42 protein-coding genes and 3 pseudogenes (2 of these 45 only partly in view) are annotated in these 57,671 nt (G+C 71.4%); 25 read left to right on the top strand and 20 right to left on the bottom strand.

Features of this window, described 5'->3' with window-relative positions; all coding sequences use genetic code 11:
- The 4 genes from BKK81_RS19405 to BKK81_RS19390 all read right to left on the bottom strand — a co-directional run.
- A protein-coding gene (locus tag BKK81_RS19405) for a family 2A encapsulin nanocompartment shell protein (protein ID WP_071016896.1) crosses the window boundary here: on the bottom strand, positions 1 to 807 show its 5' portion. It extends 126 nt beyond the left edge of the window; 807 of the gene's 933 nt are visible here — the first part of the coding sequence; it begins with the start codon at positions 805 to 807; its stop codon lies off the left edge, out of view.
- 129 nt (positions 808 to 936) lie between these two features.
- Complete coding sequence (locus BKK81_RS19400) at positions 937 to 1,161, bottom strand: helix-turn-helix domain-containing protein (RefSeq protein WP_071016894.1); 225 nt, start codon at positions 1,159 to 1,161, stop codon at positions 937 to 939.
- Complete coding sequence (gene epsC, locus BKK81_RS19395; protein ID WP_083384270.1) at positions 1,158 to 2,168, bottom strand: serine O-acetyltransferase EpsC; 1,011 nt, start codon at positions 2,166 to 2,168, stop codon at positions 1,158 to 1,160. Before epsC ends, BKK81_RS19400 begins: the two co-directional genes overlap by 4 nt.
- Positions 2,169 to 2,295: 127 nt before the next feature.
- On the bottom strand, positions 2,296 to 2,763 hold the full coding sequence (locus tag BKK81_RS19390; protein ID WP_071016892.1) for a rhodanese-like domain-containing protein: 468 nt from the start codon (positions 2,761 to 2,763) through the stop codon (positions 2,296 to 2,298).
- 578 nt (positions 2,764 to 3,341) lie between these two features.
- On the opposite strand from BKK81_RS19390, the gene BKK81_RS19385 reads away from it, so the two are divergent.
- The 12 genes and pseudogenes from BKK81_RS19385 (at position 3,342) to BKK81_RS19330 (ending at position 19,104) form a co-directional block, all read left to right on the top strand.
- Complete coding sequence (locus BKK81_RS19385) at positions 3,342 to 5,510, top strand: hydantoinase/oxoprolinase family protein (protein ID WP_071016890.1); 2,169 nt, start codon at positions 3,342 to 3,344, stop codon at positions 5,508 to 5,510.
- Positions 5,507 to 7,261 (top strand): hydantoinase B/oxoprolinase family protein, encoded by a 1,755-nt coding sequence (locus BKK81_RS19380; RefSeq protein WP_083384269.1) that lies wholly within the window; start codon positions 5,507 to 5,509, stop codon positions 7,259 to 7,261. The genes BKK81_RS19385 and BKK81_RS19380 overlap by 4 nt, the downstream gene beginning before the upstream one ends.
- A gap of 126 nt (positions 7,262 to 7,387) precedes the next feature.
- Positions 7,388 to 9,028 carry an ABC transporter substrate-binding protein gene (locus BKK81_RS19375; RefSeq protein WP_083384268.1) on the top strand — a complete coding sequence of 547 codons (1,641 nt, stop codon included), beginning with the start codon at positions 7,388 to 7,390 and terminating at the stop codon, positions 9,026 to 9,028.
- 7 nt (positions 9,029 to 9,035) lie between these two features.
- Positions 9,036 to 10,088, top strand: a complete 1,053-nt coding sequence (locus tag BKK81_RS19370) for an ABC transporter permease (RefSeq protein WP_083384267.1) — start codon at positions 9,036 to 9,038, stop codon at positions 10,086 to 10,088.
- Positions 10,089 to 10,159: 71 nt separating this feature from the next.
- Positions 10,160 to 11,080: an ABC transporter permease gene (locus BKK81_RS19365; protein ID WP_083384266.1), complete on the top strand. Its 921-nt coding sequence runs from the start codon at positions 10,160 to 10,162 to the stop codon at positions 11,078 to 11,080.
- A 55-nt stretch (positions 11,081 to 11,135) separates the two neighbouring features.
- Positions 11,136 to 12,980, top strand: a pseudogene (locus BKK81_RS37090) (ABC transporter ATP-binding protein).
- A gap of 142 nt (positions 12,981 to 13,122) precedes the next feature.
- A complete protein-coding gene (locus BKK81_RS19350; protein WP_071016885.1) occupies positions 13,123 to 14,760 on the top strand; it encodes an ABC transporter substrate-binding protein in 1,638 nt (545 codons plus the stop codon).
- Complete coding sequence (locus BKK81_RS19345) at positions 14,757 to 15,725, top strand: ABC transporter permease (RefSeq protein ID WP_071016883.1); 969 nt, start codon at positions 14,757 to 14,759, stop codon at positions 15,723 to 15,725. The genes BKK81_RS19350 and BKK81_RS19345 overlap by 4 nt, the downstream gene beginning before the upstream one ends.
- A gap of 2 nt (positions 15,726 to 15,727) precedes the next feature.
- A complete protein-coding gene (locus BKK81_RS19340) occupies positions 15,728 to 16,648 on the top strand; it encodes an ABC transporter permease (protein ID WP_083384265.1) in 921 nt (306 codons plus the stop codon).
- A gap of 60 nt (positions 16,649 to 16,708) precedes the next feature.
- Positions 16,709 to 18,439, top strand: coding sequence for a dipeptide ABC transporter ATP-binding protein (locus BKK81_RS19335; RefSeq protein WP_071016881.1), 1,731 nt, complete (start codon positions 16,709 to 16,711; stop codon positions 18,437 to 18,439).
- 90 nt (positions 18,440 to 18,529) lie between these two features.
- A complete protein-coding gene (locus BKK81_RS35495; protein ID WP_156811393.1) occupies positions 18,530 to 18,673 on the top strand; it encodes a hypothetical protein in 144 nt (47 codons plus the stop codon).
- An 86-nt stretch (positions 18,674 to 18,759) separates the two neighbouring features.
- A complete protein-coding gene (locus BKK81_RS19330) occupies positions 18,760 to 19,104 on the top strand; it encodes a DUF3088 domain-containing protein (protein WP_071016879.1) in 345 nt (114 codons plus the stop codon).
- Between the two features lie 45 nt (positions 19,105 to 19,149).
- Here BKK81_RS19330 and BKK81_RS19325 read toward each other — a convergent pair whose 3' ends face one another.
- From BKK81_RS19325 to BKK81_RS19285, 9 genes are all read right to left on the bottom strand, one after another.
- Positions 19,150 to 20,970: a dipeptide ABC transporter ATP-binding protein gene (locus BKK81_RS19325; protein WP_083384264.1), complete on the bottom strand. Its 1,821-nt coding sequence runs from the start codon at positions 20,968 to 20,970 to the stop codon at positions 19,150 to 19,152.
- A complete protein-coding gene (locus BKK81_RS19320; protein ID WP_071016877.1) occupies positions 20,967 to 21,908 on the bottom strand; it encodes an ABC transporter permease in 942 nt (313 codons plus the stop codon). Before BKK81_RS19320 ends, BKK81_RS19325 begins: the two co-directional genes overlap by 4 nt.
- An 86-nt stretch (positions 21,909 to 21,994) precedes the next feature.
- Complete coding sequence (locus tag BKK81_RS19315) at positions 21,995 to 22,960, bottom strand: ABC transporter permease (RefSeq protein ID WP_071016875.1); 966 nt, start codon at positions 22,958 to 22,960, stop codon at positions 21,995 to 21,997.
- Between the two features lie 46 nt (positions 22,961 to 23,006).
- Positions 23,007 to 24,617, bottom strand: a complete 1,611-nt coding sequence (locus BKK81_RS19310; RefSeq protein WP_071016874.1) for an ABC transporter substrate-binding protein — start codon at positions 24,615 to 24,617, stop codon at positions 23,007 to 23,009.
- A gap of 98 nt (positions 24,618 to 24,715) precedes the next feature.
- Positions 24,716 to 26,173, bottom strand: a complete 1,458-nt coding sequence (locus BKK81_RS19305) for a leucyl aminopeptidase family protein (protein ID WP_071016872.1) — start codon at positions 26,171 to 26,173, stop codon at positions 24,716 to 24,718.
- A 54-nt stretch (positions 26,174 to 26,227) separates the two neighbouring features.
- Positions 26,228 to 27,208 (bottom strand): tripartite tricarboxylate transporter substrate binding protein, encoded by a 981-nt coding sequence (locus BKK81_RS19300; protein ID WP_071016870.1) that lies wholly within the window; start codon positions 27,206 to 27,208, stop codon positions 26,228 to 26,230.
- 172 nt (positions 27,209 to 27,380) lie between these two features.
- A complete protein-coding gene (locus BKK81_RS19295) occupies positions 27,381 to 28,346 on the bottom strand; it encodes a bifunctional helix-turn-helix transcriptional regulator/GNAT family N-acetyltransferase (RefSeq protein ID WP_071016868.1) in 966 nt (321 codons plus the stop codon).
- 162 nt (positions 28,347 to 28,508) lie between these two features.
- Positions 28,509 to 29,555 carry a tripartite tricarboxylate transporter substrate binding protein gene (locus BKK81_RS19290; RefSeq protein ID WP_083384263.1) on the bottom strand — a complete coding sequence of 349 codons (1,047 nt, stop codon included), beginning with the start codon at positions 29,553 to 29,555 and terminating at the stop codon, positions 28,509 to 28,511.
- A 68-nt stretch (positions 29,556 to 29,623) separates the two neighbouring features.
- Positions 29,624 to 30,607 carry a Bug family tripartite tricarboxylate transporter substrate binding protein gene (locus BKK81_RS19285; protein ID WP_157903317.1) on the bottom strand — a complete coding sequence of 328 codons (984 nt, stop codon included), beginning with the start codon at positions 30,605 to 30,607 and terminating at the stop codon, positions 29,624 to 29,626.
- A gap of 446 nt (positions 30,608 to 31,053) precedes the next feature.
- On the opposite strand from BKK81_RS19285, the gene BKK81_RS19280 reads away from it, so the two are divergent.
- The 5 genes from BKK81_RS19280 to BKK81_RS19260 all read left to right on the top strand — a co-directional run bounded on the left by BKK81_RS19280 (position 31,054) and on the right by BKK81_RS19260 (position 36,915).
- Entirely contained in the window at positions 31,054 to 32,064 is a 1,011-nt protein-coding gene (locus tag BKK81_RS19280; RefSeq protein WP_071016867.1) for a tripartite tricarboxylate transporter substrate binding protein, read from the top strand.
- Positions 32,065 to 32,173: 109 nt separating this feature from the next.
- Complete coding sequence (locus BKK81_RS19275; RefSeq protein ID WP_071016865.1) at positions 32,174 to 33,004, top strand: enoyl-CoA hydratase/isomerase family protein; 831 nt, start codon at positions 32,174 to 32,176, stop codon at positions 33,002 to 33,004.
- A gap of 4 nt (positions 33,005 to 33,008) precedes the next feature.
- Positions 33,009 to 35,159, top strand: a complete 2,151-nt coding sequence (locus BKK81_RS19270; RefSeq protein ID WP_071016864.1) for an acetate--CoA ligase family protein — start codon at positions 33,009 to 33,011, stop codon at positions 35,157 to 35,159.
- Positions 35,160 to 35,188: 29 nt separating this feature from the next.
- Positions 35,189 to 36,037, top strand: a complete 849-nt coding sequence (locus BKK81_RS19265; RefSeq protein ID WP_071016862.1) for an alpha/beta fold hydrolase — start codon at positions 35,189 to 35,191, stop codon at positions 36,035 to 36,037.
- A gap of 74 nt (positions 36,038 to 36,111) precedes the next feature.
- On the top strand, positions 36,112 to 36,915 hold the full coding sequence (locus BKK81_RS19260) for an IclR family transcriptional regulator (protein ID WP_071016860.1): 804 nt from the start codon (positions 36,112 to 36,114) through the stop codon (positions 36,913 to 36,915).
- A gap of 148 nt (positions 36,916 to 37,063) precedes the next feature.
- Here the strand turns inward: BKK81_RS19260 and BKK81_RS19255 are convergent, their stop codons facing one another.
- A complete protein-coding gene (locus BKK81_RS19255; protein WP_071016859.1) occupies positions 37,064 to 39,628 on the bottom strand; it encodes a flavin-containing monooxygenase in 2,565 nt (854 codons plus the stop codon).
- A 124-nt stretch (positions 39,629 to 39,752) separates the two neighbouring features.
- Here BKK81_RS19255 and BKK81_RS19250 point away from each other — a divergent pair, with 124 nt between their 5' ends.
- The 5 genes and pseudogenes from BKK81_RS19250 to BKK81_RS37085 form a co-directional block, all read left to right on the top strand.
- Positions 39,753 to 40,784, top strand: a complete 1,032-nt coding sequence (locus tag BKK81_RS19250; protein ID WP_071016857.1) for an AraC family transcriptional regulator — start codon at positions 39,753 to 39,755, stop codon at positions 40,782 to 40,784.
- A 145-nt stretch (positions 40,785 to 40,929) separates the two neighbouring features.
- Positions 40,930 to 41,571: a DsbA family oxidoreductase gene (locus BKK81_RS19245; protein ID WP_071016855.1), complete on the top strand. Its 642-nt coding sequence runs from the start codon at positions 40,930 to 40,932 to the stop codon at positions 41,569 to 41,571.
- Between the two features lie 300 nt (positions 41,572 to 41,871).
- On the top strand, positions 41,872 to 42,111 hold the full coding sequence (locus BKK81_RS19240; protein ID WP_071016853.1) for an RHS repeat domain-containing protein: 240 nt from the start codon (positions 41,872 to 41,874) through the stop codon (positions 42,109 to 42,111).
- A gap of 165 nt (positions 42,112 to 42,276) precedes the next feature.
- On the top strand, positions 42,277 to 45,945 hold the full coding sequence (locus BKK81_RS19235; RefSeq protein ID WP_071016851.1) for an RHS repeat-associated core domain-containing protein: 3,669 nt from the start codon (positions 42,277 to 42,279) through the stop codon (positions 45,943 to 45,945).
- A 284-nt stretch (positions 45,946 to 46,229) separates the two neighbouring features.
- Positions 46,230 to 46,391 (top strand): annotated as a pseudogene (locus BKK81_RS37085) (hypothetical protein); the annotation flags it as partial.
- 107 nt (positions 46,392 to 46,498) lie between these two features.
- On the opposite strand, the pseudogene BKK81_RS37080 reads toward BKK81_RS37085, so the two are convergent.
- Positions 46,499 to 46,632, bottom strand: a pseudogene (locus tag BKK81_RS37080) (IS30 family transposase); the annotation flags it as partial.
- Between the two features lie 479 nt (positions 46,633 to 47,111).
- Between BKK81_RS37080 and BKK81_RS19230 the strand changes: the two are divergent.
- Positions 47,112 to 47,942: a fused MFS/spermidine synthase gene (locus BKK81_RS19230; protein WP_071016849.1), complete on the top strand. Its 831-nt coding sequence runs from the start codon at positions 47,112 to 47,114 to the stop codon at positions 47,940 to 47,942.
- A gap of 60 nt (positions 47,943 to 48,002) precedes the next feature.
- Positions 48,003 to 49,157, top strand: coding sequence for a DUF1275 family protein (locus BKK81_RS19225; RefSeq protein WP_071016847.1), 1,155 nt, complete (start codon positions 48,003 to 48,005; stop codon positions 49,155 to 49,157).
- Between the two features lie 62 nt (positions 49,158 to 49,219).
- On the opposite strand, the gene BKK81_RS19220 is transcribed toward BKK81_RS19225, so the two are convergent.
- On the bottom strand, positions 49,220 to 49,663 hold the full coding sequence (locus tag BKK81_RS19220; protein WP_231908172.1) for a hypothetical protein: 444 nt from the start codon (positions 49,661 to 49,663) through the stop codon (positions 49,220 to 49,222).
- A 235-nt stretch (positions 49,664 to 49,898) separates the two neighbouring features.
- On the bottom strand, positions 49,899 to 51,683 hold the full coding sequence (locus BKK81_RS19215) for an acyl-CoA dehydrogenase (protein WP_071016846.1): 1,785 nt from the start codon (positions 51,681 to 51,683) through the stop codon (positions 49,899 to 49,901).
- A gap of 341 nt (positions 51,684 to 52,024) precedes the next feature.
- On the opposite strand from BKK81_RS19215, the gene BKK81_RS19210 reads away from it, so the two are divergent.
- Positions 52,025 to 53,644, top strand: coding sequence for a 3-(methylthio)propionyl-CoA ligase (locus BKK81_RS19210; RefSeq protein ID WP_071016844.1), 1,620 nt, complete (start codon positions 52,025 to 52,027; stop codon positions 53,642 to 53,644).
- Positions 53,645 to 53,737: 93 nt separating this feature from the next.
- Here BKK81_RS19210 and BKK81_RS19205 read toward each other — a convergent pair whose 3' ends face one another.
- From BKK81_RS19205 to BKK81_RS19195, 3 genes are all read right to left on the bottom strand, one after another.
- Positions 53,738 to 54,676, bottom strand: a complete 939-nt coding sequence (locus BKK81_RS19205) for an AraC family transcriptional regulator (RefSeq protein ID WP_083384709.1) — start codon at positions 54,674 to 54,676, stop codon at positions 53,738 to 53,740.
- A gap of 550 nt (positions 54,677 to 55,226) precedes the next feature.
- Positions 55,227 to 56,348, bottom strand: coding sequence for a porin (locus BKK81_RS19200; RefSeq protein ID WP_071016842.1), 1,122 nt, complete (start codon positions 56,346 to 56,348; stop codon positions 55,227 to 55,229).
- A gap of 611 nt (positions 56,349 to 56,959) precedes the next feature.
- A protein-coding gene (locus BKK81_RS19195; RefSeq protein ID WP_071016840.1) for an acyl-CoA synthetase crosses the window boundary here: on the bottom strand, positions 56,960 to 57,671 show its final stretch. It continues 938 nt past the right edge of the window; only the last 712 of its 1,650 coding nucleotides appear in the window; the start codon falls outside the window, past its right edge — the gene reads right to left on this strand; its stop codon occupies positions 56,960 to 56,962.

Raw genomic sequence — 57,671 nt, 5'->3', positions numbered from 1 at the left:
GTTGTTGATGCCCATGAAGCGCACCGACAGGCCCGGGCCCTGCTCGCCGGCCACGCCGGGCTGGTACAGGCCGACCACGCCCTGGCGCTTGTCGCCCACGCGCAGCAGCAGGATCTTGGTCTTGCCGTCGGCCACCGGCACCTTGTCGGACGGGATCAGCGGGATGCCGCGCCAGGTGATGAACTGCGAGCCGAACAGGCTGACCGTGGGCGGCGGCACGCCGCGCCGCGTGCATTCGCGGCCGAAGGCGGCGATCGCCAGCGGGTGGGTGAGGAAGAAGGCGGGCTCCTTCCACACCTTGCTCAGCAGTTCGTCCATGTCGTCGGGCGTGGGCGCGCCGGTGAGCGGGAAGATGCGCTGGCTGTCGTCGACGTTGGCCAGCAGGCCGTAGTCGGCATTGTTGATGAGCTGGCTTTCCTGCAGCTCCTTGATGGTCTCGATGGTGAGCCGCAGCTGCTCCTTGATCTGGTCGTGCGGGCTGCTGTAGAGGTCGGAGATGCGGGTGTGCACGTCCAGCACGGTGCTGACCGCGTTGAGGAAGTACTCGCGCGGCTGCTCTTCGTAGGGCACGAAGGTGGTCGGCAGCACGCCCTCGTCCTCGCGCGCGGTGCAGGTGGCCTGCACGGCTTCCGGATCCTTGACGCGGTTCAGGCGGTAGATGCCGGCTTCCACCGGGACCCACTGCAGCAGGTGCGTGAGCCAGCGCGGCGTGATGGTGGAAAGCTGCGGGACGGTCTTGGTGGCATTGGCAAGTTGCCTTGCGGCGTTGTCGCCGAGCGCCGTCTGGCCGCTCACTTGTGTCGACATGGGAGACTCCGGTGGCTTAGAAGAAGAACACAGATGCTTATGACGAAACGGATTATCGGGAGCGCGCCGCGGCGGCTCAACATGCTATAGCCATCAAGCGGGCGCTCGCGGAGGGGGGCGCCGCCGCGCTCAGGACAGCAGCGCGGCGCCGGGCAGCAGTGTCGCGATGGGCACGTGCAGGGCGCGCGCCAGCTTCTCCGCGGTGACGATGGATGCGATCACGGTGCCGCGCTCGATCTCGCCCACGTAGGAGCGGTTGAGCCCGGCGCGCTCGGCCAGCTGTTCCTGCGACCACGCGTGGGTCTCGCGCAGGCGGCGCACCCGGGCGCCGAAGTCGCGGATCAGCGCACTCATGGCGAGGGCCCCGCCAGTGCTCCGGCCGCGTTGCCGAGGGTATGCGCGGCCGCGCCATCGCCGCTGCCGTGCCGCGCTTCATGGCGCGTTTCGTGGCGAGTTTCGTGGCGAGTTTCGTGGCGCGACACCGCCTGCGTCACGTGCGCGCCGGCCGGCACGTTCTCGGTCAGCCACACATTGCCGCCGATCACCGCGCCGCGGCCGAGCGTGACGCGTCCGAGGATGGTGGCGCCGGCATAGATGACCACATCGTCCTCGACGATGGGATGGCGCGGGTAGCCCTTCTCCAGGTGCCCGGCGGCGTCGCGCGGGAAGCGCTTGGCACCCAGCGTCACCGCCTGGTAGACCCGCACGCGGTCGCCGATCACGGCGGTCTCGCCGATCACCACGCCGGTGCCATGGTCGATGAAGAAGCCCGCGCCGATGCGGGCGCCGGGATGGATGTCGATGCCGGTGGCCGCATGCGCCAGCTCCGACAGGATGCGTGCCAGCAGCGGCAGCCCGAGCCCGTACAGTTCGTGCGCGATGCGGTGGTGGATCATGGCGAGGATGCCCGGGTAGCACAGCAGTACCTCGTCCACGCTGCCCGCGGCGGGGTCGCCGTGGTAGGCGGCCAGCACATCGCTGTCGAGCAGCACGCGGATGGCCGGCAGCCGGCCGGCGAACGCGTGCACCGCCGCGACCGCGCGCGCTTCGATGCCGGCCGGGTCGGCGTTGTCGTGGCGCGCCTTGTGGTGCAGCTCCAGGCGGGCCTGCGCCAGCAGGCCGTGCAGCGCGGCGTCGAGCGCATGGCCGACGTAGAAGTTCTCGGTCTGCTGGCGCAGGTCGGGCGGGCCCAGCCGCATCGGGAACAGCACCCCCTTCAGGGTGTCGATGACCTGGGACAGCGTCTCGCGCGCCGGCAGCTCACGCCCGCCGGGTTCCAGCGAGCGCCGCTGCGCCTCGCGCCAGCGCTGGCGCAGATCCTGCAGGTCGTCGACCACCTTGGCCACATCGAACACCGTCACAGCACTTCCTCCGTCTGGTTGGTCCTTGCGTCGATTCCTGCGATGCCTGCTGCGGTGCTTACTGCAGTGTTTACTGCGGTGCCGCCACCGCTGCGGCCGCCGCGCCAGCCGGCGCCGCCGGGCAGGCTCAGTCCTGCAGCCAGGGCAGGCGGTGGAAGCGCCAGCCGTTGCGGGTGCCGCGCTGGCCGGCCTCGTCGAGGTCGCCCTCGAAGCCTTCCAGCACGTTGAAGACCTGTGTGAAGCCGGCCTTGGCCGCGGCCTCGGCGGCCAGCGCGGAGCGCTTGCCGCTGCGGCACAGCAGCACGATCGCGGCCTCCTTGCCGGTCTTGGCTTCCAGTTCGCGCACGAAGCGCGGGTTGCGCGTCAGGCTGGTGCCGCTGGCCCAGGCCACGTGCAGGGTGCCGGGCACCTGCCCGACGAATTTGCGTTCCTCCGCCGAGCGGACGTCCACCAGCACCGCCTCGCCGGCGCTGTGCAGCGCCCACGCCTGTTGCGGCGTGACGCTGCCGGCATAGGGCAGGCCGGCGGCCGCGCCGGCGCGGCGTGCCGCTTCGAGGTCGGCGTGCAAGGGCTTGTCGAGAAGTTCGGCCGTCATGGGGGTCTCCTTGGTTGGCGGCGGCGCCGGGGGGCATTGCCGTCTATAGCCATCAGGAGCCCACTATGCGGGGGCGGCCGGCAAAAGCGAACCAATAAAAACGGCTATCGACATGCGCCGCCGGACGCCGGCGTCACATGCGCAGGGACACCGTGGCGCCGCAGCGCGCCAGCGGCCGGGCCGCCGGATCGCCGGGGAAGGCGCAGGCGATCCGCAGGCGTGCCCGTGCGGTGCGCCGGCATCCCCGTGCGCCTCGGCTGTGCCGCCGGGCGGCATCCCGAACGAAGCAATACGCATATCCATCACCTGTGGCGGCGCATAAGCAAGCACGGAATGCTTCGTTCCGCCGAGGCCGGCCGCGCGTCTAAGCTGGCCCGGCTTCCTGCGCGGCGCGGCGGCTCGCCACCGTGTCCGCCGGCAGGGCGCCGCCGTCTCGTCGTTCCCCTCTGCAAGGCGCGTCGCGTGCCTCCGTGCGGTCTCGCCGGGGCGCCGGCGCTTTCCGCTGTCGCGGTCCCGGTCGAGTGCGCGGCCCCGCCGTGCCCGCGCGCAGGCCCATCCTTCCCATCACACTCTGCGACATGCACGCACAAGATTCCCTGCCGGACGGCGCCGGCATCCGGCTGGCCGTCGACGTCGGCGGCACTTTCACCGATACCGTGCTGCTGGCCGGCGCGCGCCGCTACACCAGCAAGGTGCTGACCACGCCCGAGGCGCCCGAGAACGGCGTCATCCAGGGGGTGCAGGAGCTGCTCGCCAGCGCCGGCCTGACGCTGGCCCAGGTCGATCTGTTCATCCTCGGCACCACCCTTGCCACCAATGCGCTGATCGAGCGCAAGGGCGCCCGCACCGCGCTGATCACCACCGAGGGCTTCCGCGACCTGGTCGAGATCGGATGGGAGGACCGTTTCGCCCAGTACGACATCTTTCTCGACAAGCCCGCGCCGCTGGTGCCGCGCTACCTGCGCTTCGGCGTGCCCGAGCGCATCGACGGCAAGGGGCGCACCCTGCTGCCGCTGGACGAGGCGGCGGTGGCGGCGCTGGTGCCGCAGCTGCTCGAGGCGCAGGTCGAGAGCGTGGCGGTGACGCTGCTGCACGGCTACGCCAATCCCATCCACGAGCAGCGCATCCGCGCCATCCTGGGCGAGCTGGCGCCGCGGCTGTGGGTGTCGCTGTCTTCCGAGGTGTGCCCGGAGATCCGCGAGTACGAGCGTCTTTCCACCACCTGCGCCAACGCCTATGTGCAGCCGCAGGTGGCCGGCTACCTGGAGCGGCTGCGCGCGCGCGTGGCCGCGCTGGGCCTGCGCAGTCCGCTGTTCCTGATGACCTCGGGCGGCGCCATCACCAATATCGAGGCGGGCATCGCCCAGCCGGTGCGCCTGGTCGAGTCCGGCCCCGCCGGCGGCGCGGTGCTGTCGCGCCGCGTGGCCGAGCAGTCCGGTATCGCGCGCGCGCTGTCCTTCGACATGGGCGGCACCACCGCCAAGATCTGCTTCATCGACGACTACCAGCCGCAGATCACGCGCAGCTTCGAATTCGGCCGCGTGCACCGGCACCTGAAAGGCTCCGGCCTGCCGATCCGCATCCCCGTCATCGAGATGGTGGAGATCGGCGCGGGGGGCGGTTCGGTGGCGCGCATCGATGCGCTCGGCCGGGTGCAGGTGGGCCCGGACAGCGCCGGCTCGGATCCCGGCCCGGCCAGCTATGGCCTGGGCGGCGCCGAGCCGACCGTGACCGACGCCAACGCCGTGCTCGGCGTGCTCGATCCGGCCCGCTTCGCCGCCGGCAAGGTGGCCCTGCAGCCGGAGCTGGCGCGCCGCGCGCTGCAGGCGCGCATCGCGCCGGCGCTGGAGGCGGCGCCGGAGTATGCGGCGCTGGCGGTGGCCGAGATCGTCACCGAGAACATGGCCAATGCCGCGCGCGTGCATGCCAGCGAGCTGGGCAAGACGGTGGAGGACTATACGCTGGTCGCCTTCGGCGGCGCCGCCCCGCTGCACGCGGCGGCGCTGGCGCGGCGCCTCGGCATCCGCCGCGTGGTGGTGCCGCAGTCGGCCGGGGTCGGTTCGGCGCTGGGCTTCCTGTGGGCGCCGATCGCCTACCAGGCGGTGCGCAGCTTCTACCAGCGCCTCGATGCCTTCGACGCGGACGCCGCCAATGCGGTGCTCGAACAGCTCGCCGGCAGCGCGCGCGCCATCGTGGCGCAGGCGGCGCCCGGCCACGCGCTGGCAGTGCAACGCCTGGCTTATATGCGCTATGCGGGGCAGGGCCACGAGATTCCGGTGGAGGTGCCGGCCGGCGCGCTCGGCAGCGCCGATGCCCAGGTGCTGGCCGCCGCCTTCGAGGCGGCCTACGCCGCGCTGTATGCGCGCACGCTGCCCGGCAATCCGGTCGAGGTGATCAGCTGGTCGGTCAACGTCAGCACGGCGGCGCCGCGGCTGGATGCCGCGGGGACTGCTGCCGCGGCCGGCACGCCGGCGCGCCGTGCCGTCGCCCAGGGCGTGCGCGTGGTGGTCGAGGCCGGCAGCGGCGCGGCGCGCGGGATACCGGTGTACGAGCGTACCGTGCTGCCCCCGGGGGTGGCAGTGGACGGCCCGGCCCTGGTGGTCGAGGACGAGACCACCACGGTGGTGCCGGCGGGCTTCCGCTTCGTGCTGGACGGCGATGGCCACCTCGTGCTGGACGCCGTGGAAGCGGCGCAGGCGGCGGCCGCCGTGGCCGAGGCAACGGCTGGCGCGGAGGTGCTGCAATGAACGCCCCCCTGCCCGCATTCGCCTCCCGGCCCGGTCCCGGCGAGGGCGGCGCGCGCGACACGCTGCGCCACCAGCTGGTGTGGAACCGGCTGCTGTCGGTGGTCGAGGAACAGGCGCAGACCCTGATCCGCACCGCCTTCGGCACCTCCACGCGCGAAGCCGGCGACCTTTCGGCCGGCGTGTTCCTGCCCGACGGGCGCATGGTCGCCCAGGCCGTCACCGGCACGCCCGGCCACGTCAACTCCATGGCCGAGTCGGTCAGGCATTTCCTGCTGGCTTTTCCCACCGCGCAGATGCGCGCCGGCGACGTCTACCTGACCAACGACCCGTGGAAGGGCACCGGGCACCTGTTCGACATGACCATGGTGACGCCGGTGCTGCGCCAGGGCGAGGTGGTCGCGCTGTTCGCCTCGACGCTGCACGTGGTGGACATCGGCGGCATCGGCGCGGGCCCGGACGGCACGCAGGTGTACCACGAGGGCCTGTTCCTGCCGATCCTGAAGCTGTTCGAGGCGGGCGAGCCGAACCGGGCGGTGTTCGATATCGTGCGCGCCAATGTGCGCGAGCCGGTGCAGGTGGTGGGCGACCTGCACGCGCTGGTGGCCTGCAACGAGATCGGCGCGCGGCGCCTGCTGGCCTTGTTCGACGAGTTCGGCCTGGCCTCGCTGCAGCCGGCCGGCGAGTACATCATCGCGCGCTCGGCCCAGGCCATGCGCGAGGCCATCGCCGCCTGGCCGCAGGGCAGCTGGGAAACCAGCATGACCATCGACGGCTACGAGTCGCCGCTGACGCTGCGCGCGCGCCTGACCATCTCCGGCGAGGGTATCCGCGTCGATTTCGCCGGCTCGTCGCCGATGGTGGCACGCGGCATCAATGTGCCCAAGGCCTATACCGATGCCTATACCTCCTTCGGCGTGCGCTGCCTGATCGGCGCCGACATCCCCAACAACGCCGGCTCGCTGGCGCCGGTGCAGGTGCTGGCGCCGGAGGGCTCGATCCTCAACGCGCCCTTTCCTGCCGCCGTGACCGCGCGCCATATCGTCGGCCAGATGTTGCCCGACGTGGTGTTCGGCTGCCTGCGCCAGGCCCGTGCCGAGGCGGTGCCCGCCGAGGGCGCTTCCAGCTTGTGGAACCTGCAGCTCTCCGGCGGCCAGCCGCTGGCCGGTGACGCCGCCGGCGCGCTGATGCGCAGCCGGCCCTTCGCCATCACCAGCTTCTCCACCGGCGGCACCGGCGCGCGCCCCGGCAAGGACGGCCTGTCGACCACCTCGTTCCCGAGCGGCGTGCGCAATGTCTCGGTGGAGGTGCTGGAAACCGTAAGCCCGCTGGTGTTCTGGCGCAAGGAGTACCGCCCCGACTCGGGCGGCGCCGGGCAGTGGCGCGGCGGCCTGGGCCAGGTCATCGAGGTGGCGCACGGCGACGGCGAGCCGATGGTGCTGGCCGCCGCCTGGGACCGCCTGCTGTACCCGGCGCGCGGCGCCGATGGCGGCGAGGCCGGCGCGCCCGGCACGGTGGCGCTGGCCTCGGGCACGCCGCTGCGCGGCAAGGGCCGCCAGGTGGTGCCGGCCGGCGAGCGCCTGGTGGTGCAGACGCCGGGCGGCGGCGGCATCGGCGCGCCGGCCCGCCGCGAGCCGGCACGCCTGGCCGCAGACGTGCGCAACGGCCTGGTCAGCGCGGCCGCGGCGCACGCCCGCTACGGCGCGCCTGGTAGTGCCAGCGGCGCTGAGGCCGTGCCGCAGGGAGGCGCCTGACCCACGCTCCCACGCAAACCGATGCAGCGGCCGCGTGTTCCGCGGCCGCGCCGATCCGACTCACCCAGCCAGCCTTGCTGGCCCCAAGCGTGATTCCACGCATGGTCCCACGCTGAACTCTTGCCGATGACCCGAGTTTTCCTGCCCGCGCGCGCGCTGCGCCGCACCCTCCTGCCGCTGATCGCCGGCAGCTTCGCCGTCGCGGCCAGCGCCGCCACCGCTGCTACCACCGCCGCCGTGCCCGGCGCGCCCTCCGCCCAGCCGGTGCGCGGCGGCACCTTGACGCTGCTGCTGAACTACGAGCCACCGACCTTGGTGTCGCTGGCCAACGTGGCCACGCCGGCGCTGAGCGTCAGCGCCAAGGTGACCGAGGGCCTGCTGGCCTACGGCTACGACCTGACGCCGCGCCCGCAGCTTGCCACCGCCTGGCAGGTCAGCGCGGACGGCAAGCAGTACACCTTCCAGTTGCGCCGCGGCGTCAAGTGGCACGACGGCAAGGACTTCACGGCGGCCGACGTCGCGTTCTCCATCCAGTTGCTGAAGAAGGTGCACCCGCGCGGCAGCAGCACCTTCGCCAACGTCACCGAGGTGCGCACGCCCGATCCGTACACCGCGGTGATCGTGCTGTCCAGGCCCGCGCCCTACCTGATCAAGGCGCTCGCCGCGACCGAGTCGCCGATCGTGCCCAAGCACCTCTACGAGCACGCCGACCCGGTCTCCAACCCGTACAACGGCGCGCCGGTAGGCACCGGGCCCTATCGCTTCAAGGAGTGGGTGCGCGGCAGCCACATCGTCTACGAGCGCAACCCCGACTACTGGGACAAGCCCAAGCCCTACGTCGACCGCCTCGTGGTCAAGTTCATTCCCGACCCGGCCGCACGCGCCATCGCCTTCGAGACCGGCGCGGTCGACCTCGGCTACCGCACGCCGGTGCCGCTGTCGGACCTGGCGCGCCTGAAGACGGTGCCGAGCCTGGTCTTCGAGACCAAGGGCAACAGCTACTCGTTCAACGTGACGCGGCTGGAGTTCAACCTCGACAATCCCTACTTCAAGAACCTCAAGGTGCGCCAGGCGGTGGCGCAGGCGGTCAACCGCGACGTGGTGCTGAAGACCGTCTACTACGGCTACGGCACCCGCACCGCCTCGCCCATCGCGCCGGGCCTGTCGGCCTTCCATGACGGCGCGCCGACGCCTTACCCCTTCGACATCCAGGCCGCCAACCGCCTGCTCGACGAGGCCGGCTATGCACGCCAGGGTTCGGCGCCGCGCTTCCGCGTGACGCTCGACTACAACCCGATCGGCGAGGACGGCAAGCGCCTGGCGGACTATCTGCGCTCGGCGCTGGGGCGCGTGGGCATCGAGGTGGCGATCCGCTCGCAGGACCTGCCGGCCTTCGTCAAGCGCATCTACACCGACCGCGACTTCGACTTCACCGTCAACGGCGCCAGCAACCTGTTCGACCCCACGGTCGGCGTGCAGCGCCTGTACTGGTCGAAGAACTTCAAGAAGGGCGTGCCTTTCTCGAATGGCACGCACTATGCCAATGCGGAGGTGGACAAGCTGCTGGAAGAGGCTGCCGTGGAGAACGAGCCGGCGCGGCGCGTGACGCTGTTCCGCCAGTTCCAGCAGATCGTCGGACGCGAGGTGCCTGACCTGAACCTGGTCTCGCCGCAGTTCATCACCATCGCCAACAAGCGCGTGCGCGACCACTCGCTGACCGCGGACGGCGTCGAGTCCAACCTGGCCGACGTCTACCTGGACAAGTAGGGCGGCCATGCCTAGCGAAGCGCAATCGCCGACCGCCGCGCCCGGCGCGCCTGCCGCGCCTGTCACCGCGCCCGCCACCCCGGCGCGCCGCGTCGCCGCGGTGCTGCGGCGGGTGCTGTGGCGCGCGCTGCCGACCGCACTGCTGGTGGTGGTGTTCAACTTCCTGCTGCTGCAGCTCGCCCCGGGCGACGCCGCCGACGTGCTGGCCGGCGAGTCCGGTTCGGCCACCGAGGCCACCATGGCCCTGCTGCGCGCGCGTTTCGGCCTGGACCAGCCCTTGCTGCACCGCCTGCTGGGCTACCTGTGGGGGCTGGCACATCTCGACCTGGGCTTCTCGCCGCGCTACAACATGCCGGTGGCGGACATGATCCTGGCCCGCCTGCCCAATACGCTGCTGCTGACCGGCGCCGCGCTGACCTTGGCGCTCGCGCTCGGCGTGGCCGCCGGCACCGTGATGGCGGCGCGCGCGGGCGGCTGGACCGATCGCCTGCTGTCCCTGTCCGCGCTGCTGCTGTACTCGGTGCCGGGCTTCTGGATCGGCCTGATGGCCATCGTGCTGTTCTCGGTGCGGCTGGGCTGGCTGCCGAGCGAGGGCACCGCCACCATCGGCGCCGGCCTGGGCGGGCTGGCGCACGCCGCCGACGTGGCGCGCCACCTGCTGCTGCCGGCGCTGGCCATGGCCTCCTTCTATATCGCCATCTACGCGCGCCTGACGCGTGCGGCCATGCTGGAGGTGCAGCGGCTGGACTTCGTGCGCACGGCGCAGGCCAAGGGCCTGCATCCGTGGCGCGTGACGCTGCGCCACGTGCTGCGCAACGCGCTGCTGCCGATCACCACCATGGCCGGCATGCACTTCGGCGCGCTGCTGGGCGGCACGGTGGTGGTGGAGACCGTGTTCAGCTGGCCCGGCCTCGGCCGCCTGGCGCTGGAGGCGGTGCTGGCGCGCGATTTCCCTGTGCTGCTCGGCGTGCTGCTGCTGTCGTCCTTCCTGGTGGTGCTGGCCAATGTGCTGGTCGACCTGCTGCAGGCCTGGCTCGATCCGCGCATCAAGGCGGCGTGAGGCGCGCCGCCGCGCCCCTGCATCGCCACCATCCCCATCCCCATCCCCGTCACCGCAAGGAGCAAGACCCGATGGCGAAACCGATTCCTGTTCCCGCCGGCGCGGCCACCATCGCGGTGGCCGGCACCGCCCCGGCGCCGCTGCCCGCCGCGGCCGCGCGCAGCGGCGCGCTGCGCATCTTCCTGCGCAACCCGGCCGGCGTCGCCGGCCTGCTGGTGCTGCTGGCGCTGGGCCTGCTCGCGCTGCTGGCCGGGCACCTGTTCCCCGGCGATCCGCTCGACATGGTGGCGCAGCCCTTCCTGTGGCCGGGCGCCGATCCGGCCTATCCGCTCGGCACCGACTCGCTCGGGCGCGACGTGCTGGCCGGCATCGTGCACGGCGCGCGCGTGTCGCTGCTGGTCGGCCTGGCCGCGGCCGCGCTCAGCCTGGTCATCGGCACCGTGGTGGGCGCGCTGGCGGGCTACTTCGGCGGCCTCGCCGACGCGCTGCTGACACGCCTGGTCGAACTGGTGCAGACGGTGCCCGGCTTCCTGCTGGTGATCGTCATCGTGGCCATCGCCGGGCCCTCGGTGAGCACCATCGCGCTGGCGATCGGGCTGGCCTCATGGCCCACGGTGGCGCGCCTGGTGCGCGCCGAGTTCCGTACGCTGCGCGAGGCCGACTTCGTGCTGGCCGCGCGCAGCCTGGGCTATCGCAGCCGCCGCATCATCTTCGCCGAGATCCTGCCCAATGCGCTGCCGCCGGTGATCGTCACCATCTCGGTGATGGTGGCCAGCGCCATCCTGATCGAGTCGGCGCTGTCCTTCCTCGGCATGGGCGATCCGAACGTGGTGAGCTGGGGCAGCATGATCGGCGCCGGACGCGAGGTGCTGCGCAGCGCCTGGTACCTGACCGCCTTGCCGGGCGGCGCCATCATCGTCGCCGTGCTGTCGCTCAACCTGGTCGGCGATGCCCTCAACGACGCCCTCAATCCGCGCCTGCGCCAAGCATGAACCACACCATCGACCCCCATGGCGGCGCCCGCCGCCGCCCACTCCGGAGCCAGCGATGAGCGCGCTGCTGGAAGTCGAAGGCCTGCGCATCGCTTTCGGCGCGCAGCCGGTGGTGCATGCGCTGAACTTCGCCGTCGAGGCCGGGCAGACACTGGCCCTGGTCGGCGAGTCCGGCTGCGGCAAGTCGGCCACGGCACTGGCGCTGATGCAATTGCTGCCCCGGCCCGGACACATTGCCGCCGGCAGCGTGCGGCTCGACGGCCGCGAGCTGCTCGGGCTGCCGCCGGCGGCACTGCGCGCGCTGCGCGGGCGCGACATCGGCATGGTGTTCCAGGAGCCGATGAGCGCGCTCAATCCGGTGCAGACCATCGGCGCGCAGATCGCCGAGGTGCTGCATTGCCACCAGCGCCTGTCACGCCGAGCGGCGCGTGCCCGCGCGGTGGAGCTGCTCGACCTGGTGCGCCTGCCCGAGCCGGCGCGCCAGCACGATGCCTATCCGCACCAGCTCTCGGGCGGGCAGCGCCAGCGCGCGATGATCGCCATGGCGATCGCCTGCGGGCCGCGCCTGCTGATCGCCGACGAGCCCACTACCGCGCTCGACGTCACCATCCAGGCGGAGATCCTCGGCCTGCTCGACCGGCTGCGCCGCGAGCTGTCGATGGCGCTGCTGCTGATCACGCACGATCTCGGCCTGGTGGCACAGTGGGCCGACCGCGTGGTGGTGATGTACGCCGGACGCAAGATGGAGGAGGGCGGGGCGCAGGCGCTGTTCGCCGCGCCCGCCCACCCCTATACGCGCGGCCTGCTGCGCGCCTCGCTGCGCCTGGCGCAGCAGCGCTTCTACCGCGACGGCCCGCTCGACGAGATCCCCGGCAGCGTTTCCTCGGCCGCGCAGGCCAGCGGCTGTCCGTTCGCGCCACGCTGTGCCCAGGCGGAGACCGGCTGCGGCGCGAGTCCGCCCGAGCCGCGGCCGCTGCCGGGCGGCGCGGCCGATGCCCGCCTGGTGGCCTGCGTGCCGGTCCTGCGCGCGGCGGCAGCGTCGGCGCCCGCGCCCGCGCCCGCGCCTGTACCTGTACCTGTACCGGCTGGCACATCCCTCTCCACTGCGCTGGCCTGACCTGCCTCTATGTCTTCCTTGCTCTCGGTGCAGGACCTGCACGTGCACCACGTTCGCCGCGGCGAATCCATCCATGCCGTGCGCGGCGTGTCCTTCACGCTCGCGGCCGGCGAAACGCTCGGGCTGGTCGGCGAATCGGGCTGCGGCAAGTCCACGCTCGGCAAGGCCATCCTGCAGCTGCTGCCGGCCAGCGCCGGGCAGGTGCGGCTGGACGGCGCCGAGCTGGGCACGCTGGCACCCGCGGCGCTGCGCGCGCTGCGCCCGCGCATGCAGATGATCTTCCAGGATGCGCAGGCCTCGCTGAATCCGCGCCGCACCGTCGGCGACGCGCTCGACACCCTGCTGCGCGTGCACGGTGAGCGCGATGCGCGCCTGCGCCGGCAGGCCGTGCTGGCCATGCTCGACCGGGTCGGCCTGCCGGCCGGCGCGCTGGCGCGCTACCCGCATGAGTTTTCCGGCGGGCAGCGCCAGCGCATCGGCATCGCCCGCGCGCTGCTGCTGCGCCCGGCGCTGGTGGTCTGCGACGAACCGGTGTCGGCTCTCGACGTGTCGATCCAGGCGCAGATCCTCAACCTGCTGGTCGAGTTGAAGGCAGAGTTCGGCCTGGCCTACCTGTTCATCTCGCACGACCTGGCGGTGGTGCGCTACCTGGCCGACCGGGTGATGGTGATGCAGGCCGGGCGCATCGTCGACGGCGGCGCGCAGCCGGAGTTCTGGCAGGCGCCGTCGCATCCCTATACGCGCGCGCTGATCGCCGCCGCGCCCGATGCCGCCGGTCCATAGCCGCCGGTCCACAGCTGCCGGCCGCCGGCCGCTGGCTGCAGGCCGGTGCGCGCCGGCATGAGCAAATCCGGAATCCTTCGTTGGGATGGCAGGCTTGTCTGCTTAGACTTTTCCCCACGTTATTGCAAAGGAGTCGAGGATCATGGCGGTTGGGTTGTTGTCGCGCATCGCGCGGGGCCTGCGCGCGCAGCGCGGCCGGCGCGCGGGCCTGCGCCTGTCGGCGCTGGCGGGGGCCGGCTTGCTGGCGTGGGGTGTGGTGGCCGGTGGCACGGCGATGGCGCAGGCCAAGCCCAAGACTGGCGGCACGCTGGTGGTGGGCCAGTACCAGGAGCCCACCGTCTACGACCCGAACCGGCAGTATTCGTGGGAGACCTACCGCGTCGACAAGCACATCTACGAGTCGCTGCTGGCCGAGGACCTGTCCCATCCGGCCAAGGCGGGACCGCCGCCGCTGGTGCCGGCGCTGGCCACCGCCTGGCAGGCCAGTCCCGATGCGCGCACCTTCACCTTCCAGTTGCGCCGCGGCGTCAAGTTCCATGACGGCACCGATTTCAATGCCCAGGCGGTGCGCTTCAACGTGCGCCGTTTCACCGATCCCGCCTTCGAGTACTACGACGTGCGCGCGGCGGCGACCATGAAGCCGGTCTACGGCAACCTGCAGGAACTGAAGGTCGTCGACGACTACACCGTACAGTTCGTCTTCAAGGGACCGTTCACCGATTTCCCGCGGCTGCTGCCGCAAGGCAACTACGTTTCCGGCATCTTCAGCCCGGAGGCGCTGAAGAAGTACGGCCAGGACGGGCTGGCGCTGCACCCGACCGGCACCGGACCCTACAAGTTCGTCGAGCGCGTGCACGGCGAGAAGACCGTGCTGGTGCGCAACGAGCAGTATTGGGGCCCGCGTCCGCTGCTCGACCGCATCATCTTCCGTCCCATCCAGGACGACGCGACCCGCCTGGCGGCGCTGCGCTCGGGCGAGATCGATATCCTCACGCGCGTGCCGGCCGATGCCGCCGACGGCCTGGAGAAGAGTGGCTACACCGTACACGACAGCACCACCGCCGGCGAACTGTTCCTGAGCTGGAACTACCGCAATCCCTACACCAGCAAGCTCGCGGTGCGGCAGGCGGTGCTGCTGGCGATCGACCGCGAGGGATTGGCGCGCACCATCTTCAAGGGCCGCGCGCAGGCCGCCTACAGCCTCTACAACATCGGCAACAGCGCCTACGATCCGGCCCAGCGCGACTATCCCTACGATCCGGTGCGCGCGCGCAAGCTGCTGCAGCAGGCCGGCTACAAGGACGGCGAGGTCCACTTCACGATCATCACCGACGTGGCCAACCAGCCGTCGATCGAATGGATCCAGCGCGATCTCGCCAAGGTCGGTATCAAGGTCGACGTGGTCTCGCAGGAGTGGCTCACCTACACCAGCAAGCTGGCCAACCTGGCGCCGGAGACCGGCCTGTTCACCATGGAGTGGGGCTTCGTCACGCCCTACTGGTTGAAGCTGGCCTACGACGGCTACGTGGTCACGCGCGGCGGCGGCGAGAAGGTGGTCGACCCGGCGGTGGCGCAGGCGATCGCCAAGGCCACCGCGCAGACCAGCGAAGGCGCGGCGCTGGCGGCCTGGAAGCAGGCCAACGGGCTGGCGCAGCGCGAGGCCCTGTTCGTGCCGCTGGTGACTTTCCGCAACCACTTCGCCAGCAGCCCCAAGGTGCAGGGCTTCAACGTGCCGGCGCAGAACTTCTACGACCTGACCCGGGTCTCGCTGCAGAAATGAGCCGCGCCATCGTGCTGCGCCTGCTGCAGGCCCTGCCCATCTTCCTGGTGGTCTCGGTGCTGGTGTTCCTGGCTGCCCATGCCGGCGGCGGCGATCCCATCACCAATGCGCTGGGCGGCACGCTGACGCAGGATTCGCTCGACGCCATCCGGCGCGAGTACGGGCTCGACCGCCCGGTCTGGGTGCAGTACGGCCTCTGGCTGCAGCACCTGGCCGCCGGCGACTGGGGCACTTCGCTGGTGCTGCGCACGCCGGTGTTCGAGGTGCTGGGGCGCAGCTTCGCCAACACGCTGGTGCTGGCCGGGGCGGCGGTGCTGCTGTGCCTGGCCGGGGGCGTGGCGGTGGGGGTGGCCAGCGGCCTGCGGCGCGGCACCTGGCTGGACGGCGCCGCCATGCTGCTGATCCAGGTCGGGCACAACTTCCCGGTGTTCTGGTCGGGACTGCTGCTGATCTGGGTGTTCGGCGTCAAGCTGCAGTGGTTCCCAGTCTCGGGCATGTACGACATGCGCGGCGAGCAGGACTGGCCCGACCTGCTGCACCACCTGGTGCTGCCGGCGCTGTCGGCCGCGCTGATCTCCATGCTGGTGCTGGCGCAGCTGGTGCGCGCGCAGGTCATCGAGATCCTCGGCTCCGACTACCTGCGCACCTTCCGCGCCCAGGGGCTGCCGCGGCGCGTGCTGCTGGGGCGCCACCTGGGCCGCAACCTGCTGCCGCCGGTGCTCAATGTCACCGGGCTGCAGATCGGCTACCTGCTGTCCGGCGTGATCTTCGTCGAGAACGTCTTCAACTGGCCGGGCATCGGCACCCAGCTCTACAACGCCGCCGCCGGCAAGGACTATCCGATGATCCAGGCCGGCGTGATGCTGGTGACGGCGTGCTTCATCGCCGTCAACCTGGCCACCGACATCGCGCTCGACCTGCTCAATCCGCGCCTGCGCGGGGGCGTCGCACAGGGGCAGCCGTGAACATGCCGTCGACCGAGTTCACATCGGCGCCGACACCGGCACCAACATCGGCACCCACACCAACACCGGCGCCGGACGCCGCCGGCGGTGCTCCGCGCCCGGCGTGGCGGCGCTTCGCCGGCAACCGGCTGGCGCTGGCCGGGCTCGCGCTGATCCTGCTGGTGCTGGCGGCCACGCTGCTCGCGCCCTGGCTGGCGCCCTTCGATCCGGACGCCGCCGATCCGCTGCAGCGGCTGGCGCCGCCTGGCACGGCGCACCACCTGCTCGGGCTGGACGCGCAGGGGCGCGACATCGCCAGCCGCCTGCTGTGGGGCGGCCGCCGCGCACTGCTCGGCAGCCTGCCGCCGGTGGTGCTGGCGGTGCTGCTGAGCCTGGCCCTGGGCCTGCTGGCGGGCTACTACCGCAATCCCTGGTCGGCGCTGATCATGCGGATCATCGACATCCTGTTCGCCTTCCCCATGGTGCTGCTGGCCATCGGCCTGGCCACCGCGCTCGGGCCCGGCACCTGGGCGGTGGCGCTGACGGTGGTCGCGGCGGCCACGCCCTACCTGACGCGCGTGGTCTATGCCGCGGTACGGGCCGAGCGCGACAAGGAGTACCTGGAAGCGGCCCGCGCCGGCGGCGCCGGCGCCGCCGCCGTGCTGCTGCGCGAGCTGCTGCCCAATGTGGCCAGCGGTGCCGTGGTCTACGGCACCACGCTGGTGGGCGGCATGATCGTGTTCCAGGCCGGGCTCAGCTTCCTCGGCCTCGGCACGCAGCCGCCGCAGGCCGACTGGGGCCGCATGGCGGCCGAAGGCGTGCAGGTGATGGTGCTGGGCGCGCCGCACGTGGCGACCGCGCCGGCACTGGTGATCGTGGTGCTGGCGCTGTCATTCAACTGGCTGGGCAACGGCCTGCGCGATGCGCTGGATCCGCGCGACTGAGCCGGGCCCGGCCTCCATGACAACGCGAAACGCCGGCACGGGCCGGCAAGGAAGCCTGCGATGAGTCTCCTCAGCATCCGCCAGCTCGGCATCGAATTCACCGGCGCGCACGGGCCGCAGCGCGTGCTGCACGGGGTGGACCTGGAGGTCGGCGCCGGCGAGGTGGTGGCCGTGGTGGGCGAGTCGGGCTCGGGCAAGAGCCTGACCGCTGCCGCCGTGATGGGCCTGCTGCCGGCACGCGGCTGCCGCGCCTGGGGCCAGGTGCGCTTCGACGGGCGCGAACTGCTCGGGTTGCGCGAAGCCGAGCACAACACGGTGCGCGGGCAGGGCATCGGCATCGTCTTCCAGAATTCACTGTCTTCGCTCGACCCGTCCTTCCGCATCGGCGAGCAGATGGCCGAAGGGCTGCGCTACCGGCTCGGCCTGGGCCGCGCGCAGGCCGCCGCCACCGCGGGCAGCTGGCTGGAGCGGGTCGGCATACGCGAGCCGGGGCGGGTGCTGCGCGCCTACCCGCACGAGCTGTCGGGCGGCATGCGCCAGCGCATCCTGATCGCCATGGCAGTGATGGCGCGGCCGCGGCTGCTGATCGCCGACGAACCCACCACGGCGCTCGATCCGACCGTGCAGAAGCAGATCCTGGACCTGCTGCGCGATCTCCACCGCGAGGACGGCACCGCCATCCTGCTGATCACCCACGACTTCGGCGTGGTGTCCTACCTGAGCGAGCGCGTGGCGGTGCTGCGGGCCGGCCGCGTGGTCGAGCACGGCCGCACGGCCGACGTGCTGCGCGCGCCCGATCATCCTTACACGGCCGCCCTGCTGGCGGCCGTGCCGCAGGGCAGGGCGCCGGAGCCGGCGTCGGTGTCCGTGCCGGCGTACGAGGCGGGCGCGCCGGGGCAGGGCGACGGCGCGGTGCTCGCGCTGCGCGGTATCGGCCGCCGCTTCGGTAGCGCTGGCGGCGGCGGTGTCGGCGGCTGGCTGCGGCGTGGCGCGGACGAGGTGGTCGCCCTGCAGCCCACCGACCTGGCGCTGCGGCGTGGCGAGATCCTCGGCCTGATCGGTGAATCGGGCTCGGGCAAGTCGACCCTGGCGCGTCTCGCGGCACGCCTGCTGGAACCCTCCGGCGGCAGCGTGCTGGCCGGCGGCCAGGACGTCACCGCCTTGCACGGGCGCGCGCTGGCGGGCTTCCGGCGCGACGTGCAGTTCGTCTTCCAGGACAGCGGTGCCTCGCTCAATCCGCGCCGCACCATCGGCGCGCAGATCGCCGATCCGCTGCTGCGCCTGGGCGTGGCGCGCAACGCCGCCCAGGCGCAGGCACTGGCCGCGCAGGCGCTGGAGCACGTCGGACTGCAGGCACAGCACCTGGCGCGCTACCCGCACGAGTTCTCGGGCGGGCAGCGCCAGCGCATCGGCATCGCGCGGGCGCTGGCGCCGCGCCCGGCCTGCGTGATCCTGGACGAGCCGACCTCGGCGCTGGACGTCTCCATCCAGGCACAGGTGCTGGCACTGCTGCGGCGCCTGCGCGACGAGCTCGACCTGACCTACCTGTTCATCAGCCATGACCTCGGCGTGGTGGCCTCGTTCTGCGACCGCATCGCGGTGATGGAGCGCGGGCGCATCGTCGACCGCTTCGCCAGCGCCGCGCTGCACGATCCTGCCCGGCACGCGGCCACGCGCCGCCTGCTCGATGCGGTGCTGCCGTTGCCGCTGCCGCATCAGGTGCCGCATCAGGTGCCGCTTCATGCGCCGGTGATGCAGGACGCCACGGCGCCGGCCCGGCAGGCGGCCTGACCACCGTTCTTCGCCGCCGACCACTTCGAGCGGGCGGCCATATCCACAGGCCCCGGCGGGATGGCCGGCGGCGGCACCAGGAGCCATGACATGAACAAAGCAAGAGATCTCGACCAGCGCGCGCCGCGGCGCGCCGTCTCCAGCCACAACCCGCTGCGGCACAAGACGCAGGTGCCGGGTGCCCATGACCTGAACGGCGAGACCACCCGCCTGAAGGAAGGGCGCACCTTCTGAGTCCGGGCGTGGCGGCGGGCAGCCATGCCGCCGCCACGCCCGATCACATCCATCCTCGACCCAGTCCACCGCTATCACCGACCACCATGAGCCGCGACCGCCTTTTCCTGCTGGAACCCGGATTCACCGATGCCGCTCGTCCGGGCGAGCGCTTCGTCTGCCCCGACTGCCTGCCCATCGAAGGGCTGCTGGCCGCCGACCCGGCGCGCGCGGCGCGCCTGGAGATCGTGCGCGTGCCGTTCGCGCGGCCGCGCGCCGCCGTGGCGGCCGTGCTCGGCCCCGACAACCAGGGCCTGCCGGTACTGGTGCTGGATGGCGACGCCGCGCCGCCGGCCGACGCGCATGTCCATGGCGTGCTGCGCTTCGTCACCGATACGCGGCGTATCCTCGACCTGCTGGCCGAACGGCACGGCTTCCCGCGGGTGCATTGAGGACGCCTGCCCGGCCTGCCCCGCCCTGCGCTGCTCCTCCCTGCTTCAGGCTCTGGCGGCCAGCGGCCGCCGTCCGTGCCCCAGGTCGGGCACTGCCGCCAGCAGGCGGCGCGTATAGGGGTGGCGCGGCGTGTCCAGCACGGCTCCGGCCGGACCGCATTCGACCAGCTCGCCCGCCTGCATCACGCCCACCTGGTCGCACATCTGGCGGATCACTGCCAGGTTGTGGCTGATCAGCAGATAGGTCAGGCCCAGCTCATCCTGCAGGTCACGCATCAGGTTGAGGACCTGCGCCTGCACTGAGACATCGAGCGAGGAGGTGGGCTCGTCGCAGATCAGGAAGTCGGGCCGGCTGACCAGCGCGCGCGCCAGCGCGATGCGCTGGCGCTGGCCGCCGGAGAACTGGTGCGGGTAGCGCCGCGCCGCATCGGCCGGCAGGCGCACGCGCTGCAGCGCCTGGGCCACCCGCTCGCGTATCGCGCCGGCATCCAGCGCCGCGTCGCGTGCCCGCAGCGCCAGCAGCGGCTCGGCGACGATGCGCCCGACGCGCCAGCGCGGGTTGAGACTGGCGTAGGGATCCTGGAACACCATCTGGAAGCGCCCCAGCAGCGCGGCGGCGGCCTGCGTGCCGGACCAGGGATCGATGCCGTCCAGCGTCACGCTGCCGGCGCTCGGGCGCAGCAGGCCGGCGATCATGCGGGCGACGGTGCTCTTGCCCGAACCGGACTCGCCCACCAGCCCGAAGGTGGTGCCGCGCGGGATGGCGAAGCTGACTTCGCGCGCCGCCTGCAGCACGCGGCGCGGCTCGCGCGCCAGGGTGCGCAACAGCCACGGGGCGGACAGGTCGAAGCGGCGCGACAGGCCGCTCACCTGCAGCAGCGGCGCGGCGCCGGCCGGCATGTGCACGGTTGGCAAAGGCTGTGCGGCCTGTGCCGGCTGCGCGGCCACGGCGAGCGGCGCGGGCGGCACCGCGTCGTCGGGCGTGGGCAGTCGCCGCAGGCGCCGGTCCAGCGGCGGTATGGCGGCGACCAGTGCGCGCGTGTACGGCGCGCGCGGGTGCTCCAGCACCTCGGCCACCGGGCCGCTCTCGACCACGCGCCCGGCCCGCATCACCATCACGCGGTCGGCCACGCCCGCGATCACGCCCATGTCGTGGCTGACCAGCATCAGCGCGGTGCCGCGCTCGCGGCACAGGCGGCGCAGCACCTCGATCACCTGGGCCTGCACGATGACGTCGAGCGCGGTGGTGGGCTCGTCGGCGATCAGCAGGGCAGGGTCGGCGCACAGCGCCAGGGCGATGGCCACGCGCTGGCGCATGCCGCCCGAGAGCTGGTGCGGGTATTGGCGCAGCCGGGCCTCCGCCTGCGCGATGCCGACCGCCTGCAGCAGCGCCAGGGCGCGCTCGCGTGCTTGCGACGGCGTCAGCGGCAGGTGGGTGCGGATGGTCTCTTCCAGGTGGCGCCCGATGGTGAGCACCGGATTGAGGCTGGTCATCGGATCCTGGAACACCATGCCGATGTGCTTGCCGCGCAGGCGGCGCCGGTCTTCGGCGCCGAGCGTGTCGATGCGCTCGCCGCGCAGCCATATGCTGCCGGCGCCGAGATGGCCGCCGGGGTCGAGCAGGCCGGCGATGGCCTTGCCCAGCATGGACTTGCCGGCGCCGGACTCGCCCACCACGCCGAGGATCTCGCCCGGCGCGAGCGTGCAGCCGACCTCGGCGAGGATGCTGAGCGGGCCGCGCGGGGTGTCGAAATGCACCGACAGGCCGTCGACGCGCAGCAGCGGTGGCGCGCTGCTGGAGGGCGGGGAAGGCAAGGAGGGCGCGGGAGGCGGCGGCGCGCACGGCGCCAGGGCTTGGGTGGTCATTGCAGCTTGGGGTCGAAGGCGTCGCGCAGCCAGTCGCCGAGCAGGTTGACCGACAGCGCCAGCGCGAGCAGGGTGAGGGCGGGGAACAGCAGGATCCACCATTCGCCGGAGAAGAGGAAGGCCTGGCCGATGCGGATCAGCGTGCCCAGCGAGGGCTGGGTCGCCGGCAGGCCGACGCCGAGGTAGGACAGGGTGGATTCCGCCACCACGGCCAGGGCGAAGCTGAGCGTGCCGATCACCAGCACGGGCGCCAGCATATTGGGCAGCAGGTGGCCCAGCAGGATGGCGTTGCGCGAGCGGCCGCTGATGCGCGCCGCGGCGATGTAGTCCTTCTGTTTCTCGACCAGGGTCACGCCGCGGATGGTGCGCGCGTACTGCACCCACTCGGACAGGGCGATGGCGAGGATGATGACGTACACCGCCATGTCGTCGCGATAGCCCTCCGGCAGCAGGCCGCGCGCGATGCCGAAGATCAGCAGCGCCACCAGCAGCACCGGGAAGGTGAGCTGGATGTCGGCCACGCGCATCACCAGGGCGTCGAACCAGCCGCCGGCATAGCCCGCCAGCAGCCCCAGCGCGACGCCGGCCAGCAGCGACAGCGCTACCGCGGCGGCGCCGACCAGCAGCGAGACGCGCAGGCCGTAGAGGATGGCCGACAGCAGGTCGCGTCCCTGGTCGTCGCTGCCGAGCGGGTAGAAGGCGCCCGAAGGGCCGTGCCGCCACGGCGGGGTGAAGGCGTCGAGCAGTTCCAGCGCGGCCGGGTCGAAGGGATTCTGCCGTGCCAGCCAGGGCGCCAGCAGCGCTGCCAGCAGGAGCAGCCCCAGGGTCAGCAGCGCGGCCTGCACCGCGCGCGAGCGCGCCAGCGTGCGCAGTGCCGCGTGGTCGGACTGGCGCCAGCGGGCCAGCAGGCCCGGGCGTGGAAGAGGCGGTTGGCTCATGTCGGGGCGGGAAAGGTGGAGGGTGGAACGTTGGCGATGAGAGGACGGGGCGGCGCGTGCAGGCACGCTCGATCGCACAGGCACACTCAGGCGCGCCGCAGGCGCGGATCGGCCAGCGCGTAGACAAGGTCGACCACCAGGTTGATGACGACGTAGAGCAGCGCGATCAGCAGCAGGTAGGCGGCGATCACCGGCACGTCCACGGCCTGGATCGAGGCGATGAACAGCGCGCCCAGGCCGGGCCACTGGAACACCGTCTCGGTGACGATGGCGAAGGCCACCAGCGAGCCGACCTGCAGCCCGGCGATGGTGATCACCGGGATCAGGGTGTTGCGCAGCGCGTGGCCGTAGACGATGCGGCGCTCGCCGAGCCCGCGCGCACGGGCGAAGCGCACGTAGTCGCTGCGCATCGCTTCCAGCATCTCCGCGCGCACCAGGCGCTGGATCAGGGTGAGCTTGAACAAGGCCAGCGTGGCCACCGGCAGGATCAGCGACAGCCAGCCCGAGGCGGTCAGCAGCCCGGTGCTCCAGCCCCCCAGCATGACCACCTCGCCGCGCCCGAACGAGGGCAGCCAGTGCAGCCGGACCGCGAACAGGTAGATCAGGCCGATGCCGATCAGGAAGGTGGGCAGCGACACGCCCACCAGCGAGGCGGCGGCCAGCAGCCGGCCGGTCCAGCCGTCGCGCCGCAGCGCGCCGCGCACGCCCAGCACGATGCCGCCGAGCAGGGCGACGAGCGCGGCCACCGCCGCCAGTTCCAGCGTGGCCGGCGCGCGCTCGGCGATGACCTCGGTGACCGGGCGCCGCACGCGGTAGGAAATGCCGAAGCGGCCGTGCAGCACGTTGTCGAGATAGCGCGCGAACTGCACCGGCACCGGCTGGTCGAAGCCGAGTTCGGCCACCAGGCGCTGGCGTTCCGCCAGCGAGGCATCTTCGCCCAGCAGGCTCACGGTGGGATCGCCGAGATGGCGGAACACCAGGAAGGAGAGGAAGGAGACGGCCAGCAGCACCAGCAGCGACTGGCCCAGGCGGCGCATCAGATGGACAAGCATCGGCGTAGCGTGTGGCGTGTGGGTTGTGCGGGAGCGGGCGGCGGCGTCATCCCTTGGCCAGCTTGAACAGCTTGAAATAAGGCGTGTTCGACGGATTCACCGGGATGTCGAGCTTGCGCACCATCGCATAGGTCTGGATCTGGTCGTGCAGCGGCAGGTAGATCAGCTCCTTCTGCACCGTGGTCCAGATGCTGCGGATGGTCTCGTCGCGCCGGCGCGCATCGCCCTCGGCGGCCAGCGAGACGATCTTGGCATCCAGCTCGGCATTGCTGTAGCGGGTGGCGTTGGTCGCCCCGCGCGAGTTCTTGCCGCGCGAATGCACCAGGTAGTCGAAGATGTAGGCCGAGTCGTAGGTCGGCACGCCCCAGCCGTACAGGTAGAAGTCGGTGTCCAGGTTGTTGATGGCCGCGGTCTGGAGCGCCAGCGGACGCGCGGCCACCGTGGTCCTGACGCCGATGCGGCCGAGGAAGCCGGCCGCGGCCTGGCAGATCGCCTCGTCGTTCAGGTAGCGGTCGTTGGTGCAATGCAGGGTGATGGCGAAGCCGTTGGGATAGCCGGCTTCGGCCAGCAGCGCCTTGGCGCGTGCCACGTCGCTCTTGCCGACCACGTCGAAGGCCTTGTCGTAGCCGTGCACGAAGGGCGGGGCGATGATGTTGGTCGGTACCGACAGGCCGCGCATGACCGCGGTCTTGATGGCGTTGCGGTCGATCGCGAGCTGGAAGGCCTCGCGCACGCGGCGGTCCGCCAGCGGGTTGCGGTCCTTGACGTCGGCGTACTTGAGCGGGGCGCTGCCCACGTTGAGGCCGAAGAAGATCACGCGGTTCTCGGCGGCCTGGTTGACCCGCAGGCGCGGCTCGGCGCGCAGGCGCGCCGCATCCTGGATGGGCAGGTCCTGCACGAAGTCGACCTCGCCCGACAGCAGCGCCGCCACGCGCGTGGCCGGCGACTTGATCGGCAGGTACACCAGTTCGTCGATCTCCAGCGGGAACTGGCCGCGTCCCCAGTACTGCGGGAACAGTTTCAGCACGGTGCGCACGTCCTGCTCGCGCGACGCGATCACATAGGGGCCGGTGCCGTTCTCATGGCGGGTGGCGTAGGTCTCCTCCTTGGCGGAGGCGTTCTGCGGCTGCTCGACGTTGTGCGCCTTGGCCCAGGCCGCGCTCAGGATCTGGATATTGGTCAGGCTCTCGGGCAGCAGCGGGTTGGGGCCGGCGGTCTTGATGCGCACCACGAACGGCGAGACCTTGCTGACTTCGGTGATCGACACCAGCAGGGACTTCATGTCCGAAGTCGGGGCCCTGGCGCGCTGCAGGGAGAAGACCACGTCATCGGCGGTGAAGAGGCTGCCGTCGTGGAACTTGACGCCCTTGCGCAGCTGGAATTCCCACACGGTGGGATCGTCGGTGCGCTGCCAGGAGGCCGCCAGCGTCGGCAGCAGCTTGCCCTCGGCGGTGCGGATGATCAGCGGCTCGTAGACCTGATGCAGCAGGTTGTGGTTGGGGCCGTTGTTGAGCGCGTGCGGATCGAGCGTCGAGGCATCGGTCGAGCGCGCCCAGCGCACGGTCTCGGCGAGGGCCGGAGGCGCGGCGAGCAGGGTGGCGGCGAGGGTGGCGAAGGCGGCGGTGAGGGAGGCCGTGCGGGCCAGGCGTTGCAGCATCGGGAGGGTCTCCACGGGAAAGAGGGACAAGGTGGCAGGGCAGCGGGGCGCCCTGCGGAAAATCGGAACGCGCTGGTGGCGATGTTCAGTCGTAGTGCTCAGTCGCCCGGCGTGCCGCCGGCGCCGCCGAAGCGCTCGCACAGCCAGGCCGCCAGCGCGCGCAGGCCCTGCGCCTCGCCGCCGCGCGGACGGCCGGGGCGCGCCTCCGGGTTCCAGGCGAACAGGTCCAGGTGCAGCCAGGGCGTGCCGGCCGGCACGAAGCGCGACAGGAACAGCGCGGCGGTGATGGCGCCCGCGTGCGGGTTGGCGGCGGCGTTCTGCAGGTCGGCGCTGGAAGACTTGAGCATGGCCTGGTAGGGCTGCCACAGCGGCAGCCGCCACAGCGGGTCGGCCACGCGCCGGGCCTGCTCCAGCAGGCTGGCGGCCAGCGCATCGTCGTGGCAGAACAGGGCCGGCAGCTCGGGCCCGAGCGCCACGCGCGCGGCGCCCGTCAGGGTGGCGAAGTCAATCACCAGGGCGGTGGCGCCGTGCCGCGCGTCGAGCGCATGGGCCAGCGCGTCGGCCAGCACCAGGCGGCCTTCGGCATCGGTGTTCTCGATCTCCACCGAGAGGCCGTTGCCGGCGCGCACGACGTCGCCGGGGCGCAGCGCGCCGGCGCCGACGGCGTTCTCCACGGCCGGCACGAGCAGGGTCAGCTGTACCGGCAGGCGCGCCTGCATCAGCAGTTGCGCCAGCGCGATGGCGTGGGCGGCGCCGCCCATGTCCTTTTTCATCCAGCGCATGCCGGCGGCGGGCTTGAGGTCGAGCCCGCCGGAGTCGAAGCAGACGCCCTTGCCGACCAGCACCAGGCGCGGCGCGCCGGGCTCGCCCCAGTGCAGCGCGGCCACGCGCGGGGCCTGTGCCGCCGCGCGCCCGACCGCGTGCACCAGCGGGAAGCCCGCGCCGGGCAGCGCCTCGCCCGTCCATTGTTCGTAGCGCGCGCCATGCGCCCGCGCCAGCGTGCGCACCTCGTCGGCGAGCTGCTGCGGGCCGAGCACGTTGGCGGGGGTATTGACCAGGCGGCGCACCAGGCCGGTAGCGGCCGCCAGCGGGGCGACGGCGGCACGCTCGGCCGCGTCGCTGACCAGTTCGGCCACGGCGGAATCCGGGGCATCCTGGGTATCCGGTGTGCCGGCCTCCCAGCCGCCGGGCAGGGCGCCGATGGCCCAGCCCAGCGCAGCGAGCGGCCGCTCGGGCGCCACCGTGCCGGGTACGGCGGCCAGGGCGTAGCGGCGCGCGGGAAGCTGCGCCGGCAGGCCGGCGAGCTGCCACAGCGGCTGGGCCGGATCGGCGCCCGCCACGGCGCCGGCCAGCGCGCCGTCGGGTGCGGGCAGCAGCAGCGTGGTGCCGGCTTCGGCGGCGAAGCCGGTGGCGCGCACCCAGCGCGCCTGGGCCGCGGGCAGCACGTCGAGCAGCGCGGCGAGCCCGGCCGGCGTCACCACGTAGAGCGGCAGGGCGTCGTCGGCCGTGCCGGTGAGTCCGCGCGGCGGCGGGATCGGGGCGGAAGCGGTGCTCATGTCGAAGGCGAAGGCGCCGGTTGCGGGGCGGGAACGGCGGCTGGCGCGGCGGTGTCAGTGCAGCGAGATGCCGGCCGCGGCGATGACCGAGGCATAGCGGGGCAGGTCGCGTGTCAAGGTGGCGTCCAGCTCCTGCGGCGTCGAGCCGACCACGGCATAGCCGGCCTCTTCGAGCTGGGCGCGCACCGCCGGTGCCTGCAGCACGGCGGCGACGTCGCGGCTGAGCTTTTCCACCACGGCGGTGGGCGTGGCGGCCGGCGCGATCAGGCCCTGCCAGCTCTCCACGGCGAAGCCGGGCACGCCGGATTCGGCCAGGGTCGGCACCTGCGGCAGCGCCTTGGCGCGATAGGGCGTGGTGACCGCCAGCGCGGTCAGGCGGCCGCTGCGCACATAGTCGGTGACGGCCGCCAGCGTGATCAGCGTGGCGTCGATATGCCCGCCGAGCAGGTCCATGGTGGCGGGCGCGCCGCCGCCATAGGGGATGTAGTTGACGCGGATGCCGAGCTGGCGCGCCAGCATCTCGTGGGCGACATGGGCGATGCCGCCGTTGCCCGGCAGGCCCAGCGCGATCTCGCCGGGGCGCTTTTTCACCAGGGCCGCGTACTCGCCGAAGGTCTTCACGCCCAGGTCCGGGCGCACCACCAGGATCTGCGGATTGACCACCGCCTTGGTGACGCCGCGGAAGGCGCGGCCCGAGTCATAGGGCAGGCTCTTGAACAGCACGGCGTTCAGGGTCACGCCCTCGCCGGCCAGCAGCAGCGTGCTGCCGTCCGGCCGCGCCTTGGCCACCTGGGCCGCGCCGAGCGTGCCGCTGGCACCGACCACGTTGTCCACCACCACCGGGCGCCCCCACTTCTCGCTCAAGCGTGGCGCCAGCGTGCGGGCCAGCTTGTCGGCGCTGCCGCCGGCGGCCACTGGCACCACGATGCGGATGGCCTGCGCGGTGTCGTTGGCCGCGGCCGCGGGGCTGGCTGCCGCGAGGCCGGCGAACACAACCGTGACAGCGGTGGCAGCCATGGTGGCCGCGGCGCTCATGTTGCCAAGGGCCGCACGCAGGGCGGAGCGCAACGGACGCAGGGAACGGAGGGAGCGGAGCGGGGTGCGGCGGAACATGGCTGGCCCATCGTGTCGAAAGGGCCAGCTTAGTCAGCGCGGCGGCGCGCTCAAACGAATGTTTCCTCGTAAGGATATGCGGGGGAAGCCTGCGTCATGCGCGCCGCGTGAAGCGTTGTTCGACCACCTTGCTCCCCCACTGCTCGCCTTCCGCTTCACTGTGCAAGGCAAAGCCGAAGGCTTCGTACAAGTGGCGCGCGGAGTCGAGTCCCTTGAAGGTCCAGAGGTAGGTCTCGCGGAAGCGCGCGTCGACAAAGCGCATCGCGTGCGCGAGGAGCTGCCGCCCGATGCCGGCGCCGCGCAGGGCGTCGTCGACGATGAACCAGCGCAGGTGCGCGACCCCGGTGTCGAGGTCGCCGTCGATCGCCAGGGAGGCGAGGGCGCGCCCGTTCTCGACATACAGCCAGAGCGCCTTGCCGGCGGCGGGCAAGGCGCCGGCGAAGGCGGCGAGTTCCGTTGCGACCTTCTGTTCGAAGAAGGCGCCGAAGCCCCAGTGCTGCGCATAGAAGCGCGCGTGCAGGGCAGCGATGTCGCCGATGCAGCCGGGCTGGTAGCCCTCGACGATGCCGGCGGAGGCGGCGTCTGCCACGCTCGCCTTGCTGTCGTTGTCCTGCGCCAGCGCATCGGCATAGAGTGCCAGCGAGCGCAGCAGTGCCTGCTGGTCGGAGGGCAGCAGGCGCCGCAAGGCGCTCGACACCTGATCCGTGGCGAAGCGGTCGATCTTGCTGCGCAGGGTTTCGCCCGCCGGCGTCAGGTAGAGATTGGCGGAGCGCGCATCCTCCTGCGAGGCCCGCCGCGTCACCAGGCCATCGGCTTCCAGCCTGGCCAGTTGCCGGCTGGTGTTCGATTTATCGAGCCTGAGGATCTTGCCCAGGTCGCGCGCGCTGATGCCCGGCGCCATGCCGATCTCGAGAACGGCGTGGACGGCCGAGGGCGCCAGATCGCTTTCGGCCAGGGTCGCGCGCATGAAGCCCAGCTCGCGCACCAGTCGGCGGGAGAAGTCGCGCAGCTCCAGGATGGTGGTTTCGCGCGGGGTGGCGGGGACGTCGACGAGGTCCATGGTTGACTCGCTAAGGTGGCTCGGCTCGCACAGGTTGCGCTGCGCAACCCAATATAGTTGCGAGTCGCAACTTTGTCAAAGCGGGCGTTCCATCGGCGTTCCATCGGGCCCGGGAACTGCGGGGGCGCAGCGCCGGGCCTCGGCTCGCGTCTCCTCCCGGCTTCAGTCGACCGTGATGCGGTTGTCCTTCACCAGCTTCGCCCAGCGCGCCAGCTCGCCGTGCAGGAAGCGGGAGAACTCGTCCGGCGTGCCGCCGACCGGGACCACACCCAGCTCCGTCAGCCGTGCCTTGACCTTGGGGTCGTGCATGGCGGCGGCAACGGCCGCGGCGAGGCGCGCCACCACCGGAGCCGGCGTGCCCTTGGGCACGAAGACGCCATTCCACTCCAGCACCTCGAACCCCGGCAGGCCGCTTTCGATCAGGGTCGGCACGTCCGGCAGCGCCGGCATGCGGCGGGCCGATGTCACCGCCAGCGCGCGCAGCTTGCCGCTCTTGACGTAGGGAATGCCGGAGGCGGCGTTGGCGAAGTAGGCATCGACCTGCCCGCCCATCAGATCGGTCAGCGCGGGCGCGCCGCCCTTGTAGGGGATGTGCACCAGGTCGACCTTGGCCTGGCTCTTCAGCAGCTCGCCGATCATGTGGGCCGGGCTGCCCGGCCCGTAGGAGGCATAGGTGATCTTGCCCGGCGCCTTGCGCACCGCGTCGAGGAAGGCCGCCAGCGTCTGGTAGGGGGCGCCGGGCGGCACCACCAGGATGTTCGGCGCGGTCACCGCCAGCGAGACCGGGATGAAGTCCTTGACCGGGTCGAACGGCAGCTTGCGCAGCGCCGGATTGACCGCGAAAGTCGACGCGTCGTACAGCACCGTGTAGCCGTCGGCGGGGGCCTGGGCCACCGCCATCGCGCCGATGGTGCCGCTGGCGCCGGGCTTGTTGTCGACGATCACCTGCTGCTTCAGCGACTGCGACAACTGCGCGGCGATGATGCGCGCGGCATTGTCGGCGCCGCCGCCGGCCGAATAGGGCACGACCAGCCGGATCGGCTTGGCCGGGTAGCCCGCTTCGCCCTGCGCGCCGGCCGGCGCGCAGAGGCCGAGCGCGGCGCAGGCCAGCAGGGCGCCGACCAGGGCGCGGCGCCGGGCCGGCGCGGCCCCGCTGCCTGCGCGTGGCGCTTTGCGGGGGCAATGAGTGGGGACGAGGGGGAAAGTCATGTCGATCCAGGGTGTCGGGACGCGGGAGATCCCGCGCCTTATTGGGTAGGGGCTGATTCGGTGGCGGCCTATTCGATGGTGGCGCCGGAAGCCTGCACGACGCGCTTCCATTTGGCCGCCTCGCGTGCCATCAGCTCGGCGTAGGCCGCCGGCGACGCGATCAGCGGGGAGGCGCCTTCGGCGCGCAGGCGCGCGGCGACGTCGGGCAGGCGCAGCACCTTGTCGATGCGCGCATGGAGGTCGTCGATCACCGCGCCGGGCGTGCCGCGCGGCGCGAGAATGCCGTAGCTGAGCGTGCTCTCGAAGCCCGGCAGCGCGGCCTGCGCCACCGTCGGCACCTTGGGCAGCAGTTCGCTGCGCTGCGCCCCGGTCACGGCCAGCGCGCGCAGCCTGCCGGCGCGGATGAAGGGCAGCACTGGCGGGATCACGCTGAAGGTGAAGTCGACCTGGCCGCCCAGCAGGTCGGTCAGCGCCGGCCCGGTGCCCTTGTAGGGCACGTGGGCCAGCCGGATGCCGGCGGTATTGGCGAACAGCACCGCGGTCAGGTGCGAGCCGGTGCCGTTGCCGCTGGAGGCATAGTTGAGCGCGCCGGGCCGTGCCCGGGCCGCAGCGATCAGGTCCTTGGCCGTATGCAGCGGCGAGTCGGCCCGCACCACCAGCACCAGCGGCGTGCTGGCGATCGGCGCGACCGGCACCAGATCGTGCCGGGGATCGAAGCCGAGGTCGGCGTAGAGGGCGGGATTGACCGCGAGCGTGCCGGTGTGGCCGAGCAGCAGCGTGTAGCCGTCGGCACGCGCGCGCGCCACCTGCTTGGTGCCGAGGTTGCCGCCGCCGCCCGGCCGGTTGTCGACCACGATCTGCTGCGGCAGGCCCTCGCTGACCTTCTGCGCGATCAGGCGCGCGAACACGTCGTTGCCGCCGGCCGGCGCGAACGGCACCACCAGCTTCACCGGGCGCTCCGGCCACGGCTCGGCGCGGGCGGTGCCGGCGGCCAGGGTGATGGCGCCGGCGGCGAGCCAGGCCAGCGCGCGGCAGGCCCTTTGGATTCTCACGTCTGTCTCCCTGGCGCTGGCGGCCTGTCCCGCGGGGCCGTCACGCCGATGTTCTATATAAGAACCGTTGTTCTTTCCTGGAACAAAGTCTAGCGAGGCGGCTTTGCCGGCCGGAATCGGGATATACCCCGAACACGGGTGCCGGAGCGGCCTTCTCGATCTCTCTCGGTCCCCCCTCGATCTCCCTCGATCCTTCTCCGGCCACGTCCGATCCTGTTCGTCCGGGACCGACCCTGCCCGATCTCCATTGGACGGTTCGGCACATGGTCCCGCGCCGCGCCCGCAATTCCACGTCATGGAATTGCGGGGGTGTGCCGCAGGGCCCCGCTGACTAAGCTGTCTCCCATAACGAAACGCAAAGAAACGCACCCGCTTCCTGCCGCCGGCAGGGGCGCGGCGTCCCGCACCGTTCCCGCACCATTCCCGCACCGTTCCAGGAGACCAGCATGCCGTCATCCCGCGCCGTCCGCCTTCGCCTCAGGGCGACCGCGGCTTTCGCCTTCCTCGCCTTCCTCTGCGGTCTTGCCGCCGCGCTGCCGCGGCCGGCGCTGGCGGCGTTCCCCGACCATGCGCTGCGCCTGGTGGTGCCGTTTTCGCCGGGCGGCGGCACCGACCTGATCGCCCGCGCCATGGCCATCACCATGGCCGAGGACCTGGGCCAGCCGGTGATCGTCGACAACAAGCCCGGCGGCAGCACCATCATCGGTACCGAAGCCGTCGCCAAGAGCGCGCCGGACGGCTACACGCTGGTGATGGCGACCATGGCGCACGCGGTCAACCCGAGCCTGCACCGCAAGCTGCCCTTCGACACCGACAAGGCCTTCGCGCCGGTGATGCTGGTCGGCCGCTCGCCCAATGTGCTGGTGGTGCGCGCGGACAGCCCCATCCGCACCGTGCGGGACCTGGTCGCCCAGGCCAAGGCGCGGCCGGGCAAGGTCAGCTATGCCTCGCAGGGCTCGGGCACCTCGGCCCACCTCGCCGGCGAGCTGTTCAAGGCGCTGGCCAAGGTGGACCTCAACCACATCCCCTACCGCGGCGCGGGACCGGCCCTGACCGATCTGATGGGCGGGCAGGTCGACGTGATGTTCGCCACGGCCGCCGCAGTGGCGCCGCACCTGCTCAGCGGCAAGCTGCGCGCGATCGCGGTGACGACGGCGCAGCGCTCGCAGGCGCCCGGCCTGAGCAAGATCCCCACCATCGCCGAGAGCGGGGTGCCCGGCTACGCGGCCGATAGCTGGTACGGCCTGTTCGTGCCGGCAGGCACGCCGCCGGAGGTGATCGCGCGCCTGAACGCGGCGGCGAAGAAGGCGGTGGGCAGCGCGCTGTTCCGCCAGCGCGCCGACCAGGAAGGCCTGGCGGTCGGCGCCGGCACGCCCGACGAATTCGGCCGCTACGTCAAGGGCGAGAGCCAGCGCTGGAGCAAGGCCATTCACAACGCGGGCATCAGCGCCGACTGAGCCGCGCGGCCTTGCCGCTGTACGGGACCACAGAACCGTTCAGCAGAGCGGAACAGGACAGCAGGACCGCAGAACAGCACCACAGAACCGCCATTCACCGGATCGCACCATGGAACCCTACGCACTCATCGAACTGAACGTCGTCTCGGGCATTGCCCTGCTCGCCTTCAACCGCCCCGACAAGCGCAACGCCATGAGCGACGACATGCGCGCGGAGTTCATCGACGCGCTGGAGCACGTCGCCGCCGACCGCGAGATCCGCGCGCTGGTGATCACCGGCAAGGGCAGGGGCTTCTGCGCCGGCGGCGACGTCGCCGGCATGCAGCGCCGCATGGAGGCCCCGGCGGGCGAGGTCGCCTTCAACGGCTGGAGCCGGCAGCAGCGTGTGCACCACACCGTCAAGCTGCTGCACACCATGCCCAAGCCCACCATCGCCGCGGTCAACGGCGCCGCCGCCGGGCTGGGCGCGGACACCGCGCTGTGCTGCGACTTCGTCATCGCCTCGGAGGCGGCCTCGTTCTCCTGGTCCTACATCGACCGCGGCCTGATTCCCGACGGCGGCGGCATGTACTTCCTGCCGCGCCGCGTCGGCCTGTCGTGTGCCAAGGAACTGGTCTTCACCGGCCGCAAGGTGGCGGCGCATGAGGCGAAGGCGCTCGGCATCGCCGACCGGCTGAGCGCCGCCGACCGCCTGCTCGACGATGCGCTGGCCTGGGCCGCCGAACTGAGCCGCGGCTCGGCGACGGCGATCGCGCTGGGAAAGAGCATCATGAACCAGTCCTTCGAACTGCCGGCCGACCAGGTGTTCGCGCAAGGCAGCCAGGCGCAAGGCATCTGCTACACCAGCAGCGCGCACCGCGAATCGGTGCTGGCCTTCCTCGCCAGGACCGCGCAGGCCGGCATGCAGCCGGCGGCGGCACGCACCGCCAGCGAGGGGTGAAGCCATGAACGCCATCCAGCGTCTCGTCTCGCCGCGCAGCGTTGCCGTGATCGGCGCCTCCGCCGACCCGGCCAAGACTTCCGGCCGCCCGGTGTCCTACCTGCGCAAGCACGGCTTCGCCGGCGCGATCTACCCGGTCAACCCCAAGGTCGAGTCGATCGACGGCCTGCGCTGCTATCCCGACGTGGCTTCGCTGCCGGAGGTGCCCGACGTGGGCATCGTGCTGCTGGGCGCGGAGCGCGCGCACCAGGCGGTGCGCGCGCTGGCCGCCAGGGGCGCCGGCGCGGCCATCGTGCTGGCCAGCGGCTATACCGAGACCGGCGCCGATGGCGCGCGGCGCCAGGCCGAGCTGCTCGAGGCCGCCGGCGGCATGCGCCTGCTCGGCCCGAACACGATCGGCCTGGTCAACCTGACCGACGGCATCCCCTTGTCGGCCAGCGGCGCCCTGGAGATGGACCGCTTCCCGGCCGGCAGCATCGGCGTGGTGTCGCAGAGCGGCGGCATCCTCGGCGCGCTGCTGTCGCGCGCGGCGGCGCGCGGCATCGGCCTGTCCAAGCTGGTCTCGACCAGCAACGAGGCCGACCTCGACCTGGCCGACTTCGTCGACTACCTGGCCGACGACGAAGCGACACGCGTGATCGCTCTCTATGTCGAGAGCGTGCGCGATCCCGAGGCCTTCTGCCGCGCGGCGCGCAAGGCGGCGCGCGCAGGCAAGCCGGTGGTGGCCTTCAAGATCGGTCGCTCCGAGAGCGGCGCACGCGCCGCGGTCTCGCATACCGGCGCGCTGGCCGGCGCCGACCGCATGTACGACGCGCTGTTCCGCCAGGTCGGCGTGATCCGCGCGCAGACCTTCTCCGACCTGCTCGATGTCCCCGCCGCGCTGGCCACGGGGCGGACGCTGCGCGGCCAGCGCATCGCCATCCTCACCTCGACCGGCGGCGCCGGCACGCTGGTGTCCGACAGCCTGGGCGTGGCCGGCTTCGAGACGCCGGCGCCGGACGCGGTCACCGCCGCCAGGCTGCGCGCGCTGCAGCAGGGCGACCACGCCGCGCTGGACCGCAATCCGATCGACGTCACCCTGGCCGGGCTGCAGCCCGAGCTGCTGCGCGCCGCCATCCGCATCCTGCTGGACAGCCCGGGCTACGACGCCGTGGTGGTGGTGGTGGGTTCGTCCGGCGTCGGCATGCCGGACCTGATGGCCAACGCGATCCGCGACTGCCTGCCCGCCAGTGACAAGCCGGTGATCGCTTATGTGAGCCCGCACGCGCCCGAGGCCGCGGCGCTGCTGAACCGGCGCGGCGTGCCGGCCTTCGCGGCGCCGGAGGCGTGCGCGGTGGCACTGGAGGCCATGCTGGGCGCGGCGCGCGGCGCCTCCGCTGCCTGCCCGGTTACGGTCGATGCGGCCGAGGCCGGCACGGCGCCGCTGCCGCTGCCCGACCTGGCGTCCTTCGGCAGCGGATCGCTGGACGAGGCCGCGGCCAAGGCGCTGTTCGCCGGCTTCGGCGTGCCGGTCGCGCGCGAGGTAGTGGTGGGCGATGCCGAGGCGGCCCGCGCGGCCGCGCAGGGCCTGGGCGACAGCGTGGTGCTGAAGATCCTGTCGGCGCAGATCACGCACAAGAGCGATGTCGGCGGCGTCGCGGTCAATGTGGCACCGGCGGCCATCGCCGCGCGCATGGCGCGCATGGCGGCCGAGGTCGAGGCCGCCACCGGCGCGGCGCCGGCGCGCTACCTGGTACAGGAGATGGTGCGCGGCGGCGTCGAGGTCATCCTCGGCATGCACCGCGATGCGCTGGGCACGGCCATCCTGCTCGGCATGGGCGGGGTGGCCGCCGAACTGTTCGGCGACACCGTGCTGCGCATGCTGCCCGAGGGCCGCGGCCTGGCCCGCGCCGACGCCATGGAGATGATCGGCGCGCTGAAGACCGCGCCGCTGCTGCACGGCTTCCGCGGGCGTCCGCCGGCCGACGTGGCGGCACTGGCCGATGCCATCGTGGCCTTTTCGCGCATGGTGGCGTCGCTGGGCGGGCGCCTGCTCGAGGCGGAGATCAACCCGGTCTTCGTGCTGCCGCAGGGTCAGGGCGTGGTGGCAGCCGACGGCGTCGCGGTGCTGGCCGGCGCGCACGCTGGCGAGGCAGCCGTTTCCCCGGCAAACTGAGGCCGGCGCGGCATTGGAGGAGGACAGGCATGGCAGCAACGCAGCACGATCGGGTGGTGGTGGACGTGGACGGTTGTCCGGTGGCGTGGCGATGCTGCGGCGACGGGCCGCCGCTGGTGCTGCTGCACGGCGGCCACGGCAGCTGGGAGCATTGGACGCGCAACCTCGCGCCGCTGGCGCGCACGCGCCGGCTGCTGGTGCCCGACATGCCGGGCTACGGCGACTCGGGCATGCCGGCGCAGGCCGATCTGCCCGGCCTGGTCGAGGTGCTGGCCCGTGCGCTGGCCGCCCTGCCGGAACGCGGCGATGGCCCCATCGACCTGGTGGGCTTTTCCTTCGGCGGGCTGGTGGCGGCGCAACTGGCCAGCCATCCCGCCCTGGGCCGCGCGCCCGCCAGCCTGGCGCTGCTCGGCCCGGCCGGACACGGGGGGCCGCGCCGGCTCGTGCACGAACTGGCCGACTGGCGGCGCTGCGCGGACGAGGCGTCGCTCGCCGCTGTGATGCGGGCCAACCTGGCGGCCCTGATGTTCGCCGAGCCGGCCGCCATCGACGATGCCGCGCTCGCCCTGCACACGCGCGCCTGCCGTGCCACGCGTTTCCGCAGCAAGCCGATCTCGCGCGCGGGCGGCCTGCAGGCGGCGCTCGCGCGCTACGCGGGGCCGGTGCTGCTGGCCTGGGGCGAACACGATGTGACGGTGACGCCCGAGGCGATCGACGGCATCGCCCGCGCCGCGCGCGCGCCGTCGGCGCCGGCGGCGCGCGTCGAGGTGGTGGCCGGCGCCGGGCACTGGGTCCAGTACGAGGCGCACGCGCGCGTCAATGCCTTGCTGCAGGACTGGCTGGCGCGGCCCCACGCGGGGCCGGCGCGCTCAGGCTGAGGTCCGCGCCACGCCACGGCGGGGCCCGCCGTTTCGCGTAGCATGGCACGCTCCGGTGCCCCTTCGTGTCCACCATGCCCAGCAGCCCACTCACCACCACCCGCCTCAAGCCGGGGCGCGGCAAGGCCACCCCCAACCGCTCGCTGGAGCGCGGCGTGGCCGTGCTGCGCGCCTTCCGCGCCGGCTCCTCCATGCTCGGCAACAGCGAGATCGCCGAGCGCACCGGCCTGTCGCGCTCCACGGTCAGCCGGCTGACGCAGTCGCTGATCGAGACCGGCATGCTCGAATACATCCCGCAGTTCCGTGCCTACCGCCTGGGCGCGCCGGTGCTCAGCATGGCGCACGCGATGCGCGACAGCTCGCAGGTGCTGAAGGTCGCCACGCCGATGATGGTGGAGGTGGCGATGCGGCACCGGATCAATGTGGGGCTGGCGGTGGCCGACGGCGACGAGATGATCTACCTGGAGTCGTTCCGCTACAACCGCCGCCAGTCGCTGCGCACCGTGGTGACGGGCCAGCGCATCCCGATGGCGCTGACCTCGCTGGGCCGCGCCTACCTGGCCACGCTGGCGCCGGTCGACCTCGCCGCCATGCTGGCCGGTTTCGCCGCGCGCGCCCGCGGGCGCGGCTGGCGCGAGCTGCGCCGCGAGATCGAAGCCGCGGTGGCATCGGTGCGCACGCGCGGCTACTGCGTGGCGTCGTGGCAGCCCCAGGTGGTGGCCCTGGCGGCGCCGGTGCATTGCGAAGGCTATGGCGTGCATGTGCTGAACGTCAGCGTGTCCAGCCAGCAGGAGGCGGCGGAAGTCGAGGCGGCGCTGGCGGGGCCGCTGCTGGCGCTGGCCCGGGACATCGAGGCGCGCGTGCGCCTGCCGGAGTGAGGCGTGGCTTCACGGGTGCCGGCGCATCCTTGAAGCCACGTTCGTGACGCCACGTGCCCCGGCACCTGCTGCCGCTCCGCCCGAAGCCTGAAGCCGGGCGATGCCGCCTTACGCGGCCTTACGCGGCTTCACGCAACTTCACGCCACCTCATGCCGCAGGAACGCCGTGCTCAGGCAACAGCGCGGGTTCCGGCCGCGGTGGCGCCTCGGACGCGACGGCCGGCGCTTGCGCTGCCACCTGCCGGCGCGCGAAGGCCGCCAGCCCGCGCAGCGCCGCCCTGGCCGAAGGCAGGTAGAAAGCCTGCAAGTGGAAGACATGCCAGCGCCCCAGGTGGACTTCGAGCCGGCATGGCACGCCGCAGGCCTGTGCGTGCGCGGCGAGACGGGTGGCGTCCGCCAGCAGCACTTCCTGGTCGCCGGCCTGGACCAGCATCGGCGGCAGGCCGTGCAGGTCCGTTGCGAGCGGCCGCGCGGCGGAGCCGCTGCCGCCGGTGCCACCGTCATACCAGCGCAGGCCCTGTTCGAGCCAGGCCCGGCGGATCATCGGGTCCTGCTTGCGCCGCGAGGCCAAGGTGTCGCCGCCGAGCGTGGGGTCGGTCACCGGGGACAGCAGCAGCAGGGCCGCCGGCGCGGGATCGCCGCGCTCGCGCAGTGCCAGGGCGAGCGCCAGCGCCAGGGCACCGCCGGCGGAATCCCCGGCGATGACGATCTGCCCGGGAGCGTGGCCGGCCGCGCGCAGGGCCGCGTAGCTGGTCAGTGCGTCCTCCAGCGCGGCGGGATGCGGATGCTCGGGCGCGAGCCGGTAGTCGGGCACCCACACCGGCATGCCGGCGGCGGCGGCCAGCCGCGTGGTGATGCTGCGATGGGTGGCGGGGCTGCCCAGGCAGAAGGCGCCGCCATGCAGGTAGAGGATGGCGCCGGCAGAGGCCGCGCCGCTTGCGGGCGTCGCCACTGGCGCCATCACTGGTGCCACCACTTCGAGCGCGATGCCGCCGGCGCGGCGCCACGAGCGGGCGGTGCCGCCGGCGCCCGGCATCAGCGGCGCCAGCAGGGCCACGATGCACCGCTGCGCCCGCGCGCCCAGCGGCGGGCCGATCAGCGTGCGGAAGGCCACGCGCAGGAAGGCACGCAGGAACCCCGCGGCGGCCGCCTCGGGCCAGGCGCGCGCTTCGGCCACCTCGACGCCGCCGGCGGGTCCCGTCGGCCCGGGCAGCGGCCGCGTCAGGCGGTAGGCGGCCAGGCTGGAGTGGCGCGCCAGCCAGCGATAGGTCAGGGTGAAGCCCGGCCAGTTGGTGCTGTTGTGCCCGCTGGCGTCGACATACCAGCTGGTGCAGCCATTCCATACGGTGCCGGCCAGGCGTTGCTGCACGCGCGTGTTGAAGCGCCGGTAGGGTGCCTCGTCGACCTCGATGGCGCTCGCCCGCGCGTCGCGCATCGCCTGCAGGCAGCGCAGCACATGGGCGATCTGGCTTTCCAGCATGTAGACGATGGAGTTGTGGCCGAGATTGGTATTGGGCCCGTACAGCATGAAGAAATTGGGGAAGCCCGGCACCGTCAGGCCCAGGTAGGCCTGGGCGCCGTGGCGCCAGGCCTCGTTCAGGTCCTGTCCATCGCGGCCGGTGATGCGCATGGGCGAGAGGAACTCGGTGGCGGCGAAGCCGGTGCCGTAGACGATGGCATCGACCGCATGGTGCGCTCCGTCCGCGCACTCGATGCCATCCGCGGTGATGCGGCGGATGCCGGCGGTCACCAGGGTCACGTTGGGCTGGCTCATGGCGCGCAGGTATTCGCTCGACAGCAGGATGCGCTTGCAGCCGATCGGGTAGTCGGGTGTCAGCCTGGCGCGCAGCGCGGCATCGGGCACCTGCCGCGCCAGCAGCCGGCGGAAGGGCAGGCCCACCGCCAGCTTCATCAGCCAGCGGAAGCGGGTGAAGGCCAGCGCGCGCGATTCGTAGCGCAGGTAGATGCCGGCGCGGTGCATTCGCATCGCCCATGGCAGGCGACGGTACAGCAGCTTCTCCCAGCCCCGGTAGGCCCGGTCCGGACGCGGCATCAGGTAGGCCGGCGAGCGCTGGAACACCGTCAGCGAGCCGACGCTGCCGGCAATCGCCGGCACGAACTGGATGGCCGAGGCCCCCGTGCCGATGACGGCAACGCGCTTGCCCGAGAGGTCGTAGCCATGGTCCCAGTACGCGGAATGGAAGCTGTGGCCACGGAAGTGCTCGATGCCCGGCAATTTCGGCAGCGCCGGCCGGCTGAGCTGGCCGGTGGCGCTGACCAGCAGGCGCGTGTGCAGGGTGGCGCCGTCGGCCAGCGTCACCAGCCACAGCGCCCGCGCTTCGTCGTAGCGTGCCTGCGCCACCTCGGCGCCGAAACGCAGGTGCGGCGCCAGGCCGTACTTGCGGGCGCAGTGCTGCAGGTAGCGGTGGATCTCCGCCTGCGGCGCAAAGGTGCGTGACCAGTCCGGGTTGGGCTCGAAGGAGAAGGAGTACAGGTGGGACGGCACGTCGCAGGCGGCGCCGGGATAGCTGTTGTCGCGCCACACGCCGCCGACGTCGCGGCCGCGTTCGAGGATGAGGAAGTCCTCGATGCCGGCGCGCCGCAGGGCCACCGCCATGCCGATGCCGGCGAAGCCCGCACCGATGAGGATGGCGGCGAGCGGTTCGTCCGGCGTGGCGCCGGGTGCGGCGGGGGTGGGAGCGGTGGCGGGCATGGGCTGTCTCCTGTGGTTCTGTGCTGGCGCCAATGTTGCGGCCGTCTGGGGATTCCTCCAATGGCGCGCGGGGACAGTTGTTTTAGTATTCGGGCCACATCAGACCGTTTCCGGGTATCCCCTCATGCGCTTCTGGGAGTTCACGAGAAGTCCGGCGAGCGTCCACCTGCTGGTGGATTTCGGCGTGGCGCGCGGGCTGGCGCCGGCGCAACTGCTGGCCGGCACGCGCCTGTCGCCCGAACGGCTGGCCGACCCTAACCAGGGCGTGAGCGCCGCGCAGGAACTGCGCGTCGCCGGCAACCTGCTGCGCTGGCTGGAGCATCCGCCCGGACTGGGGCTGGAGGTGGGGCTGCAGTATCACTTCTCCGCCTACGGCGTGTGGGGCTACGGCCTGATCAGCAGTGCCACGGGAGCCGACGCCATGGCGCTGGCGCTGCGTTTCCTGCCGCTCACCTTCGCCTTCTGCGGGATTGCCTACCACGAAGAACACGAACTCGGGGTGCTCGGCTTCGGCGAGCCGGCGCTCGCCGATGGCCTGCGCCAGTTCCTGCTGGAGCGCGACATGGCCGCCGCCGCGGTGCTGCTGCGCGAAATCGGCGGCGGCGACTTCCGCGTGCGGGCCTTCACGCTCACGGCCAGGGCGCCGGCGCGCGGGAACTCCCGGCGCGACCTGCCGACGGTGTTCGGTGCCACGCCCACCTACGGCGCCGCGCGCAACAGCCTGCTGTTCGACCGCGCCTGGCTGGCCAGGCCCCTGCCGCAGGCCAATCCGGTCACGGTGGCGATGTGCGAGCAGATGTGCAGCCGGCTGCTGGAAGAACGGCGCGCGCGCCTCGGCACCGCCGCGCTGGTGCGCCACTACCTGGACAGCGCCCCGGGCGGCCAGCCGCCGACGCTCGACGGCATGGCGCAGCGCATGCACACCAGCCCGCGCACCTTGAAGCGCCGCCTGCAGGAAGACGGCAGCTCCTTCCGCGCGCTGCTGGCCGAACACCGCTCCGCGCAGGCGCGGCAATGGCTGCAGGAGGGGAACCTGAGCCTGACCGAGATCGCGGCGCGGCTCGGCTTCAGCGACCTGTCGACCTTCTCGCAGGCTTTCAAGCGCTGGCACGGCGTGGCCCCCAGCGCTTACCGCGGCATGCGCGAGGGCGCCTGAGCGCCGGCCATCGTCGCTCAGCGCTTCTGGCGGCGCGCCCGGCGCGGCTCCCTGCAGGCTTCGGCGATTCCGGCTACGCTGTCGGCCTGAATGTCCTGCGCTCCACCCGGAGCGCAGCTCACCGCACCCAGAAGCCAGGATCACCATGCCCGCTCCCCTCAAGATCGACTTCGTCTCCGATATCGCCTGCCCCTGGTGCGCGATCGGCCTGGCCTCGCTGCAGCAGGCGCTGGCGCGCCTGGATGGCGAGGTCGATGCCCGCATCGCCATGCATCCCTTCGAACTGAACCCGCAGATGGGTCCGCAGGGCGAGGCCATCGTCGACTACCTCGGCAAGAAATACGGCCGCACCCCGGCCCAGATCGCCGAAACCCAGGCCATGATCCGCGAGCGCGGCGCCAGCGTCGGCTTCGCCTTCGGCCCGCGCGAGTTCGTCTACAACACCTTCGACGCCCACCGGCTGCTGCACTGGGCCGGCCTGCAAGGCAAGCAGCTCGCGCTCAAGCAGGCGCTGCTGCAGGCCTACCACGGCGACGGCAAGGATCCCAGCAGCCACGACGTGCTGGTCGAGGCGGCCGCCTCGGTCGGGCTGGACGCCGAACAGGCGCGCGGCGTGCTGGCGCGCGGCGACTACGCCGACGAAGTGCGCGCGGAAGAGCGGGAATACCAGGCGATGGGCATCCAGTCGGTGCCGTCGATCATCTTCAACGACCGCTACCTGGTGAGCGGCGGCCAGCCGCCGGAAGCCTTCGAGCAGGCGATCCGGCAGATCCTGGCAGAGGGCTGAGCGGCGTCCCCGGGGCCGGCCCGCTCGAGGTGGGCCCTTCTCCGCCACGGCACGCCACGCCACGGCACGCCACGCCACGGCACGGATGCGGCTCGCATTCGTCGCCAACTTGCAGACTCGTCCTATGTACGCGCGATCCGCGAGGCCATAGCATTTTGCTCATCCCGCGCCGCCCCGCAGGGCGGTGCGGGCAGGCCCTGCGGCCCGGTCATCGCTTCCGTTCCTCCCTCGCTTCTCTCCCGCTTTCCCGCGACGGCCCCGCAGCCATGCGTTGCAATGTCCCACCGAGACGATCGACTCATGACTCGCTTCCTGCAGACCCGCCCCGCGTCGCCGCGGCGGCCCGCACCGCGCTGGCTCGCCGCCCTGGCCCTGGCCGGCGCCCTCTGCGGCACCGGCGCGGCCAGCGCCGCCGACCTGGTGCTCGCCTATGACGAACTGGGCCGCCTGGTCCGCGTCACCGACAAGGCCAGCGGCGCCACCGTCACCTACGAATACGACGCGGCCGGCAACCTGGTCGCGATCCGCCGCACGTCCTAGCGCCGGGCACACCGGGTGAGCCGGCGCCGCCGCGCGGCGCCACGCCTTCCCCGCTCTCTCCGCTTCGCCGCCCGCTGCCGGGCCGGCCCTCCCGGGGCCGCGCCCGCGGCCCCCGTTCGCCCTGGCGCCGGCACGACCCGGCCGCCTCACCAAGGAGCATCGACCATGCTGTCCTGGTCTCGCCTGCACTGGAAGCCCCCGATCCTGCCGCGCCACTGGCTCGGCAAGCTGCTGCTGGCCTGCGTGATCGCCGGCCTCGCCCCCGCCGCGTGGGCCGAAGACTGCTACGACAAGTTCGCCGCGGCCGGCGCCTTTCCCGGCTCGAAGAACTGCCTGCTCTACGCCTCCACCGTCACCAGCGGGCTGGGCGGCCTGTGCAGCGCCACGCTCGCCACCGAGTACTGCGCCGGCGCGCCGCCCGGCGGCGGCAAGCCCTATAGGCCGGACGACACGCCACTGTCGCTGGATGCGCCCGACAACGTCGAATACATCGTCGGCGACGTCAGCATGGACGACGTCAGCGGCGGCTGCGGCGATGCCGATGCGGGCCAGTGCGCGGAAGCCAGCGGTGGCGACCCGGTCAACCTGTTCACCGGACAGTTCGACTACGCGGTGGTCGACCACACCGTGGCCGACCTGATCCCGCTGCAGATGGGGCGCGTCTACCGCAGCTCGCTGCGCAATGCCGACGGCCAGGCCGTGCTGGGGGCCTTCGGCCTCGGCATGCAGCCCCACTACGACCTCTACCTGCGCGAGACGGAAGGCGGCGCGCGCCTGCAACTGGTGCTGCCCAGCGGCGTGGCGATCCCCTTCGCCCGCGTGGCGGACGGCCGCTGGCGCAACGGCAGGAGCCGCGGCAACCTGTACGGCACCGAGATCGCGCAGAACGGCGCCCGCGAGCGGGTGCTGACCCTGCACGACCGCCACCGCTGGACCTTCTCGCTGATCGGCCAGCGCTGGTACCTGAGCGAAGTGGCCGACCGCAACGGCAACCGCCTCACGCTGACCCGCGAGCAGACCGGCCTGCTGATCGCGGTGCAGGGCCCGAGCGGGCGCAGGCTGCAGATCGGCTACTCGGGCAGTGACGACGTGCGCGCGCGGCGCCTGATCTCCCGCATCACCGACCCGCTCGGCCGCACCACCACCTATGCCTACGACGCGCGCCTGCGCCTGGTCAAGGCGACCGCCCGCGACGGCGGCACCACCACCTACGAGTGGGACGGCCAGGACCGCCTGGTCGGCATTACCGACGCGCTCGGCATCAAGGCCCTGGTCAACGAGTACGATGGCGCGCAGCGCGTGGTGCGGCAGACCCTGGCCGACGGCAGCACCTTCCGCTTCGCCTACACGCCGTCCAGCGGCACCGTGACCCGCACCGAGGTGACGGACCGGCGCGGCGCCGTGCGCCAGGTCGACTTCGATGCGAACGGCAATGTGGTGGCCAACCAGCAGGCCGCCAACGGCAACATCCTCGAACGTAACGAGCACCGCTTCACCTACGACGCCGCCAGCGGCAAGCTGGTGCGCAGCGAGGACTACCGCGGCCGCGTCACGCTGTATGCCTACGACGCCAACGGCAACCTGGCCAGGCGCACCCAGGTGGCAGCCTTCAGCTACGGCGACCGCGTCACCGAAGCCACCTACGACCCGGTGTGGAACGTCCCCACCCGGCTCAAGCTGCCCAACGGCGGCGAATGGACCTACCAGTACGACGGCCGCGGCAACCTCGTGCGCGTGCGCGCGCCCGATGGCGGCGAATGGACCCAGGCCTACGACAGCCAGGGGCGACGCACGCGTGCCGCCAATCCGCTCGGCCACGCCACCACCTACGGCTATAGCGGCGCCGACCTCGCCAGCGTGACCGATCCGCTCGGCCGCACCGTGCGCTATGCGACGGACGCCGCGGGCCGCCGCACGCGGGTAACCGACCCGCTGGGCCACGCCACCCAGGTGCGCTACGACGCCATGGACCGCGTGCTGGAAATCGTCAACGCCCGCAACGGCAAGATCGCCTTCGCCTACGATGCCGCCGGCCGCCTGACCGCGCGCACCGACGAACGCGGCAACACCACGCGCTTCACCCACACGCCGATCGGCCGCGTCGCCACCAGGACCGAAGCCGACGGCGCTCGCACTACCTACGGCTACGACCTGGCCGGGGCGCTGAGCGAGACGGTGGACCCGCGCGGCAAGCGCATGACCATCGAGCGCGACAAGCGGGGCCAGCCCACGGTGATCGAATACGGCGCGCCCACGGCGGATGACTGGCCGGCGAAAAGCCGGCAGGAGTTCATGCACATGTGGGGTGGGCTCAACTGGAGCGACACCAAGTCCGGCCTGAAACTGCTGCGCTACGATGACGCCGACCGCCTGGTGTACGAGTGGATGTCCAGCAGTACGCAGGTGCGCCGCACCTACGATGCCAGCACACCCGGCCAGTTGACGACGATGCGCATGACGGGCCCGAGCAACGTCCCGGACCCGCCCACGCTGCGCTATGCCTACGATCCGGTCGGTCGGGTGACCCGCATCAGCCAGGACGGCCGTGCCACCGCCCTGCAGTTCGAATGGGACCGCGCCGGCCGCCTCGTGCGCAGCACCGCCACCGGCCAGGGCGGCCGTGCCCGGCTCGTCACTGACTACAGCTATGACGCCGCCGGCCAGCTCACCGGGCTCGACTACCGCAGCGCGGGCGGCAAGCTGGGCGAGATCCGCTACAGCTACGACGCCGCCGGGCGTCGCACCGGCATCGGCGGCAGCCTCAACCCGATCGAGTTGCCCGGCGCCAGCGTGACCGACGCCCAGTACGACGCGCGCAACCGCCTGACACGCTGGGCCGGCCGCACCCTGCGCTACGACGCCAATGGCAACCTGATCGACGACGGCGTGCGTACCTACACCTGGAACGAGCGCGACCAGCTGCGCCGGGTCACCACTGCCGCCACGGGACTAGTGCAATTCGGCTACGACCCTGCGGGCCGGCGAACGATCCGCAACCAGGGCGACGAGTGGCTCGACTACATCCACGACGGCGCGAACCTGGCGCAAGAGTTTGACCGCCACAGCAAAATCACCACGCTCCACGGCCCGGCGGTGGACATGCCGCAGATCCGCCAGGATTCAGACGGCACCGAGCGCTTCCTGCTGCAGGACGGCAACGGCAACGTGATCGGCCTGAGCGACGGGCTGGGCACGACGCTGGAGACGCAATACCGCTACGAGCCCTACGGCAAGTCGCGGGTGCTGGGACAGGCCAGCCGCAATACCCAGCAATACACGGGGCGGGAGAACGATGCCACCGGGCTGTACTACTACCGGGCGCGCTACTACGATCCGGAGACGGGGCGCTTCGTCAGTCCGGATCCGATCGGGTGGGCGGCTGGGCAGACGAATGGGTATGCGTATGTCGGTGGGGATCCTTTCAACCGCACCGACCCATTTGGGCTGAGCGGGAATGCTCCGGGCCGAGGCTCGTATGCGGCAGGAACGGGAACGAGTACGCTGCCTGGTCACGGATATATCGGTGCTGTTGGGGACTTTCTTGAAAACTACCGAGATATGCGGGAGGCTAATACGATTGGTGCGGACAAGTATTTTCACTGTAAGGCGAACTGTGAAGCCACCCAGCGAGGCAAGCAAGGTGAGAAGATGGCGTGCTGGATTTCCAATGGACGCGAGTGGTTCGATCAGAACATCAAAGGAGATCCTGCAAGCGCCTCGGCCGCAGATCAGGCAGCTAATCAATATGGCCGCAGTCAGGGTGGAAGTTCTTCTCAGTCGTGCTCTCAATTATGTTCACCATTTCGACCTAGTGGGTTGGCGGACAATTACTGATGATGAAAAGATCAACTGTTTTTGGGCTTGCTGTAGCGATTGTCGCCGCCATGGCAATAGTACTTTGGCTGCGGCGCGAGTTAGCAATTGATAGGTGCCTGGACCGAGGAGGACGATGGAACCACGAGAGTTCCGTCTGCACGGGGGCGACTGACTGAGAAGGGCGGAATGGGGGCGAGATTCGATGCGGTCAGGAAAGCAATGCCGCATATACCGCCGACGATGACGGCCAAGCCTCTCGATTGATAGAGGACCGCGCCGAGGCAGGGGGGCATGTCTGCATTATGGCAGCCCTGTGGTGTCAGAAGGGTGAGGGCACTGCCGTGGATCCGGAGCGCTGTGCGCATTGGATCGAGCGCCTCCAAGCACTGGCCGACGATGGAAATCTGGAGGCACAGTGGGAACTGAGTTGCATGCAGCGCTGGGGTGACATAGTGTCCCTAGACATCAGGATCGCGAATCACTGGCTGGAACGTGCTGCGAAGGGCGGCTATGGCGAGGCGCAGCACCTTCTCGCTTGGTATTACCAGACAGGACAGGGCGGTCTCAAGAGTCAAGTGCAACGCTTAGCAAATCCATTGATTTCCAGCTCCTTGGCCATTGCTTCCTCGGGCGTATCCCAGTCGAGGGTCTGACGAGGTCGGCCGTTGAGCAATTTGGCATGTCATTGAGCTGGGTCTGTGTGACTGGGCGGACTCAAATCTAAAGTGCAACACCTTGCCATTCGGTAAGGCGGGTGACTTCACGTGCATCATGCGCAATCGCTGAAAGAGATCGAGCGGAGCGCCGATATAGATCTGATCACGGAATCCTTAAGGGGCGCACCGACAGGGCCGTCAGCCGGAGCGCAGGTGGTCGCGTCCCGTGCACTAGCAAAGTCAGACGCCGGTTCGCCGTCGGCTGAGAGCATCCAGTCCCTGGCCGGCATCTCCCCTGGCGGCAGACCAACACGGCACCCGCGCGCACCTAAGTTGCATCTTATGATAATGTGATTATCATTGTATGCAATTCATCGCAAAGCCTGCCTGCCGCGTTGTCATGGGTGACGTCGCGGCCACGTCCGCGCAGGCGCGATGCCGGGACGGCGGCCGGATGGGGCCGGATCCCGGGCGGCGCCGGCGCGGCCGGTGCCGGCGCTCCGTGTCCATCCATGACGAGGCTGGTAGATGGATTCTTCGCGCGCTTCCCTGGTTACCTATCTGAAGCTCCTGGCCGAGGCGCCGCACGACGGTACGCCGGTGGTGCTGGAGACGGAGCGGGCGTTGTCGCTGCATTTCGACCTGCATGCCACGCAAAGCCTGATGTCGCGGCGCGATCCCAATGCCTTGGTGCTGGGTTACACGCGGGCGATGATGGGCTTCCTGCTGCTGCATCCGGAGCCGGCGCGGATCGGGCGGATCTCGCTGATCGGGCTGGGGGGCGGTTCGCTGGCCAAGTATTGCTATCACCACTTGCCTGGGGCCAAGGTGGTGGCGGTCGAGATCGACCCGGCGGTGATCGCGCTGCGCGAGACCTTTCATATTCCGCCGGACGGCGAGCGCTTCGAGGTGGTTTGCGCCGATGGCGCCGACTACGTCCAGGGCCGGGAGGCGCGTCCGGACGTGATCCTGGTGGACGGCTTCCTGGCCGGCGGCATGCCGGCGCGGCTGGGCTCGCCGTCCTTCTACGAGGACTGCCTCGAGCGGCTGGCCGACGATGGCGTGCTGGTGGCGAATTTCCTCGAGGACGACGAGCAGATCCCGTTCTACCTGGACGCGGTCCGTGCCGCGTTCGGTGAGGGGGTCTCGCTGGCGTTGTCCGAAGATGGCTGCAACTACACGTTGTTCGCGTGGAAGGGCGGGGCGGCGCTGCCGCCCCTGAACACGCTGCTGGCCCGCGCGCAGGGGCTGGAGGCGGCCCATCCCTTGAAGCTGCGCGCCACGGCCAGGCGCTTGCGGCAAGGCCGGCGCTTCGCCGCGGAGCGCGGCTGGTGGCAGGCGCCGGGCAGACGCCGTTAGCGCCGCCGCCCCGCCTGCCCGGGCGGCGCGCCGCTCCTTCCACGTTCGACGGACCCCATCATGCCAATCACCTACCTGCGCCAGCTGAGCGGTCGCGAGCGCAGCCCCGAGGCCAACCGGCGCCTGGCCTGCTTTCTCGCCTTCGTGGCGGGGGCGGCCAATGCGGGCGGCTTTCTCGCCGTGCACCAGTACACCTCGCATATGTCGGGCATCATCTCCGCGATGGCGGACAGCCTGGCGCTGGGCAGCATCGGCCTGCTGCTGGACGGCCTGGGTGCCTTGTTGTCCTTCATGGCCGGCGCGGCCTGCTCGGCGGTGCTGATCCACTGGGGCCGGCGCGAGCACCTGCACAGCGAGTACGCGCTGCCGCTGCTGCTGGAGGCTTTCCTGCTGCTGGTGTTCGGCCTGCTGGGCGGCAACCTGGAGCGGCTCGAGTGGTTGTTCGTGCCGGCCACGGTGATGGTGCTCTGCTTCATCATGGGCTTGCAGAACGCCATGGTGACCAAGGTGTCGAAGGCGGAGATCCGCACCACGCACGTGACCGGCATGATCACCGATATCGGTATCGAGCTGGGCAAGCTGTTCTACTGGAACCTGGGCCTGGCCGACGATGCCGGCCCGGCGGTGCGCGCCGACCGGCGCAAGCTGCGCGTGCTGGGCACGCTGGTAGGGCTGTTCTTCCTCGGCGGGGTCAGCGGGGCGCTCGGCTTCCATCGCTTCGGATTCATCGCCACGCTGCCGCTGGCCGGCCTGCTGTTGATACTGGCCGCCGTGCCGGTGTTCGACGACGTGCGGCTGCGCGTCTGGCGGCGCGACCTGCCCGCGCGCCTGCAGGCGCGGCTGAAGCGCTGGGCGGCGGCGGCCGGCGCCGATGTGCATGCGCTCTGGCTGGCCGCGCGCGATCCGGGCACGCCGCGCCCGGTGCGCTGGCTGGCGCGGGCCGTGTCCGGCTATGCGCTGTCGCCCCTCGGCGTGGTCCCGGCGGCCGTGCCGGTGCTGGGCCCGCTGCATGGCCTGGTGCTGGTGCCGCTGGCCATCCTGGCGGTGCGGCGCCTGGTGCCGGCGGCGGTGCTGGAGGCCCAGCGTCGGGCGGCGGACGCCGCCGGCCCGGCGCCGGTGTGCTGGCCGGCGGCGCTGCTCGTGCTGGGATTGTGGGGATTGGGCGTGGTGGCGCTGGTGCGCTGGCTGACGCCTGCCGCTGCCTCGCTCCGGTGATCCGGTGATCCGGTGATCCGGTGATCCGGTGATCCGGTGACGGGCGCGGGCGGCGCCGCGCCTCAGCCGTCGCGGCGCGGCGGCTGCTGCGGCCGGCTGTCTTCGCCGTGCGCGGCCTCGTGGCTGGCGTGCAGCGCGATCTCCCTGGCCACCCAGGCGCAGGCGCCGGCGATCAGCACGCTCAGGATGGCCACGGTGAAGGCCAGCGTGCGGCCATGCCACAGGCTGCCGAACCAGTTGGCGAAGTCCGCCGCCAGCACGGCGGCCTTGCCGCCGATCTTTTCCAGCTCGAATTCGTACTGGCGGCGCGCCGCGTCGTCGTCCAGCAGGCCGGCCTGGTCCGGGCCGGCGGTCATGAAGATGGCCACCGAAGCCAGCAGGCCGATGGCCAGCACGGCCACGGCGGCGCGGTTCAGCAGCACCGGCAGCGGCAGGCCGCCGGCGGCCGCGGGGCTCGGCTCGTCGTAGTCGCGCGGGGCTTGCGGGTGGTGGTCGCGCTCGCTCATGCCTGGTCGTCGTGCGGGGCCGGGTGGCCGGAGCGCACAGTATGGCAGATGGCGGGAGCGCGGTCAGGGCGGTCCAGGACAGGCCGCCACGTGGCGGCGGGCGCTGCCGTGCAAATAAAACGGGCGCTTCCGCCAGGAAGCGCCCGTTTGTGTTTGTCTTTGCCTTTGCGCCTGCCTGCCGGCGCGTTTGGACCGCCGCCGGCCGGCTCCGGCCAGGCGGCGCCCACGCGCCCGCTCAGAACTGCGCTTCGTCCAGCGCCGTGGCCGCCGCGCCGCCCGCGGTGATGGCGTCGCGCAGCCCGCCGGCCTGCGACAGCACGTGCTCGGCGAAGAAGTGCGCGGTGGCGATCTTGGCCGAGTGGAAGGCCGGGTCCTCGGCGCGCCGGGCGTCGGCCGCCAGCATCGCGCGCGCCAGCTGCCAGCCCGAGAACACGATGCCGCACAGCTTCAGGTAGGGCACGCTGCCGGCGAACACCGCGTTCGGGTCCGCCTTGGCCTGCGACACCACGAACTCGCCCACTGCCTCCAGTGCCGCGCGGCCCTTGGCCAGCTGCGCCTGCACCGCCACGAAGGCCGCGCCGCCGTGCGCGCCCAGCGCCTGCTCGGTCTGCGCGATGCGCGCGCAGATCGCGCGCAGCACGGCGCCGCCGTCGCGCACCGTCTTGCGCCCCACCAGGTCATTGGCCTGGATCGCGGTGGTGCCTTCGTAGATCGGCAGGATGCGCGCGTCGCGATAGTGCTGCGCCGCACCCGTCTCCTCGATGAAGCCCATGCCGCCGTGCACCTGCACGCCCAGGCTGGTCACGTCGATCGACAGCTCGGTGCTCCAGCCCTTGACCACCGGCACCAGGAATTCGTAGAAGGCCTGGTTCTCGGCGCGCGCCGCGGCATCCGCATGCTGGTGCGCCGCGTCCGAGGCCGCCGCCGCCACGTAGGCCAGCGCCCGCGCGCCTTCGGTGAGCGCGCGCATGGTCATCAGCATGCGCTTGACGTCCGGGTGGTGGATGATGGCCACCGCCTCGCGCGCCGAACCGTCGACGGGGCGGCTCTGCACGCGTTCGCGCGCATAGGCCACCGCCTGCTGGTAGGCGCGCTCCGAGACCGCCACGCCCTGCATGCCCACCGAGAAGCGCGCCGAGTTCATCATGATGAACATGTACTCCAGGCCGCGGTTCTCCTCGCCCACCAGCGTGCCGATGGCGCCGCCGTGGTCGCCGAACTGCAGCACCGCCGTCGGGCTGGCCTTGATGCCCAGCTTGTGCTCGATCGATACGCAGTGCACGTCGTTGCGCGCGCCCGGCGAGCCGTCGGCGTTGACCAGGAACTTGGGCACGATGAACAGCGAGATGCCCTTGACACCCTCGGGCGCGTCCGGCGTGCGTGCCAGCACCAGGTGGACGATGTTGTCCGCCATGTCGTGCTCGCCGTAGGTGATGAAGATCTTGGTGCCGAACACCTTGTAGGTGCCGTCGCCCTGCGGCTCGGCGCGCGTGCGCACCATTGCCAGGTCGGAGCCGGCCTGCGGCTCGGTCAGGTTCATGGTGCCGGTCCACTCGCCGGCGATCAGCTTGGGCAGGAACAGCGCCTTCTGCGCCTCGCTGCCGGCCGTCAGCAGCGCCTCGATGGCGCCGTCGGTGAGCAGCGGGCACAGCGCGAACGACAGGTTGGCGCTGTTGAGCATTTCGTTGCAGGCGGTGGCGATCAGCTTGGGCAGGCCCTGGCCGCCGTACTCGGCCGGGTGCAGCACGCCCTGCCAGCCGCCCTCGGCGAACTGGCGGAAGGCCGCCTTGAAGCCAGGCGTGGTGGTCACGGCGCCATCCTGCCAGCGGCTGGGATCGAGGTCGCCGGCGCGGTTCAGCGGCGCCACCACCTGCTCGTTGAACTTGGCCGCCTCTTCCAGCACGGCCTGCGCCGTCTCCGGGGTCGCCTCTTCGTAGCCCGGCAGCTGGCTGACGGCCTCCAGGCCGGCCAGCTCGTTCATCACGAAGAGCATGTCCTTGATCGGTGCGCGGTAGGTCATCGCGTGTCTCCTGTCGGGTTGTATCCAGCCAGCGGCCTTGCCCACATGGCTGCTCAGAGGCGTGATCGTAGCTCCGGGGCACCTGTACAGGCTAACAAAAACTGCCCATTCATTGACAAAACCTGCCGAATTGCGCCGTGGCGGGGCAGGCGCGGCGGTTGGCAGGATTTGTCAGAAATTCGGCCGGTCCTGTCAATGCCCGCGCGCGGGCTTGTCCCTAGAATGGCCGCCACAGGCCACCGCGGGCCATTGCAAGCCAGCCCGCCGGACTGCCGGCATCCCGGCCCGCTCCGGGCCATGCCCGCACTCTTCCGCCCACTATATTCCCAGGAGACCCGCCCATGGACCATTTCGGCCAGATGATGTATGCGCCACTACTGTTGCCGTCGCTGCTGGAGCAGGCGGCGCGGCATGCCGGCCGCGTCGAGATCGTCTCGCGCCGGGTCGAGGGCGACATCCATCGCTACACCTACGCCGACTGCCACCGGCGCACGATGCAGCTTGCCAACGCGCTTACCGCCGCGGGCATCGCGCCCGGCGACCGCATCGGCACGCTGGCGTGGAACGGCTACCGGCACATGGAGATCTACTACGCCACGGCCGGCATCGGCGCCGTCTGCCACACCATCAACCCGCGCCTGTTCCCCGAGCAGGTGAGCTACATCATCAACCACGCGCGGGACCGCTTCCTCTGCTTCGATGCGACCTTCCTGCCGCTGGTCGCGCAGATCGCGCCGCAATGCCCGCACGTCGAGCGGTGGATCCTGCTGGGCGATGCGTCGGCGCTGCCGGACGATTTTCCGGTGCCGCTCGAAAGCTACGAGGCGCTGCTCGACGGCCAGCCGCAGTCCTTCGCCTGGCCCGAGCTGGACGAGCGGCAGGCGGCGCTGCTGTGCTACACCTCGGGCACCACCGGCAACCCGAAGGGCGTGCTGTATTCCCATCGCTCGACCTACCTGATGGCGTATGCCTCGGCCCTGCCGGACGCGCTCGACCTGCATGCCGCCGACACCGTCGCGCCGGTGGTGCCGATGTTCCATGTGAGCGCCTGGGGCCTGCCGTTCTCCGCCGCCCTGGTGGGCGCGAAGCTGGTGATGCCGGGGCCCCGGCTCGACGGCGCCTCGCTCACTGAACTGTTCACGCAGGAAGGGGTGACGGTGTCGGCCGGCGTGCCGACCGTCTGGCTCGGCATGGTCGACCACATGCGCCGCAGCGGCGAGCGCTGTGCCACGCTGGCGCGCGTGATCGTCGGCGGTGCCGCCTGTCCGCCGCAGCTGGCCGAAGCCCTGGGCGGCCTGGGCATCCGGGCGGTCCATGCCTGGGGCATGACGGAGTTGTCCCCGGTGGGGACGGTCTGCACGCCGTCGCACGGCTACGCGGGGAAGACGGCCGAGGAGCGCGCGCGCATCGACGCCAAGCAAGGCCGCGCCATCCCCGGCATCGACATGAAGCTGGTGGGGGCCGCGGGCGAGGAGCTGCCCTGGGACGGCCGCTCGGCCGGCGACCTGATGGTGCGCGGACACTGGGTGGTGGAGCGCTACTTCGGCGCTGAAGGCAGCGCGCTGGAGAACGGCTGGTTCGCCACCGGCGACGTGGCGACCATCGACGCCGACGGCTATATGCAGATCACCGACCGCAGCAAGGACGTGATCAAGTCGGGCGGGGAATGGATCTCGTCGATCGAGCTGGAGAACATCGCCCTCTCGCATCCCGAGATCGAGCTCGCCGCCTGCATCGCCGCCGCGCATCCGAAGTGGGACGAGCGCCCGCTGCTGATCGCGGTGCGCCGTGCCGGCAGCAGCCTGAGCGCGAAGGAGCTGCTGGACTTCTATGCCGGCAAGGTGGCGAAATGGTGGGTGCCGGACGACGTGGTGTTCGTGCCCGAGCTGCCGCTGACGGCGACCGGCAAGCTGCAGAAGCTGGTGCTGCGGCAGCGCTTCGGCCAGCACCTGGTCCGCTGAATCCCTGGAATCGGTCGGTGCCAGCCATGTCCTTCACCTCCCATTTCAAGGATTCAGCGGACTGGTGAGGCAGGGCGCCGCCGGCTGATCCGCTCAGTGCAGGCGCTCGGGCATGGTGCGGTAGGCCTTCGGCGTGCTGCCGGTCCAGTGCCGGAAGGCGCGGTGGAAGGCGGTCGGGCTGTCGAAGCCGATGTCGTAGGCGATGGCGGCGATGGCATCGGTGGTGCGCGTCAGGCGCTGGATGGCGATGTCGCGCCGCATCTCGTCCTTGACCGCCTGGAAGGTCGTGCCCTCGGCCGTCAGCCGGCGGTACAGCGTGCGCACCGAGCAGTGCAGCGCCTGCGCCACGGTCTCGATGGTGGGCGTGGCGGGCAGGCAGTCGGCCAGGTACTGGCGCACCCGGTAGCACATCATCTGCTCGGCGAAGGAGACGAAGATCCAGTCTTCCGGCGCGCGCGCCAGGAAGATCTTCAGGTCCGCCTTGCGGCGCCGGATCGGCAGGTCGAGGTAGGCCGCGTCGAAACTCAGGCGGGTGTGCCCGCCGCCGAACTGCACCGGCCCGGGAAAGAGGTAGAGAAAGTCGTCGGCGCGCGGCGGCCGGGGAAAGTCGAACTCCACCATGGCCAGCGGGATCCGCTTGCCGACCAGCCACGATGCCACGCCGTGCACCAGCTTCAGCATCAGCTCGCGGCCCAGTTCGCTGACGCCCGGGCCGGACGGCTCGGCGGTCAGTTCGACATGGCCGAGCGCCCCCGCGCGGCGTGATTCCAGCCGGAAGTCATCCAGGATCAGGTGGAAGAACTGGCCGAAGCGGTGCAGCGCCACCTCCAGCCGCGGGGCATCCAGCAGGCTCAGGCAAAGGTACTTCAAGGTCCCGTTACGCAGCGGCCGGCGGAAGATGCCCGGCATCTCGTCATCCAGTTCGGTCGCCAGCAGGCGGTACAAGGTGGAGAACTGCTCCTCGGTGACGCGCGCGCCCGGGGTCTTCAGCAGCCCGTAGGCGATGCCGGAGCGGCCGGCCATGCGCTGCATGGCCGCAGGGTCGGCGCCGGCCAGGAAGCCGTTGACGAGGGAGATGGGAACGGTGGCGGAGAACGGATTCAAGGGCGTGGGAGCGCCGGGGCCGGGGCGGGCGGCCGCATCCGGACAGCGGCAGGCTGCATGCTGGGTGCGATTCTGCCAGTGGCGCGCGCCGGATGTCCAGCGCCGGGCCGGAGTACCGGGGCCGGCAAGGGGCCGCGCGAGGCGCGCGCAAGGGCCACTGGATGGGGGAATAATCCGAATGGAATCCATGCTTTTAATTCGCTTGGGGAATGCGTGGCGCAGGCGTAAGCTGAAGGCTCGGATACAGCATCGCGGCGCCGCAAGGTTCTGCCAGGCCATGTCCGGACGGCCTCCCCGTGGGCCGGCTCGTTTTTTTCACCGTGCTTCACCGTTCTTCATCGTGCCTCCTGCAAGGCGCTTCCAGCCCGCACGTCATGCGTCGTGCGGGCTTTTTTTTCGAGCACGGCCGCCGCGACGGCTGGCGAACCGGCGCGCGGCGGGCGGGAGCGGTTGACGGCCTCTTCCGCCCGCCGATATTTCAGAAGCGGGTGCGCAGGCCCACCCCCGCCCCCGTGCGGCAGCGGGTGCCGCCGAAGGAGCCCGAGGGGTTGTTGGGATCAGTGATGGAGCCGCCCGAGAGACGGCTGTAGTCCATCTCGAGATAGACCTCGGTGCGTTTGGACAGGCTGTACATCGCCACGCCATAGACCGTCTGCACCAGCCCGGCGACGCCCGGCCGGACCCCCGAGACGTTGTCCCGCATATACCCGGCGGTGAGCTTGAGCGCCCGCGTGGCCTGGTAGGTGACGCCGGCAGCGGCATATTGGTCGCGCCGCTCGGCCGTCTGCGTCCCGGCGCCGAGCACGGTATTGGCATTGCCGCCGATGCTGGTATTGGCCAGCGGCGTGCCGGAACCGTTGGCGCCGATGGCGAAGCCGGCCTGGCGCCAGGCGTCCAGGTAGTAGCCGTGCAGCGTGAAGGGACCGATGGCGTAGCGCGCGCCGGCGACCCACAGGCGCATCGCGTGGCCGTTCGCATCCTTGGACTGCTGGGCCACGGCGCCGCTGTGCAGGCTGTCCGTGTCATAGGTCAGCGCCAGTTGCACGGTGCTGCCGCTGGCCATGTCGCCGGCACGCTCGCCGAAGGCGTATTGCGCTTCCACGCCGAGTCCGGCCCACTGCTTGCTGTAGTCGACGGTGTTGTCGTAGCGCAGGCCCGTCAACGATGTCTGCCAGCTCAACTCGCTGTAGTTGCCGATGCTGATGGGGTCGACGCCGATGACGAACAGATAGGCGGCGCCCATCTGCCGGCCCAGCTTGATCGTGCCCCAGGTGTCGTTGGCAAGCCCCAGCCACGCCTGGCGGCCGAACAGCTGGCCCTGTTGGGACGAACGGCCGGTGGTCGGGCTGAAGCCGCTCTCCAGCGTGAACAGGGCCTTGCTGCCTGCGCCCAGTTCCTCCACGCCGCGCAAGCCCCAGCGCGCGTTATTGAAGGCGCCGTCCTGCAGGCCGATCAGTGTCTGGGGACCGCTGCTGGTGGCCTGGTGGTTGGCAAAGCGGACACTCGTGTCGATGACGCCGTACAGCGTGACGCTGGACTGGGCCAGTGCGCCGCCGGACAGCAAGGACAAGCCTGCCAGCGGAATGATGCCGGGTTTCAAGATTCTCTCCCTTGGTGTGAAAAAGCGAACTCATCTGCGTCGTGTGTGGAGTGCGGAGTGGAAATCGCAGGGCATGCTTTGTGGACTCGCTTGTGCCGAGGCGCAGCGGGTGCGGTTCGGCACGGAGCAGAGGGTGGCCCTGTCGTGGTCTTTCATGGCTCAGGAACGGCGCTGGGAACGCCGAAGGGATGGGTGGCCCCGGCCCGGGTGGATTCGCGTTCAGCGAGGGGGCGTCCGGGTTTGCGTGGCCGTTTGGTGCGAGCGTCAGTGTAAGGACTGTGCGCTATGCGTGGGATGAATTAATTGCGCCGGATGGATTCGCTTTCTTCCTCTTTGGGCGGCGTGGCCCGGGGGCTTGCGGGGAGGAGGGAACAGGGAGCGGGGACCGCCAGCGCGACACGAGCGGAGGCGCGCCGCTGCGGCGCGGCGGAGGGGGCGCGGCGACGGCGCTCGCCTTGGTGTTCAGCGAGCGCCTTGCGCCGGGGCGGGAGAGCGGGGAGCGGAAGAGCGGGGAGCGGGGAGCGGGGAGCGGGGAGAGCGCCCGGCGCGAGGGAGACGACGGGCGCGGCCGCGCCCGCCGCCGGACGATTGCCGGACGATCGGGCTGTGCCTCAGCCCTGCGCGTCGCGCTGCCTGGCCACTTCCTGGTTGCGCAGGATGAAGCGCTGGACCTTGCCGCTCGGCGTCTTGGGCAGCTCCGCGACGAATTCGATTTCGCGCGGGTAGGCGTGGGCTGCCAGGCGATTGCGCACATGCAGGCGCAGTTCCTCGGCCAGCTCGGGGCTGGCGCGCTGCGCGGGGTCGAGTACGACGAAGGCCTTGATCAGCTCGGTGCGCTCGGGGTCGGGCTTGCCGATCACGGCGGTTTCCACCACGGCCGGATGCTCGATCAGCGCGCTTTCCACGTCGAAGGGGCCGACCCGGTAGCCGGAGGTGGTGATGACGTCGTCGGCGCGGCCGATGAAGCTGATGCTGCCGTCGTCGTTGAGTTCGGCAGTGTCGCCGGTCAGGTAGTAGTCGCCGACGAAGGCGCCGGTGCGGGTGCCGTGGTAGCCGGCGAACCAGCACATGGGCGACTGCGTCATGTCGATGGCCAGCGTGCCGGGCTGGCCGGGGGCCTGCTCGCGCGCTTCGTCGTCGACCACTACCACGCGGTGGCCCGGGCTGGCGAAGCCGGCCGCGCCCATGCGCACGGGGTGGCCGAGGGCGTGGTGGTTGCACAGCACCATGCCCAGCTCGGTCTGGCCGTAGTGGTCGTGGATGGTGGTGCCGAGTTCGTTGGCGAACCAGCGGATCACTTCGGGGTTGAGCGGCTCGCCGGCG

It is taken from the genome of Cupriavidus sp. USMAHM13 (assembly GCF_001854285.1).
Taxonomy (GTDB): Bacteria; Pseudomonadota; Gammaproteobacteria; order Burkholderiales; family Burkholderiaceae; genus Cupriavidus; species Cupriavidus malaysiensis.
Note: the sequence above shows the minus strand (reverse complement) of the source record. Positions and strands in the feature narration are given on the sequence as shown.

Excerpts from the sequence above, each read along its gene's own strand:
- BKK81_RS19400 (WP_071016894.1), bottom strand. The coding sequence starts at position 1,161 with ATGAGTGCGCTGATCCGCGACTTCGGCGCCCGGGTGCGCCGCCTGCGC.
- BKK81_RS19390 (WP_071016892.1), bottom strand. The coding sequence starts at position 2,763 with ATGACGGCCGAACTTCTCGACAAGCCCTTGCACGCCGACCTCGAAGCG.
- BKK81_RS19385 (WP_071016890.1), top strand. The coding sequence starts at position 3,342 with ATGCACGCACAAGATTCCCTGCCGGACGGCGCCGGCATCCGGCTGGCC.
- BKK81_RS19380 (WP_083384269.1), top strand. The coding sequence starts at position 5,507 with ATGAACGCCCCCCTGCCCGCATTCGCCTCCCGGCCCGGTCCCGGCGAG.
- BKK81_RS19375 (WP_083384268.1), top strand. The coding sequence starts at position 7,388 with ATGACCCGAGTTTTCCTGCCCGCGCGCGCGCTGCGCCGCACCCTCCTG.
- BKK81_RS19370 (WP_083384267.1), top strand. The coding sequence starts at position 9,036 with ATGCCTAGCGAAGCGCAATCGCCGACCGCCGCGCCCGGCGCGCCTGCC.
- BKK81_RS19365 (WP_083384266.1), top strand. The coding sequence starts at position 10,160 with ATGGCGAAACCGATTCCTGTTCCCGCCGGCGCGGCCACCATCGCGGTG.
- BKK81_RS19350 (WP_071016885.1), top strand. The coding sequence starts at position 13,123 with ATGGCGGTTGGGTTGTTGTCGCGCATCGCGCGGGGCCTGCGCGCGCAG.
- BKK81_RS19345 (WP_071016883.1), top strand. The coding sequence starts at position 14,757 with ATGAGCCGCGCCATCGTGCTGCGCCTGCTGCAGGCCCTGCCCATCTTC.
- BKK81_RS19340 (WP_083384265.1), top strand. The coding sequence starts at position 15,728 with ATGCCGTCGACCGAGTTCACATCGGCGCCGACACCGGCACCAACATCG.
- BKK81_RS19335 (WP_071016881.1), top strand. The coding sequence starts at position 16,709 with ATGAGTCTCCTCAGCATCCGCCAGCTCGGCATCGAATTCACCGGCGCG.
- BKK81_RS35495 (WP_156811393.1), top strand. The coding sequence starts at position 18,530 with ATGAACAAAGCAAGAGATCTCGACCAGCGCGCGCCGCGGCGCGCCGTC.
- BKK81_RS19330 (WP_071016879.1), top strand. The coding sequence starts at position 18,760 with ATGAGCCGCGACCGCCTTTTCCTGCTGGAACCCGGATTCACCGATGCC.
- BKK81_RS19325 (WP_083384264.1), bottom strand. The coding sequence starts at position 20,970 with ATGACCACCCAAGCCCTGGCGCCGTGCGCGCCGCCGCCTCCCGCGCCC.
- BKK81_RS19320 (WP_071016877.1), bottom strand. The coding sequence starts at position 21,908 with ATGAGCCAACCGCCTCTTCCACGCCCGGGCCTGCTGGCCCGCTGGCGC.
- BKK81_RS19315 (WP_071016875.1), bottom strand. The coding sequence starts at position 22,960 with ATGCTTGTCCATCTGATGCGCCGCCTGGGCCAGTCGCTGCTGGTGCTG.
- BKK81_RS19310 (WP_071016874.1), bottom strand. The coding sequence starts at position 24,617 with ATGCTGCAACGCCTGGCCCGCACGGCCTCCCTCACCGCCGCCTTCGCC.
- BKK81_RS19305 (WP_071016872.1), bottom strand. The coding sequence starts at position 26,173 with ATGAGCACCGCTTCCGCCCCGATCCCGCCGCCGCGCGGACTCACCGGC.
- BKK81_RS19300 (WP_071016870.1), bottom strand. The coding sequence starts at position 27,208 with ATGAGCGCCGCGGCCACCATGGCTGCCACCGCTGTCACGGTTGTGTTC.
- BKK81_RS19295 (WP_071016868.1), bottom strand. The coding sequence starts at position 28,346 with ATGGACCTCGTCGACGTCCCCGCCACCCCGCGCGAAACCACCATCCTG.
- BKK81_RS19290 (WP_083384263.1), bottom strand. The coding sequence starts at position 29,555 with ATGACTTTCCCCCTCGTCCCCACTCATTGCCCCCGCAAAGCGCCACGC.
- BKK81_RS19280 (WP_071016867.1), top strand. The coding sequence starts at position 31,054 with ATGCCGTCATCCCGCGCCGTCCGCCTTCGCCTCAGGGCGACCGCGGCT.
- BKK81_RS19275 (WP_071016865.1), top strand. The coding sequence starts at position 32,174 with ATGGAACCCTACGCACTCATCGAACTGAACGTCGTCTCGGGCATTGCC.
- BKK81_RS19270 (WP_071016864.1), top strand. The coding sequence starts at position 33,009 with ATGAACGCCATCCAGCGTCTCGTCTCGCCGCGCAGCGTTGCCGTGATC.
- BKK81_RS19265 (WP_071016862.1), top strand. The coding sequence starts at position 35,189 with ATGGCAGCAACGCAGCACGATCGGGTGGTGGTGGACGTGGACGGTTGT.
- BKK81_RS19260 (WP_071016860.1), top strand. The coding sequence starts at position 36,112 with ATGCCCAGCAGCCCACTCACCACCACCCGCCTCAAGCCGGGGCGCGGC.
- BKK81_RS19255 (WP_071016859.1), bottom strand. The coding sequence starts at position 39,628 with ATGCCCGCCACCGCTCCCACCCCCGCCGCACCCGGCGCCACGCCGGAC.
- BKK81_RS19250 (WP_071016857.1), top strand. The coding sequence starts at position 39,753 with ATGCGCTTCTGGGAGTTCACGAGAAGTCCGGCGAGCGTCCACCTGCTG.
- BKK81_RS19245 (WP_071016855.1), top strand. The coding sequence starts at position 40,930 with ATGCCCGCTCCCCTCAAGATCGACTTCGTCTCCGATATCGCCTGCCCC.
- BKK81_RS19240 (WP_071016853.1), top strand. The coding sequence starts at position 41,872 with ATGACTCGCTTCCTGCAGACCCGCCCCGCGTCGCCGCGGCGGCCCGCA.
- BKK81_RS19235 (WP_071016851.1), top strand. The coding sequence starts at position 42,277 with ATGCTGTCCTGGTCTCGCCTGCACTGGAAGCCCCCGATCCTGCCGCGC.
- BKK81_RS19230 (WP_071016849.1), top strand. The coding sequence starts at position 47,112 with ATGGATTCTTCGCGCGCTTCCCTGGTTACCTATCTGAAGCTCCTGGCC.
- BKK81_RS19225 (WP_071016847.1), top strand. The coding sequence starts at position 48,003 with ATGCCAATCACCTACCTGCGCCAGCTGAGCGGTCGCGAGCGCAGCCCC.
- BKK81_RS19220 (WP_231908172.1), bottom strand. The coding sequence starts at position 49,663 with ATGAGCGAGCGCGACCACCACCCGCAAGCCCCGCGCGACTACGACGAG.
- BKK81_RS19215 (WP_071016846.1), bottom strand. The coding sequence starts at position 51,683 with ATGACCTACCGCGCACCGATCAAGGACATGCTCTTCGTGATGAACGAG.
- BKK81_RS19210 (WP_071016844.1), top strand. The coding sequence starts at position 52,025 with ATGGACCATTTCGGCCAGATGATGTATGCGCCACTACTGTTGCCGTCG.
- BKK81_RS19205 (WP_083384709.1), bottom strand. The coding sequence starts at position 54,676 with ATGCAGCGCATGGCCGGCCGCTCCGGCATCGCCTACGGGCTGCTGAAG.